This window comes from Singulisphaera rosea (assembly GCF_054877945.1).
Genome location: NZ_JBTYIP020000001.1, coordinates 346,030 through 403,700 on the forward strand (window position 1 = coordinate 346,030; position 57,671 = coordinate 403,700).

Genomic DNA, 57,671 nt, shown 5'->3' on the forward strand with positions numbered 1-57,671 from the left:
CAGGGCATCCTTGAGCAGTTGAGTCGTGACGGCGGTGTGCGGAGGGAGGACCTTAACCTTCTGGTAGGCGGCGACGTCGATGAGGACCCCTCGGGCGATGATGGGGGGGATCGTCGTCGCGTCGCACTTGCGCGGGCCCCAGTCCCCGCCCCAATCCGACTCCTTGAAGCCGTTGTACCAGTGGTCGTCGGGCCCCGCGGTGATGTGCGCGAGACCGTCGATCTGCGTGGCGATGTTGTCGCTCACGAAGAGGGCGGCCGAGTGCCAGAAGACCCGGTCGGGGTTCAATTGGGCGGGCGGGGCGTCGGCGTCTTTCATCCGCGCGATCCCGTCGGGGCTGCGGAACGTGATGATCTCCCCCGGGCTGTGGCCAGGCCACTTGAAGCTCCGCCGACTGTAGGTCATGCCGAGGTCGAAGGTCTCCCCGCGCTTCGCCAGGGCGAGGGCCGAGGAGCGGCTCGCGTCGGTCATTGCGTTGAGCGCGCCGACCTCGTCGTCCTTGCCCCAGATCCATCCCCACCCCTTGCCCTTCGTCCACCCTTTGACCATCGGGGGCTCCGGCGTCGACGAAGTCCCCTGGGCAGACGCCTCTGGGGTGTGTCCGGCGAGCCACCAGGAGATTGCCAGCCCCACGATCGCGACCGACTTTCTCGAGTGAACCAGTCGCATGCGATTTCACCCCAAGGTGTTGTCGTCGAAGAAGGGAACGACACGGACCGACCCGACAGGGCAGGCATTCTATGCGTCGACGACACCGCCCGCAACGACCAGGACGCCCCGAGCCGGGACCCGACCAACTCGGGAGGGAACGGATTTCGCAGGCCCTCAACGACCTAAACTTGCCAGCGAACCGGGACCCGACAGAATTCGGTCACCCGCCGCGGCCTCTGCCTCCGTATATAATAGTCAAGGAGAGGGACTCGGGGCCTCCGAGCAGGCCGAGCCCGGCTCGTCGTGGCGACGAGCCCCGGCCTGGGTTGGCGTTCCTCCGAGGACCCGAAACGAAGAGCGATGAGCGATCCTTCCCCCAAGATCCCTCGGCTCCTGGTCATCGAGGACAGCAAGGCCGACCAGTTGGTCTACCGGCGGACGCTCCGCGACTTCGACCTCGAGTTCGCCGACTCGGGGGAGTTGGGCCTCGACCGCCTGGCCCACGAGCGTTTCGACCTCGTGATCCTCGACTTCCAGCTTCCCCAGATGAACGGTGACGAGGTCTTCGAGAGGATCCGCTCGACCCCGGGACTCGACCTTCCCGTCGTCATCGTGACCGGCGGGGGGAGCGAGAGCGTGGCCGTCGACCTGCTGAAGCGCGGGGCGTACGACTACGTCACCAAGGACGACCTGCACACCCCTCGAGTCGCCGCCGCCGTCCGGAGCGCCCTCGATCGCCACTGGCTCAGCCTCGCTCGGATTCGGGCTGAGGAGGAACTTCGTCACCGCAAGGAGGAGCTCGAGACCGCGGTCCGTCGGTTGCAGGAAGCCCAGGCGCACCTCGTCCAGAGTGAGAAGATGTCCAGCCTCGGGCAACTCGTCGCCGGGGTCGCACACGAGATCAACAACCCCCTGGCGTACGTCTCGAACAACATCGCCGTCCTCGACCGCGACGTCCACCACCTCGCCGCGATCATGGGCCACTACCGGGCCTTCGTCGGCGAGGACCGACCCGCCGTGATCCGCGAGGCGGAGGAGAAGCTCGACCTCGCCTATACCCTGGAAAACCTCGACCGGCTCCTTTCGAGTACCCGCAAGGGCCTCCAGCGCGTCCGCGAGATCGTCTCGGGTCTCCGCGACTTCTCGAGGCTCGACGAGGCCGACCGCAAGCTGATCAACCCGAACGACGCGATCCGATCCACGCTCGAGATGGTCCGCTACCAGGTCCGACAGCGGGGCATCGAGCTCGTGACCGACCTCGGAGAGCTCCCCTCCGTCTGGTGCTTCGCGGGCAAGCTCAACCAGGTTCTTTTAAATATCATGATGAATGCGATCCAGGCCCTCGGGACGAGCGGGACGATCGACGTCCGCTCCTGGGCCAACGAGGATCGGACCGAGGTGGCCCTCTCGATCGCCGACGACGGCCCAGGCATCCCCGAGGAGCTCCTCGGGAGGATCTTCGACCCGTTCTTCACGACGAAACCTCAAGGCGTCGGGACGGGCCTCGGCCTCTGGATCAGTTACAACGCCATTCAGGAGCATCAGGGGCGGATCGAGGTCGTGACGTCCGTCGGCGTGGGGACCACCTTCACCATCCGGCTTCCCGTCCGCCTCCCTACCGACCCATATTGAGGGGAGGCGCGAAATTCCACGAGACGCCCCTTTCTTGGCCGGTCGAGAAGCGACGAGTAGAATGGAACCGGCTTCAGGGTCGGGAACAAATTTGCACGCGCGATCCGCTCCCAACTCGCAGGGTGGGCACCGCCCACCGGCATCCCGAAAGGCCCGGTGGGCGGTGCCCACCCTACACGGATCGAGATTCCTGCACGAACGTCCTGACCCTCATTAAGCATCCCTCAGCATCGTCCCCGGGCTTTTGGTCGACTCCGGGTGGCCCCTACCAGCGAGAAGAGAGCGTCCTGACATGTCCCAAGAATCGCCCGCGACGAGCCCTTCCATGCCCCCGAAGGCGCCGACCCACCCGATGCAGCACGGTCATCGTCCGTCATCCTCTCAGGTGCCGGCGACCCTGATTCCGGTCGATGGCTGGCACTTCCTCCACCTCTTCTTCAAGGTGGACCGCGGGGTACTCGCCGGGCTCTCGCCGGAGGCTCGGGCCGAAGGACGCGCGGAGTTGGAGCGAATCCTCACCCCCTCGGGCGCGGGGGGGCCGGACCAGATGCAGTCGTTCGCCGTCATCGGCCATAAGGCCGACTTCGGTGTGATGCTGGCCGGCAAGGACCTGAAGGCGATCCACGGGATCCAGGTGGCGATCCAGGCATCGAAGCTCGGCCCGGCGCTCTCGATCAGCGACTCGTTCTACTCGATCACCGAGGTCTCGGAGTACGTGCCGGACGCCGAGGAATACGCCCGGATCCTCCGCGACCGCGAGGGGGCCGACCCGGAGAGCGCCGTGTACAAGGCGAAGGTCGCCGCCTATGCGGAGCGGCTCGAGCCGATGAACAAGCAGCGGCTCTACCCCGACTTCCCCGACTGGCCGTGTCTCTGCTTCTATCCGATGAGCAAGATGCGTCAGGGCGACCAGAACTGGTATCTGCTCCCCTTCGAGCAACGCTCGGAGCTCATGAGCCAGCACGGCCGGAGCGGCATGAAATTCGCCGGGAAGGTCTCCCAGCTCATCACGGCCTCCACGGGGCTCGACGACTGGGAGTGGGGGGTGACCCTCTGGGCGAAGAACCCGACGTATCTGAAGGACATCGTCTACACGATGAGGTTCGACGAGAGCTCGGCGCGCTACGCCCTCTTCGGCGAATTCTTCTTCGGCTACATCCTCCCGCCGTCCGAGTTGCTCGGAACGATTCGGGTGTAAGACTTCGACGCGTGAAAAGATCCCGGGTACGATCGTCGGCGGGATTGGGATCCTCTCCACGGCCGGGCAACCTGCCGAGACCATCGCGAAGGAAACCAGGTATGTGGACTTGTCGGAAGTGTGGGTCGAAGGTGGATGCAACGTTCGAGGTCTGCTGGTCCTGCGGCACCTCGGTGGACGGGGTCGAGGACCCGAGCTTCGTGCCCGCCGACGCGGAGCCCGCCGAGTCTTCGCCGCTCGACCTCGACATGCCGACGGGTGACGGGCCCCTCCCGCCCGCACTAGGCTTGGACTCGGGCGAGCTCGTCGAGGCCTACTGGGCGCTCGACCTGATGCAGGCGAAGTTCCTGGCCGACCGGCTGACCGAAGCGGGGATCCCCGCCATGTCCGATACGCACGACCTCCACGATGCGCTCGGGAGCATGAGCTCCGGACCTCGCGTCTGGGTCCGCGCCGAGGACCTGGCGCGCGCGAAGGCCTGGCTCGACGACTACGACGTGCAATTCAAGGCGGAGCACGGGGCTCCCGATCGAGACTGACCGCAACGAGCCCCCCGTGTAGCTACGATCGACCGCAGATGGAAGGCGGGACATTTTAGCCACGGATGAAACACGGATCGAACACGGACAAGACAAAAAAAAGAGAAACGATCAACAGATTTCATAGATGAACACAGATAGCTAATTCAAAAGACTAAAAATTTTTCGAATTTCCGATCCGCGTCCATCCGCGTCACCTGCTGATAGACCTCTTGATTTCTAGATCCGTGTTTCTTCCGTTGCCGAGATTCTCTGGAATCTGACAACGACCTTCGAGGGAAGACGCACGTGCCAGGCCTGGTCCTTGCCAGCACCTCTCCGTATCGTCGAACGTTGCTGGACCGGCTCGGGATCCCTTTCCGATGCCGGTCCCCTCAAATCGATGAGGAGGATTGGAAACAGGCCGGCCTCTCCCCGGAAGATCTGGCGGCGACGTTGGCTCGAGCCAAGGCCGAGAGCCTGGCCGCCGAAGAGTTCGGGGCGACCCTGATCGGGAGCGACCAGGTCGTCAGCGTCGGCGGTCTGGTCCTGGGAAAGCCGGGAACCCCCGAGCTTGCCTTCGAGCAGCTCAGGAGGCTGGCCGGGGCGACCCACCGGCTCTTCACCGCGTTCGCCGTGCTCCACGAAGGGACGACGTTCGTCCACACGGACATGACGACGATGCGGATGCGGGAATTGTCGGATCCGGAGATCGAGCGTTACGTCGCCTCCGACCAGCCTCTCGACTGCGCGGGGAGCTACAAGCTGGAAGAGCGGGGGATCGCCTTGTTCGAGCGGATCGACACCGAGGATTACACGGCGATCCTGGGGCTTCCCCTGATCGCCCTGGCGACCCGGCTCCGGCAAATCGGGTATTCCATCCCGTGATTGCAACGGCGGGATCGTCCAACCAACGACATGAGGAGGCCTCCCGTCGAAGGGATCCTCCTCGATTGACTCTAGGCCTGGGGTAGGTTGAGGCGGGGCCCCTAGACTCAGTCGTGGTCGGGCTCGGACGTGCGCCCTTCGAGGATCCGCTCGATGGCCCGGACGAGCTTCTCCATGGCGAAGGGTTTGCGGATATAATCACGGACGCCGAGCATTTCGGCATACGCGCGGTGGCGGCTGCCCTCGTTGCCCGTGATCATGATGGTGGGGATGAGACCGCCCGGCCGCCCTTTGAGCTTCTCGAGGACGAGGAAGCCGCTCTTCTTGGGCATCATCATGTCGAGGACGATGAGGTCGGGATTCTCACGCTCGGCGATCGTCAGACCGGCGTTGCCGTCGCGGGCGACGATGATTCGATAGCCCTTGTTTTCCAGGACCGTACGCATCGACTCGACGATCTCGTTATCGTCATCGACGAGGAGAATCGTCTTCAAGGCTGGGGGCATCGCAATCACTCCGACGTCGGTGTCGCACAGCTTTCGACAATAGGTCGTATCATACAACCCAAATTGCGGCAGGGGCAAGTCCGCCACGAATCTGTGGCCGCTGGCCGCCTCGTGATCGCGCCCCGCGGATGGCAGGCAGATGGATGGTCACGAGCATCCACCCTCTTTCATGAAATCCTGAGATCGGAGATAATGACGGGGAAAGGGTTGGTTCGCATCGGGTACGGCCCGAGGGTACCAGGTCCCTCCCCTCCCTCGCATGCCGACCCGGCCCATTCACCCTCGAAAGGACCGAAGTCCGATGACCGCCAGCAAAGTACGGCTTGTGACATTCGGGCTGGCCGGGTTATGCCTGACCTGGGCCGGCTGTGGCGGCAGCGACGTCCCCGACCCGGAATCAGACGCGAACGCGGCGTCGGGTCCCCCGACCTCCTCGGCCCCGCCGACGCCACCACCGGCCCCCGCCCCCGCGCAGGTGAAGGCCGAAGCCCCCGCCCAGGCGGCCCCCGCGCCGGCCGCCAAGGCCGTCGTCGCCCAAGCGGAAAAACCGGCCGAACCCACGCCTCCGGCTGAGTCCGCCCCCGCAGAGGACAAGCCGGAGCCCGTCGCGGCCAAGACGGCGTCGCCCGCCGCTGAAGAACCGGCCGACGCGAAGCCCGCGAAGGAAGAGGTCGCCGACGCTGGCAAAGCCGCCGGCTCTGAAGGCAAGACGGACACGACCGCCGCAACGGCCGAAATGCTCGCCCTCGGCAACAAGCCCGCGCCCTCGGCGCCGGGGGCCGAAGCCTCGGCCGGCGGCAATGCCCCCGGTCCAGGTGGCGCCTCGATGCCCCCAGGTCCCGGAGGAGCAGGGGGCCCCCCGGGTGCCGGCGTTACCGTGGCCCCCGGCGGCAAGCCGCTCAGGGATCGCACGGCGAATGTCCCCGGCCAGACGCCCCCCCAAAATCCCGGGCCGTTGGCCGCGGCCACTGCCGGCGGGGCAGGGCGACGTGACGCGTTCGAAGGAGCAGGAATGAGACGGCCGGACGCAGGGCCGGGTGGCCCGGCCGCCGGTCGTAACGCCGGCGCGTCGCCGGGGAGCGGCAAACCCGCCTCCTTCCGGTCGCCGACCGATGCCGTCACGTCCTTCCTCGACGCCTTGAAGGCGAAGGACCTCCAGCGCCTGGCCGAGGCCACGGCCCTCCGTGCCCCGACGGAAGCTGCGGTCAAGAACCAGAAGATGTTCGAGCAGATCCGCGAGGAGAGCCTGAGCGAAGACGCCCTGGCGGATTTCGCCTCCAAGTTGGAAGGCTATCAGATCGCGGGCGAAAACCAGGCGAAGAGCTCGGGCAAACTCGGCGTCATCCTCAGCAACAACAAAGACGGTGACACCTATCTCCGGACCGTCACCGTCCGCAAGGAAAAGGCCGGCTGGAAAGTCCTCGACGTCAGCGGGGCGGGCATCATCGACCGCCCCAACATGAAGGGTCGGATCCGGAATCGTTGAAAAACCTCCCTTCTTGTAAGAATGCCAAGCCCTTCGTGTAAGACTTTCCGGCCCTCGGCCAAAAAAAATGGCCGAGGGCCGGATTTTTCCTCAAGTTGTCGACTTGCAATGTCGCTTAACGCCCTCGAAACCGGAATATTCGGCGAACGGCGCGGGACCTGCATTACCCCTCCTCCCGTATCCGTCCCTTCATCTTGCCGCGATGATGATCATCAACGCCCCACACAGTGCCCAAGGAAGGAGCCTGTATGGACCTGCCTCGCCTCAGCTCGTTTCTCGAGTTCTCGGTCATGCTGTTCCAGGTCGTCGGAGTCCTGGCCCTCTACCTGAGCCGCCTCCTCCCGGCGACTTCCAGGCGCTGGACGAATCGGGGCCGCGTGGGGTTCGTCGTCGCCATGGTCGGATTGGGGATCTCCGGGGCGCTCTGCGGACGCCATGACTCCGAGTTCGCCCTCTTCGCCGGCGTGACCATGACAGTCCTTCTGATCGGCATGACGGCGGGAAATGCGGCCGTCGATACAACCCGACCCAAGCTCGGGAGGGTGGTACCGGAGCCGAACCTGGCAGGTTGAAATTCGGGCGAAAGCGTAAGTTCCGCACCGATCACGGATTCGCGCAACGGGGCCCCTCGGCCCCGTTTTTTTTTTGCTCCGCGATTTGACCGCCCCCGGATCGTGAGCCATAGTTGCGGCGAATCTGAGACGTCCGGCCGAACATGCCAACACCTCCTTGAGTTCCACACCTCAACGTCCGGGCCTCTCGGCCCCGTCCCACTCCTTCCCCGGAGCGTCGGCCATTCGCCGTCGCTCGCGAAGGGCTACGAGGGTCGAGCGGCGAAACGAATCATCCCCGAGTCGCGGATCAGACAGACCTAAATGCCGACCGGGAACGGCGTGACCCGCGCGTCGTTCAAGACTTCGATGTGTCGGCCATTGGCGGGAGAAGGATAAGCCCATGTTGGTTGGATTGAAACGGATTTCGATGGCGCTCGGCCTTGTGGCCCTCGCTTCCTCGGCGTCGCTCGCCCAAGGGCCGGTCCCGAGCACCAACCAGGCCACCGCCGACGCCGTCGCCGGTGCCTTGCGGTCGAGCCGGGCTCTGGCCGGGTATCGTATCGAGATCGAGAGCCGCAACGGCATGGTGACCCTCTCGGGCACCGTGAAGACGGCGGCCCAGAAGGCCGAAGCCCTCGGCCGAGCCCAGCAGGTTGCCGGCGTCGCCGGCGTGGCCGACCAGATCAAGCTGGCCGGCGACCGTCGCGTCCAAGCCGCCCAGTACCAGCCGCAGGTCGCCTTCGGCGGCCACGGCCACCACGGTGCGGCCGGTGGCGGCGAGATCATCTATGACGGCGGAGCAGCCCCGACGGCCCCGGCCGGCCCCTCCGGCTTCGACGGCGGCCCGCTCCCCGAAGGCCCCGCCGGCGGACCCGGTGCCGCGCCCATGGGTGCCACCGGCGCCCCGAACTACGCCTGGCCCAGCTACGCCCCGTACCCGAACTTCTCGGCCGTCGGCTACCCGACCGCCTACCCCTGGCAGGCCTGGCCGAACATCAGCGCTCCCTACCCCTATCCTGAAGTTCCCCTCGACTGGCGAGCCGTGACCCTCCGCTGGGACGACGGGATCTGGTGGCTCGACTTCAAGAAGAACTACACCCGCCCGTTCTTCACCCCGTATCCTTTCGGCATCTTCTCTTACTAAGAGATCTCAACGACCCGCACGGGTCCTGCCGAAACATCCCAAGGGCCGACCGGACTCGTTCCGGCCGGCCCTTGGTGCATTTCAGGGACCGACGGACGAGGGCAGGGGAGGGGCGGACGATGGCGTGGTCAAACCCTTCGCGGAACCCGCAAGTCGAATTCGCCGCTATTCGAGGGAAATTCCTCACACCCCGAGTCCCCCTCGTTCGATAACTAAACCACATGAACCGGCCAAGCGGTTCGACCCGAAGTCGGATCGATCGTCTGGTTCGAGCGCCGTGCAAGACGGACCCCGGCGCCGAGGCCGGAGGGGTAGGAGTGCCCCCCGGCGAGTTCGCGCACGTTCCACGGAGGGGATTTCCAATGACCAAATCCGCGCGGCACCGGGGCCCGATCACCCCGCGCTGGGTTCGCGGGCTGCTGATGGGTGCCCTGTTGGTGATGGTCACCACTGGCAACAGCGGTTGCGGCCTAGTCTACGTTGCCCGAAACATCTCGCCCTTGCACATCACCGGCTGGTCGATGGCCTGGCCGATCCTGCCCTCCCAGCAACAGCGCCTCGAGCGCGACATGGAGCGGGAGAAGCGGGACCGAGTGCCGATCCTCGACCCGATCCCCGGCGAATTCGCCCCGGGGACCTGCCTCGATCCGCCGAGCGAACGCGAGGTGTGGGACAAGGTGACCAAGTTCAAGAACGGGTCTCCGCCCTTCTATGAAACCCAGCGCAACAACGCTCGGTTCCTCATCGAGAAGATCGGCGACAAGGTCGACCCCTGCAAGGTCTACCCCCTGGCCGGACCCTGCCAGCTCGTCCACTGCCACTACAAGTGCACCGTGTACTACGACGAGTCCTACTGGTCCGACTACCCGATCCCGTTCAACCACCTCGACCACCGAGTGGAAGTCGTCTACATCGACAAGGACCACCTCCGCCGTTGCGGCGGCCCGGCGGTCGCGACGACCCCTCCCTGATCGAAACGTCGACCAATGAATCCCGGGCCCGCCTTCGTCACCGAAGGCGGGTCTTTTTTTTGGTCGTCATGAATCCGCGCCAACATACCCGCTAACCCGGCACGACCCATCCTCCCTCCGTTCGGTGGGGCACTCTTGCCCGGCTCTTCTTTCACAAGCCGAGGCAAAAACCACTGAACAAAGGCTCCAGCCTCGAAGTGCTCTCGACGATATCGCGTCCGTCCGAGGAACACAGGAACCGGCTCGGCGCCGAGTGAGGCGAAGTCCCTCGCGGTCCGTCATCAAGGCCCGGAGCCAGTCCCGTCTTCGCCTCCGCTCTCAGGTCACGAAGATCTCGAGCCGTGTGCAAGCCACTCGTTGGCCACTCTCACCGTCGAGAGGTCATGCCCCACCTCGATCATTACTTCCCGAAGAACGGGAATAGCCTTCGCAACTCCTCTTTCGATGGCTGTGAGCCGTACTCGCAGACCTCGAACGCCTCCGCCGCCCTGACTCCGTTGCCCCGCTCGTTGTCGAGTTCCTCGATCAGAAGCTTCCGATAGCGGTCGGCGACGGCGCCGTAGCCTTTCTCCGCCCGCTTCCTGGTCCACTCGAGCCGCTCGGCCTTCCCCTTCGGGACCTGGTCGAGCTCGCCGAAGAGCCAGGGGTTCCACTCGTAGAACTGGGACTCGAGGGCGTCGATCGCCGCCACCTTCAGGTCGAAAACGGGGTCGATGGGGACCACCACATCGGCCCGGAAGGGGTTCGGCTTCTTGAACCCGTCCTCGGAGTAGAGGAAGACCGGGTTGTGCCTCAAGGCGGGTACGTCGGGGCAGAAACTCGGGACGATGACCATGAACGCGGCGTCCTGCACGAGGATCCCGGTGTATCGGTGGTCGGGGTGGTAGTCATTCGGCCGGTGGGCGATCACGATGTCGGCCTTCCACTCGCGGATCTTCCGGGTGATCGTGCGACGGTTCTCCAGGGTCGGGAGCAGTTCGCCGTCGTGGATGTCGAGGACCTCGGAGGTGATGCCGAGGATCTTCGCGCAGGCCTGGACCTCGGCCGAACGTCGCCTCGCGAGGATCGCCCCGGCGAGCTCGTGGTGTCCAATATCGCCGTTCGTCACGCTCACGAACTTGACCTGGTGTCCGAGCTTCGCCCAGCGGGCGGCCGTCCCGCCGGCATCGAGCTCGCAATCGTCGGGATGGGCGCCGAAGACCATGATCCGCAACGGCCGCTCGGGTTCGGCGGCGGATCCCGACGGCGCGAACGCCCACCCCGCCAGTGCCCAGACGAATAGACCCACGCGAAGTCGAACCGGCATAACTCGAGGCTCCTAAGTGATAGACGAGTTGAGGAAATCGCGGAGCGAGCCCTGAGGTTTTACCCGCGGCCCCGGCGACGGTCGACAAAAAACGGCGGGAGCCATCGACTTCCTTCGATTGGAGCTCGAGTCACCCGATCGGTACCCGGGACTCCTCCAGGAGTCGCCTTCTCGACCCTCGTCAGGGGAGATGCGGGCCGAATCGGGGTGGAGGCCCCGGGGCGAGCGCTTGCCGAGCGGGTAAAACGGCCCGTAGAATCACGGAAATGAAGGCAAACCCACGTCTCCTCGCGATCATCATCGCTATGACGTCAGCATTCCCGCCTCGATCACAGGCGGTGGACTTTGCCGATCCGCCCCCTCCACCTTCGGAGTCTTTGCATCTCAAGGACGGCCGGAACCTATCCGGACGGCTCGTCGGTGACGTCACGAAACGCTTTCATTTCGCGGCGGCGGGCCAGGACGGGGCGGTCCCCCTCGAGGAAGGGGCAGTCGTCACCTTCTCGGGACAAGGTCCCGCCCCGAACGAAGGACTCCCCCCGTTCCGAGTCGAACTCGGCCTGGGCCGACGAGTCTCGGGACGGCTCGGGCAAACTGACGCCTCCGAGGTCCGGCTCGTCGAGAGCTCGACCGGACGAGCGATCCAGTTCGCGAGATCCGGGGTCCGGTCGATCATCCAGCGCGTCGGCGAGATGCGGGTCTTCGACGATGGCTTGGAGACCCTGAACGGGCCCCGTTGGACCACCATCGGCGATCCCCAAATCGTCGACAATCCTCGACTCGCCGGCTCCCACAGCGCCCAGATCCCGGCAGGAGGCACGTCGCTGACCACCAGGTTGGCCGAACCGGTCGCGGCCGGTCGTCTCGAGACGGCCTTCTTCGACAACCAAGAGGTGGTCTCGGGGCAGCAGTGGTGCGTCGACCTCGCCTTCCGAGGCCCTTCCGGACCCGAAACCGTCCGGGTGATCCTCGGCTGGGCCGAGGAGAGCCTGTCCGTCGAGTCACCCGGAGGGCCGGCCCTGGCCGTGCAGCGACTCTTGCGAACGCCCGGTTGGCATCGTCTCAGCGTCCGTTTCGGCCCCGAACAGACCGAGGTCGCCGTCGACGGAAACGACCTGGCCCACGGCCGAGGCCCAGGCGGCCCGCTCACCGAGATCCGTCTCGCGAGTATCGGCTCGAGCAAATCCGCCCCCCCGGCCGGCCTGTCCGGCCACTTCGACGACATGCGCCTCGTCCGATTCGCCGAGGCCGTCTCGGGCCTGGAGATCGACCCGACCCAGGACCAGGTCCAACTGGCCGACGGCGATCAACTGTTCGGCCGCATCAAGGAGCTGGATTCCGACCGCGTCGCGGTGCTCGTCGACAATCACGCCGTGGAACTCCCCTGGAGCGAGGTTGCGGGAGTCGACTTCCGTCGGCTCGCGACCCAGGGGCGTCCCCTCCTGGGGTGGCTCGTTCGGGTCGATTGGCGCTCGGCGCCTGGGAATGACCCGAGGGACTTGGACCAGGCGGAAGGGGCCCTCACCGCGCTCGACGATACAAGCCTCACGCTCGAGACCTCGTATTCTTCCGCCCCGCTGACCATCTCCCGAGATCGGCTGCGGAGCCTCCGCGTCCTCGGCCGAGGCCGGCGGACCGTCATCGATCCCACGGCCCACCACATGGGCAACGAGGTTGTCGGTCGGCCGAACCCCCTCGATCCTCCCCAGCCCGAGGGGAGGACGTTGGAGCGCGAGTTCAACCTCGTCGAAATTCCCTCGGGGCCCGCGTTCCTGACCTTCGACGTGGTCCAGATGGTTGGCGAAGTCGTCGGATTACCCTATGCCGACCTCGTCAGGAAGGGAGAGGTCAGGACGAACCTCGAGGTCAACGGCAAGGCCGTCGACTACCTCAACCGGTACGTCACGTCCAAGAACGAGTCGCCCGAGCGTATCCGGGTCCCGATCCCCTCGGGCGTACTCCAGCCCGGGGCGAATCGTCTCCGACTCGTCCAGGTGGGGAGGGCCAACGACCCCGAATACCTCGACGACCTCGGAGTCCTGGAAATCGCGGTGGAGTTCGCCCTCGATGGACCCGTCAATCCCCCTCCCGTGAATCCGTGAGCCTTTCCCTTGAAAACGCTGACCCGGAGCCTGGTTCGACACGCCCACGCCATCGCCCGCGAGGTGGGGGCTCGCGTGGTCCTGCTGTACGCGGACGTCGTCGAGGATGATCAGAACCTCTCCGACCTGATTCAGGACGTCGACTTCCGCGTCATCCTCGTCTCGAGGCGCGCGACCTTCCAGGCCCCTCAAGGCTGGGAGGATCTCTGCGCGATCGTCCGCGTCCCCGACATCACGATGACGCGTGCCGGCCAGATCAAGGTCGCCATGCTCGTCGCCGCGGCCGAGAACCTGCTCCGGATGGGGGACCGGATCGTCTGCCTGACGGGCATCGACGGCTCAGGCACGATCGACACGATCATCGTCCTCGACCTCGGGACCGAGCTCGAGATGTTCGCCCACTCGGCCGCCGACCCGCTCCCCCCGGACGTCACCGCCGCCGTCTTCGAGCGGCTCCTCAGCCTGGCGAGCGAGCTCGGCCTCGAAGGCCGAGAGGGAAGGCCGGTCGGCACCCTGTTCGTCGTCGGCGACAGCGACCGCGTTCTCGCCCAGAGCCACCAGCTCGTGATCAACCCGTTCCACGGCTATCCCGAGAACGAGCGGAACGTCCTCGACCCTCGCCTCGAAGAGACGATCAAGGAATTCTCCTCGATCGACGGGGCCTTCATCATCCGTGGCGACGGCGTCATCCTGAGTGCGGGCCGTTACCTCGCCCCCCACGCCAAGCTCGAAGAAGCTCTCCCCCAAGGCCTCGGCACCCGCCACGAAGCCGCCGCAGCCATCACCATGACGACCGACGCCGTGACGCTCTGCGTCTCCCAATCCACCGGAACGATCTCCATCTTCAAGCGCGGCCGCCTCATCACCGACATCGCCAAGCCCCGTGGCGGTCATGCCGCCGACGGGCTCTAGGACGACTCATGCGTGGCGAGCACACAGCACGACGTGTCGATGACCCGAGAACGCAGGCGGAAAATTAGGGAGTGGGTTCGCAGCGAAACGTAAGTACTTGCCTCCTACCCAAACCCCTCGCGTCCGATCCAAATTGGGAGGATCGTTGAGGTCGAAGGAATGCCGTTCTGGCTATCAGATAAGTCACGCTGCAGTCGCTGCGGCCAAGTCCTTCAAAGCGACGACGACGTCCTTGCTTTACCACCGGCCTGGCTGCCGGTTTATGAGCCGATGACCAATTTCCGCGAGGCGTGGTTCGACAGCGAAAGTTGGAACTCATGGCCTCACCGCGAGCGATTCATCGAAGTGTTCAACACGACCGAGCGGGAAGGAAGGGGACGGGCGGAAAGCAAGAGGACGGAACAAAATATTGACGGCGACGCGAACCATCAACACTCGACACCAAGGCCAAGCATCGACCGATAATTTGTTCCGTCCCCTTTGTTGCGTCTGCTTGACCTGAGGATAGGCTGTGGCGTGGATTGCCCCGCAGTCGCAAACGCAGCGGACCATTCGCGTTCCGTCACGCGGCTCGACTTCTTCGATAACGGTGAGACGGTTAAACTTCTGATCGAGTAGAATGGGTTGCTTTACGCCTGGCATTCTTCAGGCATGATTGCATGGATGCCAACAGAGACCAATAGCGATCGCATGCCTGAACCGGGCTGCTATCGAGAAAATTAAAAGAGGCGAATCGAGCCGATGGTTAGGTCGAAACGTCTTGCCGTCATCATTACCGCGCTTCCAGTCGAACGGGACGCTGTGAGGGAACATCTACGTTCGGTGAGCGAAGAACCTCCACTGAACGGGTCAATTTATCGACGCGGGATCTTCGATGATCGGTCAGAACCGTGGGATGTAATCCTTGCCGAAATCGGGGCCGGCAATATCACGGCCGCTGCGGAAGCAATTCGCGTCATTGACCACTATGAACCTGACATCGCACTCTTCGTCGGTGTTGCCGGGGCGATCAAGGATTTGACGCATGGAGACGTGATCGCGTCCACGAAAATTTATGCGTATGAGTCGGGGAAGGATCAGGACAAAGGGTTTAAGCCGCGCGTGAACGTCAACTTGTCCGACTACGAGCTAGAACAACGTGCACGTAATGAGGCGGGCGAGCCACATTGGCGCGAGCGAATCAAGCAACACGATACCGAACAGCGCACACCCACCGCGAAAGTCGGTCCGATCGCCTCGGGTGAGAAGGTCCTGGCCTCGGGTCGATCTGATCTTTATAAATTTATTACCTCTACATACAGCGATGCTTTGGCGGTCGAGATGGAAGGCCATGGCTTCTTGCATGGCGTTCGCATGAATCGTCATGTGATGGGCATCGTTATTCGCGGCATCTCCGATGGCATCAGGGACAAGAGAGCAAATCGCGACGAGGACTGGCAGCCCATCGCCTCGCGGCATGCGGCCGCATTTGCCTTCCAGATCCTCGCCAAGCAAGCGGATGCTGCGGGCGGATCTCCCGCTCATCTCGCTCGGACGATCGAACAAAGCCCGGGCGTACAGAAGCTGGATGCACACTGGAAGGCCCTGAGATCCATCGCCGAACATACGCTCGACGCGACGGTGTTCACGACGTCGCGGGACCGCGAGGCCAACGCTGTCTCCAAATGGCTGACCGATCCCCCCGATTCACTCCAGATGCACTCCGCTGGTTCCGCAGAAGAGCTTGACTTCCTTGCCGCGCTCGGTTCGACCGAACCACTCAAGTCTCTCCAGGATGCGCTGATAGTCAGCGACCTGGCCGCATGGCGAACATTCAGCGCCTGGCAGAGGCCGCTCATCCTGATCGCCGGACCAAACCTTCAGCTCCAGGCAACCGACATTTCCGGGGCGGTTCAAGCTGGCCACCACGTTTTCGTGGTAGGCGGAGGATCGGCTGGTCCGTTGGCCGAGAAACAACAACTCAACCGCCAGGACCATTACGCTCTCGGGAGATCATTGGCATCCTCTGGATACTCCGACGCTCGAGCCCGGAGCCTGGCGCAGGCTTCCTGCGGGAGTTCGGCGATCCTGAAACGATTGATCACTCGACACCCAAATTCGCAATTCCCGAGGTGGGCTCGCGAGGAGTTTCGCTCATCATTAGCCCCGTTCGCGCTCATCGGTGGTTGGGGCATCGCGAGCGACACCTGGTTGGTCACCGACTTTTCCAAGTTCACGTCGGACGAACTAGACGTGGAGATTAGTCGCTGGAGCCGGGGCAGTGAGCCGCTCTTACTGCGGTTCGGGGAAAGTATACTCGTGACCTCACGCGAAGACACATGGTATCTGCTCGGAGGATCGATTTCGCCGGATCTACTCAAGCGATTTTGCGATCTAGCGCTTTTTGTTTTGGAAGAGGACAATCCGGCGTTCCAGCTGGAAGCCGACCAGAGATGGCTGGCGCAAGTGGTTGGCAAGGTGCGCGAGCTATCCGAGGAACTCCGCCGGTCGATCGTCGAAACTCTCGCGCTGATGACGACTTATAAAACGGCGGAAGACCCGAACCTGGATTTCAAGCGAGTCGCAAACGATGTACTGAAAAAGGCATTACCGGAACATGCAACTTGGGAGAGATGGGCATCTTTCGGAAACAATTTGACGGTGGTTTCGGAGGCTGACCCCGAATTCTTCCTCACGCGAGTTGAAGATGACTTGAACTCATCGGAACCGGAGCTGCCCAAACTTTTCCAGGATCAAACTCATAGCATTTTTTCGAGTTCTCAGCATTACGCCCTGCTTTGGTCCCTGGAGGGTCTGGCATGGAACCCGCCCTATCTCAACCGAGTATCGATTATCCTTGCGAAGCTTGCGACTAGCGAGCCGGGAGGAGTTCATGCCAATCGACCGGAGAAGAGCCTGAAGGAGATATTCCTGCCTTGGTTCAGTCGCACCAACGCTTCAATCTCGGAGCGAGTTCAGGCTCTCCGTTGTGTCTTTGAGGTCGAGCCGGACATCGGATGGACATTACTAGCCACCCTTCTTCCGGACGGCACTCCTTCCTGCGTCAGCCCAACGCATACACCACGATGGCGACCGTGGGCCGACGGCTGGTCGAGGGAGAGGTGCAACGAGGAACGACTCAATTACCAGATCGAGATAGCCAATGTCGTAGCAGAAATCGCGGGCTTGGAGCCACGAAAATGGGCGGACGTGCTCGAAGGAATGCTACGGGCAGACCCAAAAAATTCGGAACGCGTGTTCAGGTCGTTAGATCAAATTGCGGATCTTTCTGCGAATGATAATGAATCGGTCCATACGCTGTGGCGAAAACTGAGAGATCTCGTAGCGAGGCATGAGGAGTTCGCTTCCGAACCCTGGGCCTTCCCTCCAAGCATTCGGAACAGGCTTTCCACGATTCGAGACAATCTAGCCCCAACCGATCCGGTACTCCTCCATCGCCATCTCTTCGGCCACAATCACCCGAACCTACCAGGATTGAATTTCGCCGAGGAACTTCGAGAGTATGAGACCAAGTTGCGAAGTGCCAGGCTCGACGCACTTCATCAGGTTATCTCGACAGCCGGTAGTGAAGGCGTGCTTCGCCTCTTCGATTACGCAGATAGTGCGAACGAGGTAGGCAGGCTTGTCGGGGAGGAACGATTGCTCGGCGTAGTGGACATGGGACTTCCGACATCGCTTGACCGGAGCGACGACTATCGCCCCGTATTCATCAGCGCGTATCTAAGGTCTCGCCACCTTCGCGAAGGCCAAGTTTTCGTTAACGAAATCCCGACCGTCGGGTGGTCCCCCACGCAACTCGCTAGCCTGGGCTGCCGCCTCGGATTCAACCGCGAAATCTGGGACTGGATCGAACAGCATGGACCTGAGGTGGTGAAGCAATACTGGTCGCGAGTGAGGGGGTATCTTCAGCCAACGGACTTCGAGGAGGTTCGCATCGCTTGCGAGGCATTGGTCGGGGCCGGCCGTCCACTATCCGCCGTGGGAAACGCTCACTCGGCAACTCATCACGGAATCTCATTGCCAAGCGATTTCGTCGCCGTACTCCTCGAAGCGACCCTAGAGGCCAAAGGTATTGAAGAGGGGACATCTGTCAATTCGTGCCAGTATGCCCTTCAGGAATTTGTGAAAGCCTTACAGGAGGACGGTTCGTTTGATCGAGGCCGCTTAGTTCGCATAGAGTGGGGGTTACTGCCCGTCTTGGACAAACGGCTCAGTAAGGTTCGGGCTACCACCCTCATCGGCGATGTATTGTCGCACCCGAACGCCTTCATTTCGCTCGTATCAACGGCATTTCACAAGGAGGGCGACGCTTCGTCTAACAACCCCATATCGGAACAAGACTTAGCTCTGGCTAAGAACGCCAAAGATCTTCTTGATGAACTGTCTCAACTACCGGGCGCCAATGATAGCAGCGATCCCGACTACGACTCCTTCCGCTCCTGGACCGAATCCGTGCGTTCGATGGCAGCCAGTGAGAAGAGACTGAGAGCATGCGATAACGCCCTGGGCCGACTGATTGCGAGAGCAACCTTTTCTCCGTCAGGTAATTGGCCACCACCGGCCGTATCAAAGTTCATGGAACAGTTGGGCTCTAATGAGGTTTTCGGCGGTTTCTTTGCCGTGGCTTTGACGGGGCAGGAGCAAGTTCAAGCTTCCTGGGGATCGGAAGTTCAAGAGAGGGCCGCCTCTAACAGTTTCAGAAAACTTGCCGAATTCAATCGCCCCTACAGTCCTAAACTTGCAAAAGTGTTTGTAAATATCGCCGAATATCATGAATCGCATGCTCGGCAGGCTGCTGAGGATGAAGCACGTGAGAAGATCGGTAGATAGATTCATGACCTTTTTGGAAGTTCGTTGCAGGCCAATCAGAACTCCGCTCAATGCTCACGCTGCCCGATTGTCCTCTCCGGAGTCTCCGCCTCTGATGGAAGAAAATCCCTCACGAGCACGACCTGCACCGAGGCCGCATCAGGGCTCTGCGTCCCGGTATCCGCCAGCCACTTGGCGCGGCGGATCTCGTCGTCGTAGATCTCGGGGAAGCGCGACTTGAGGAACAGGGACGCAAACAAAGGGGACGGAACAAACTATTGACGGCGACGCGAGCTATCAACTCTCGACTCCAATGCCGAGCATCGACCGATAATATGTTCCGTCCCCTTTGCTGCGTCCCGATCATGGTGGGCGTCGTGCCCTGAACGAGAGCGAGTATCGCCTTGCATCGACACCGCAGACCCGCGTCCTTCGCTCGCATGGCGAGCCGCCGAAGTTCCTTCCTTTGAGACAGCGACGACTTCTGCCACGCGTGGATGACTTTCGCTTGAATCAAGGGGAGGCTCCTTCCATCGGTGTGCTGGCCGACACGACCGAAGTGCTTGGAACCTCCCCTTTTAACCGATCAATCCGACTTCGCGAGAGGATTTGGCCAGGATCGCCTTCGCCCGAGGTCGACTTGGGATCGCAGTCCATCCAACCATCGGCGCGTCCCAGGATCGGGCAAGGCTATTTAGGACTTGCCGAGAAGCTCCGGGATCGCTTGGCCGTTGGATACGATCGGGATCGGTCGGCCGAGACGATCCGGGATTGTGATTCGTTCGTAGTCGATCCCAAGGTGGCGGTAGATGGTCGCCAGGAAGTCGTGAGGGCCGACACGGCGATCGACGACGTCCTCGCCCCGGGCGTCCGTCGCGCCGATGACTTGACCGCCTTCGATCCCGCCACCCGACCAGATCATCGAGTTCGCTCGGTTCCAGTGATCTCGGCCTGGTTGGGTCGTCCCCGCCGGTGCGCTTGCCACGCCTCCTCCGCTGCTTGGCACGTAGGAGATGCGGGGAGTGCGGCCGAATTCGCCCGTGACGATGACCAGGACACGCTCCTGGAGCCCCCGGTCATGAATGTCCTGGATCAGGGCGGAGACCGCCTGGTCGAAATACGGGGCGCGAAACTTGAGGGCGTCGAAGACGTGGTGGTTGACGGCGTGGTCGTCCCAGTTCGCGACCCGGCCGCAGAGCGGGCCGTCGAAGGTCGTGGTGACGAGGTCGACCCCCGCCTCGACGAGCCGACGAGCCATGAGACACTGTTGCCCCCAGGCATGGCGGCCGTAACGGTCGCGGAGCTTCGGGTCTTCGCGAGAGATGTCGAATGCGCGGGCGGCCTGAGGGCTGGTCATGAGCTCGAGCGCGCGGGCCTGGAAATCGTCCATGGTCCGCTCGATCTCGGAGCGATCAAGCTCACGCCGGAGATCGTCGAAAGTCTGGCGGAGGCGATCTCGAACCCGAAGGCGTTCGTCCGCCCCGACGTCGCCGAAGTTGACGCGGAAGTCCGGGGCCGACGGGTCGCCCGTCACGGCGAACGGCTCGTAGGTCGAGCCGAGGAATGCCGGGCCCGCGATGCGAAACCCATCATAACCGTGAATCGGGTTAACCCCGACGTAGTTCGGCAAGGCCCGGTCTTTCCTCTTCACGAGATAGTTGGCGACCGCGAGCACATCGGGGAAGACCGGACCGGGCTTGTCCTGAGGGTCGGGATCGCCGGAGAGCAGTTGGAGTGAACCGGCCGGGTGACCTCCGCCCGTGTGCGACATCGAGCGTAAGACGCTGAACTTGTCCGAGATCGCCGCCTGCAGCGGAAGCAATTCGGTCAACCGCAGCCCGCTGGTTTTGGTGTCCAACGGCGCGAATGGCCCCCGGAAATCCGACGGCGCTTCCGGCTTCGGGTCGTAAGTATCCAGATGGCTGCACCCGCCCCGGAGCCAGACGAGGATCACCGCCTTCCGTTCCTGCGTCGGGGCGGCCTCCGCCCGCAGTTGGAGCAAGCCCGGCAGCGACAACGACCCCATCCCAACCAGGCCCGCCCTCAGGAATTCTCGGCGAGACCCCACCCCGACTGCGTGCGTCATGAGTTTCCCTGAAAGGAAGAGACGGAAGGCCCACTCGTCTCAATCTTATCACAATCGCATTGAAGCTTCTATGTGGGGAGGTCGACCGCGGCGGTTGGCCTGGCAAAAATTAATTCTTGTTTATAGTTATAAATGCAACAGCTTCACAGAATTTATGGCATGATGATGAATGCGGCGAGGCGACCCATGACTGATCCGGGGAGGATCGGAGTTAGGCCTTCGAGCTCTCCTCTCGCAGGATAAGGAATTTTGCCGATCTGGCGAGTGCAATCCACGCCTATGAATAGAGACGGCATACGATGACAACGGAAGCATCTTTTGGTGATTCGCGGACTTCTCCCGTCCGCCTCGCATGCCTTTTTGGCGATAATCATACGAGGGATAGCGAAAGCGCTGAGGCGACGGCTGGGATCTGCGGCCGCGCAGGGTTAGGCTTCATCCTCTGCGATAACCGATGACTTTGAACCATGGTGCCCGCACGCCCGACAGGCTGCCACTCGCTTGTTCTCCCAAATGTTACCGGACTTTCCGCATCGGGTACAACGCTTCGAGGTGGAGGGGCAAGCGTTGCAGGCGGAGCAGGATCGCATCAACCGGGTGCGTACGGCGATTTTGATGAGCAGCGAAAGGCAGACCGGGCAATGTCGTTTGCCTCGCCGCAACTTAGTTGGGGACGTTGAGCGATTCTGGCGACTATGGGGTGCGATATCGTCTTGTTGCCAGCCCGACATGGCCTCTCCCGAGATTTTCGCCGAATAGCGAATGATTTTTTGGAGACTCTTTCACTCCTGCATGCCGAGCAAGGGATTGAGAAATCTGCGGCTCGGGGAAGTTTGGAAAGCAGCATGCAGTTAACCCAGCAAAGGGCCGTAACCTCGAACACGTGACGAGAATTACGAATTATCCCCTTTGCGACCCAACGGCACTTCATGGCGAGACGGGAGTTTGATTTGCCCGGGAGGCTTCTCTTTGCATCTCGGTCGAGTGCTTCCTCCTCTCAATCCACCGGTCATTGTTGGTGCTTATTATTGTTGGCTTGCCTTGCGCATTCTTCCTGGCTGCATATATCGCACTCTCGTATCCCCACCAAATCAATGGGGCATTGAGCGTGAAAAGAATAACCAGAGCTAATATAACACCGATGGCTTCTTTGGCAGCAGTGCGGATGCCATCCAGGGGTTGGAAAAGGGAGGGCTGTGGGCTGTCATAGCTCCGTCCTCGATGCCAAGTCACTAACGCCAAGTTCACCAGCCACGTCAGAATACTCATGATGACTGATGGAAACCGCCAAGGATCACGGTCGGCCGCATGAGAAGCGGAGAACATTAGGACGACCAATGATGCGGCAAGGCCGGTCAATGCTGCGCCTCTCGCAACCTTGATTGCGAACACCACCGCGATCTCCAAACTCATAGATCGGTGAATCGGCCTGCCGATCGATATTGAGTATTCTCCGGCAGGCATCCCGTTTTATCCAGAACAAGCCGATCGCGAAGCATCGATGTCAAGGCTCCACTGGGCCGGGTAGGCCTGGGTAGTCGCGATTGACGATCCTCCCTCCCTGAGCTTCTTGGCGCGACTTGTCTTCTTTTCTGATCTCCAATCTGGGACGCGAACCCTCAACGCTTCGGAGCGATGATCAATACGCGTCTCCCCGGCTCATCGGGCCTGGTCGGTAATACCGGGTGACCCATCCCCCTAAGACTGCGAACAGCAGAGGCAGGCCGCAGAAAAGCACAATCGGAGCGAGGACCGCAAAGATGATCGCGTAGGTCCATTCCAGAGTGGCGACCCCAAAAGTCCACTTGGACGGAGCGCGAGAGAGCAACTCGCCGTGACCGGACAGTTGTGCCAATCCCTGGAAGCTCGCGAGGGCGACCTTTCGGCTGATCTTCATACTCGACTCGAGCATTCTCCCGGGCGACATCAGGCAGCATGCGATGACGGCGAGGGTCGCCGGGGTACCAGCGAAGACGAATCCGACGGTCCTAGCGGAGTGTAAGTGACGCTTATGCAAAAGGTAGACGCCGATGAGGAGGGCATCGAGCATCGGGAGCAAGTAAAAGGAAAAGACCGCCCAGTAATCAGGGGTCGGAGAAATGATCGGATCAACCAAGATATGTGGCAGAACATGTAAGTCTGCCGCCTTCACGGCACCGAGGAATGTCGCCCGGATGACAGCGAAATTAATCGCAACGACAAGGATTGCGAATCCGATCGCCCCGACAGAGAGCCTGGAAACCTTCATCTCTATCCTCCATGACGCCGCATCCATTGACAACGAACCGACAACGAGACGTTGATCAAGTGCATTCGGTGAGCGAGCGTCGAAGTCAAGGACGTGACTGGATCGAGAGACTACGGCGAATCGAGCTGGCACCCGGCCTTGTGGTCGATCCGTGAAGGTCCGATTCAGGCCGAGTGTCAGTCCGCGTTCTCCACCGGACGTGCGTAACGGGAACGACGACCGCTTGGCAAAAGACCGATGGGCGATGCCCACCCTACGATGGGAGATCGTCCCATAGGGTGGACATCGCCCACCAAAAGCGCTCGACATTTTCAAGCGACAGATCAACGCCCCTTGTTGATCTGATCGAAGTATCCTTTGATGTGCTTCTCGACGTTCTTGGGGACCTTCTGGTTCGTCAGGGCTTCGGCGGAGAGGCCGACGGAGGTTTCCATCTCGCCTTGGATGTCGATGACGCTCTGCCCCTTCAGGGGGTTGTCGGAGCGGCTGAAGCCTTCCATGACGGCTTTGCCCTTGCCGAGCTGCATCTTTTGCTTGGCGGTGTAGAGGGCCGTGGAATCGGCGGCCTCGGGGCGATCGCCCTGGCCCCGACCGCGGCCGAGGCCGCTGCCTTTGCCCTGGCCGTCACCGCGGCCCATCCCGGCCATGTCGCCGAAGCTCTCGCCGATCTGGTTCATGCCGTCGTTGGCCATGCCGCTCTTGGCGTCCTGGAGGTCGGCGAGGGCGCCGTCGAGTGACTCCATCTCTTGGAGTTGCTTGGCCATCTCGCTGAGCTGCTGCTGGGACATCCCCAGGGCGGAGGCGGCCTTCTTCATGTCACCCTTTTGAAGCTGCTCTTGCGCCTGTTCGAGCTTGGACGCAAGCTGCTGGAGTTGCTTGAGGCTCTTGGCCTGGTCCGCGAGCTTGGCCATCTCCTTCTCGAACTGCTCTTGAGACAGCCCGCCGTTCTTCTTGGCCTCCTCGAGCTGCTTCTTGCGCTGGTCGAGGTTGGCGAGCTTTTCGAGCTGCTTGGCCATGTCGCCGAGCTGCTCCTTCAAGGCTTTCTTTTCCGCCTCGTCCATCTTGCCGGACTGGAGCTTCTCCTGAAGCTTCTTCAGCTCGTTGGCGGCCTTCTGAAAGTCGCCCTTGGCGAGGTCCTTGTTAAAACTCTCGGCGGGGCCGTTGCTGGCCATGTCCTTGAGCTGTTGGAGCTGTCGGGTGACCTGGTCGGGCGAGCCGAGCTTCTTCTGGCGGTCCTTCACGGCGTCGGTCAGCTTGTTGAGCTCGACCAGTGCCTTGTCCTTCTGGGACGGCGGGGCTTTCGCGAGGTCTTCGGCGGCCTTCTGGATGTCGGCGAGGAGTTTGTCGGCCTCGGCGAACTTCGCCTTGTCCATCTCCTTGCGTTGGCTGGCGATCTTCTTGCCGAGCGACTTCGTCTGGTCGATCACGACCTTGCGGTCGATCAGCTCGGAGGGCTTGGCGAGAGCCTTCGATTGGGTCAGGCTGGGCAGCGAGAGCAGCACGCCCGCGACGAAGGCGGGAACCAGGGGGACCCAGGCCCGCCTGGGGAGCCTCGGGCCGAACTGCATGCCGATTTCGAGCGAGCCGACGTGTCGGATCGCGTCGGCCATCAACGCGCGGCCGGCGGAGCTGTCGCGGAGATCCTCGGGGAGCGTGAGCGCCGTGCTGAGCCGTTCGTTGAGGTGGAAGGCCCGGTCGATGGCAACCGCGGCGTCGATCCGGCTGGGGCCGGTCAGAAGGGCGACCAAAGCCGCGATCAGGACCCCAACCCCCGCGGCGATCGCGAATGGCAACCAATCGGCGCCGGGCAGGGGACGGTTCGCGTACTTCTCGAACGCGATGACCCCCGCGACGACGAGGAGCGTTCCCCCCCACGACCAGACGAGTGCGGTGAGGAAGCGCTGGAACCGCAACCGACGCCAGACCCGACCGATCGGCTTCTGCAGCTCACGCACGGCACGGCCCTCCCTCGAAGGATCGCCTCTCCGACGAACGTCATTGACTGGAAGTGTACCAGACCCCTCGCCGAGTGACAAGGCTCTGATCCGAACCCGTTCGGATGTGAAGATGAGGGACCAGAGTCCTCCGACCCCTCATCTTGTTGATCAACGCGAAACCAGGTCCGCTTCCTGGGCGTAGGCGTCGGACGCGGCGGCCAAGGCGGCTCCCGCTTCGAGGGGATGACCAAGGTCGCGAAGGCAAGTCTCGAGGGCCGCCAGGACCTGAGTCACGTTCGCGCGTCGTGAGCCGTGTCCCATCAACCCGATCCGCCAGGCCTGGCCCTTGAGGGAGCCGAGGCCACCCCCCACCTCGATCCCCCACTCCTGCAGGAGTCGTCGGCGCACGGTCATGTCGTCGATCCCGTCCGGGATCCGGGCGCAGGTGAGTTGCGGGAGTTGGTGGCCTTCGACCGTGTGGACGCCGACGCCCATCGCGGCCAGGCCCGCCTTGAGGGCACGGGCGTTCAGGGCATGCCGGGCATGCCTCGCCTCGAGGCCTTCCTCGACGACCAGCGCGAGGGCTTCGCGGAGCGCGTAGTTCATGCTGATCGGCGCGGTGTGGTGGTAGACGCGGTCGCTACCCCAATAGCGCTGGATCAGGGACATGTCGAGATACCAGCTCTGGACCTTCGTCTTCCTCGAGCTGATCACGTCCGCGGCGCGCGGGCTGAACGAGACCGGGGCGAGGCCAGGCGGGCAACTCAGGCACTTCTGGGTACCCGAGTAGACTGCGTCGATCTCCCAGGCATCGATCTCGACGGGGACGCCCGCGAGCGAGGTCACCGTGTCGATGGCGATCAACGCGCCGCCTTCGTGGGCGATCTTGGCGATCTCGTCGACCGGCTGCCAGGCACCCGTCGAGGTCTCGGCGTGGACGATGCCGACCACCTTGGGTCCGACCTTCTTGACTGCGGCACGGACTTCCTCGGGGTCGAAGACTTCGCCGTACGGCCGCTCGATCGCCGTCACAACCGCCCCGGCACGTTGGGCCACGTCGACCATCCGGCTGCCGAAAACGCCGTTGACGCAGACGAGCATCTTGTCGCCCGGCTCGATCAGGTTGACGACGACCGCTTCCATGCCCGCCGAGCCCGTCCCCGAGACCGCCATCGTCAGGCGATTCTCGGTCTGGAAGACGTAGCGGAGGAGATTCTGCATCTCGTCCATGAGCCCGACGAATTCGGGGTCGAGGTGGCCGAGCAGGGGCATCCCGAGCGCGGAGAGGACTCGGGGGTGGACCTCGCTCGGGCCGGGGCCCAGCAAAAGCCTCGGCGACGGACTCAAGGGCGCGGGGGTTGCGGGGCGTTGGGGTGCGGGCACGGCAGGGTCCTTCGTGATCGTTAACGGTCGGCGTCGGATTTGGCGGGGGGAACGAACGACTTGATCAACTCGCTGATCGCCTTGAATTGCGGCCGGTCGGCCGTCTCGGTCCACTCGAAGAGAACGGCCTCGGTCGTCGAGACGACCACCCCGGCCCGCTCGAGCCGGCGCAAGGCGAATTCCCAATCCATCTTGGAACGAGACGCGACCGCGTCCGCGGGGACCTGGACCCGGAACCCGAGCGTCAAGAGCTCGAGTGCGGTCTGGGCTACGCAGACGTGCGCCTCGACGCCCGCCAGGGTGACGTGGCGGATCCGCTGTCCGTACAATTGTTCGAGTAATTGCGGGACCGCGCAACAATGGAACGTCGTCTTCGAAGGGCGTTGGGGGATCAGAGCCGAAAGTTCCGGCACGGTCGGCCCGAGCCCCTGCGGGTATTGCTCGGTCGCCCAGGCGGGGAGCCCGAGGATCCCGGCGCCTTTGACCAGTCGGACCGCGTTCGCGACCATGAGGTCGCGGAATTTCATCCGCCCGATCAGTTTTTCCTGGACGTCGATGACGAGCAACGCGCCCCGTTCCGCCGTCAGGCGTTCGGTGATCCCCATGGTATCAGGTGGCTCCTGGATGTCCCCGCGTCGGGGGGTCGAGAGTCAGCGATGCTAGTGGCCCCGTCGCGTCATTGTCAAGCCGCGCGAGGCGTGCCCGGGCGCGTCCCTGGGCGATCCGATCTGAGGGCGTCCGCCCGGGCTCGAACGGACACTCATGAGACGAGTGACGGCCGCACGATAAATAGGGAATCAGCCGGCTGGTCGGGTCACGCTTGACTTGCCGGAAATGGGTGACCACCGGTACCATGGGACTCTCGAAAGCATCGGCCCGGAGCTGCCTCCCGGGGCGGTTTCGAGCCGACCGCGAACTTGCAAGGGCAACACGTGTGACGGAGAAGCCTCGACTCCTTGTCATCGAACGTGACGGCCATTCGGGGATCTCGCCGCGCGCCTTGCTGGGCGATCATTATGAGATCGTGACCACCCGGTCCACGGCCCGTGCTCTCATCCTGCTCCGCGAGCAGGAATTCTCGGGGGTCTACGCCGACACGGCCCAGCTCTCCGCGATCCGCTGGGCCGGGGTCATGATGCAGGCCGATGAGATCCTCGACGCCATCTCCGACGGAGTGTCGGTCGTCGACCCCGACCTCCGAGTCCTCTGGGCGAACCCCGAGTTCCAGTCCCTCTCCGACCCGGCCGTCGAGGCCATCGGGAGCAAGTTCTACCGGGCGCTGGGGAACCCCGAGGTGATCGGCAGCGAGCCGTGCCCGTTCACCTCGGCCGTCGCGTCCCGGGTCCCTTCGAGCACCGTACTGAGGATCGGCGCGAACCGCTATTTGCGGGTGACCGTCACGCCGGTGTTCGACGCCGGTAACAACTTGACCCAGCTCATCGCGTTGACGCGCGACATCACCGACGAGACGCAGCAACAGCTCAAGATCAACGCCATCCACAAGGCGGGGGACGAGCTGGCCGACCTGACCCCCGAGGAGCTTTCCGAGCTCGGCGTCGAGGAGCGGACCGACCTGTTGAAATACAACATCGTCCGCCACATGAAAGACCTTCTCGGCTTGGACTTCATCGAAATCCGTGTCCTCGACACCACCACGGCGAGGTTGGTCCCGCTCCTGACGGAGGGGATGACCCCGGTCGCCGCGAACCGCGAACTATACGCTCGCAAGGAAGGCAATGGAGTGACCGGATTCGTGGCGGCGACCGGCCAGAGCTACCTCTGTCCCGACGCGACTCACGACCCGCTCTACCTCGAAGGGGCGGCGGGGGCGAGGAGCTCGCTGACCGTCCCCTTGATCTACCACGGCACGGTCATCGGGACGCTCAACGTCGAAAACGCCCGCCCCGATGCCTTCGACGATCGCGACCGGCAATTCCTCGAGATTTACGCCCGAAACGTCGCCTCGGCGCTGAACACCCTGGAGTTGCTCCAGGCCGAGAAATTCAGCACCGCGACCGCGTCGGTCGATGCGATCAGCCGGGAGTTGGCGCTGCCGCTCGACGACATCCTCAGCGACGCCACGACGGTGCTCGACCGATACGCCGGGCACGACGACGACATCATCGCCCGGCTCCGCCACCTGCTCATCCGGGCCCGCGAGATCCGCAGCCTGATCCAGAAGGTCGGCTCGTCGATCGTCCCCGAGCCGAAACGCAACGGGCCACGCCCCACCCTACGCCTGGCCGACAAGCGGATCCTGGTGGTGGACGCCGACGAGACGATCAGGCGCTCCGCCCACCACCTCCTCGGCAGCCAGGGGGCGATCGTGGAAACCGCCCGCGACGCCCACGAGGCGATCGCCCTGGCCCGACAAACCCCGTATTCCGCCGCCCTCGCCGACATCCGGCTCCCGGACCTCGACGGGTACGAGACCTTCCGCAGGCTCCGCGAGGTCCAGCCGGGCGTACCGATCATCCTGATGACGGGCTTCGGGTGGGATCCCGCCCACTCGATCGTCAAGGCCCGCCAGGAAGGGCTCCAGACCGTCCTCTACAAACCCTTCCGTGCCGATCGCCTGATGGAGGCCGTCGAACAGGCCCTTCTCCCGGCGTCCAGCCCCCCACCTCCCACTCCCCAGGGCTCACCCCGTCCCGAGTCCCCCGTCCTCCCTGAGGCCAAGGCCCATGAGTCTTGATTGGTTCCTGTTGCTCTGCCTGATGGTCGGCCACGTCAGTCTGTTCGTCGTCGTCGTCAATGTCGTCCACGCGCTTGGGATGACCGACGAGCGTATGCACAAAATTAAAATTTTACTGCTGGTTGCCCTCTTCAGCGGCATGGTCGGGATCCTCTACGAGTTCTCCCAGGGGGCGTGGGACGTCTGGTCGTTCCCGCTCCGCGTGTATACCGCGGTATGCCTCGCGATCAGCCTGATCGGGATCCCCACCACCACGATCCTCCGCCATCGACGGAGCCACCCGGTCCCGATCTCCGAGCGGTCGAACGAGATCGACTTCGCCGCGATCCACGGGGCCGACGCCCTGATCGGCGAGGGGCGTTACGCATCCTTGCTCCGGATCAAGGCGAACGAATCGCTCCGGCTCTGCAAGCGCGAGTGGGAAGTGACCGTGCCCTCCCTGCCGGCGGCCCTGGACGGCCTGAGCCTGCTCCAGATCACCGACCTGCACTTCGCCCCCTGCTTTCAACGCAAGTACTTCGAGCTGGTCGCGGCGGAGGCCAAGGCCTGGGAGGCCGACCTCGTCCTGTTCACGGGCGACCTGATCGATCACCACGAGTCGCTCGATTGGATCGTCCCGGTCCTCTCGGGGCTGAAGGGCCGCCTGGGCACCTACGCGATCCTCGGCAACCACGATTACGACCAGGATCATCAGCATATCGGCAAACAACTCGAGGTTGCCGGCTTCACGAACCTCGAAGGGGCCTGGGCTCGTCTCGAGGTCGATGGGAAGACGCTCGCGCTGGGCGGGACGTCTTATCCCTGGGGTCCGATGCTCGACCTCCGCTACCACAGCGACGCCGACTTCCGGATCCTCCTGAGCCACTCGCCCGACCTCTTCTACCGCGCGGCGTCGGCGGGGATCGACCTGATGCTCTCGGGCCACAACCACGGCGGCCAGATCCGACTCCCCATCATCGGCCCGGTTTTCATGCCGAGCGTGTTCTCCCGACACTTCGACCGGGGCTTCTTCCAGTCCCAGCGGACTCTCCTGCACGTGAGCCAGGGGATCGCCGGCAAGCACCCGATCCGGATCGGGTGCGTCCCCGAGATCGGCCGGTTCATCCTCCGAGCCCCTCGCGAAACCACCGCCCAGGCCGCGGCTCGCGGTGCCGGCCGGCGCCAGGAAAGTCCGGATTCGCTAATCCGGCCCTGAAACCCCGCAGGATTTCGTATAAGCCCGAAGCGTCCGCGAGTAAATCTCCCCCGAATACTCGGGAGGATTCACTCGCGGACGCTTCGGGCTTGTACTGGGAAAAGGCAAACCGATGGTCAACGGCTGGACTGCGGGAGAACGGATCCGCGGTAGGCTTGCCCAGCCAGGATGAGAGCTCCTTTGACGGGCTCAGGGACCGGAGAGGGCAGGGGGGAGTAGCCCCGACACTCGAGGGCGTCAAGAAGGCCTCGCCTCACGGCTTCGGTCGCCAGGAGGAATCCGCCGGCCAGCGCCAGAGGCAAGGGGCCGGTATCCCAACCGAGCGAGGCCGCGACCGCCGCTGCGGCCGCCCCCAGATCGTGCCCGGCCGGCTCGAGGAGTTCGGTGACGATCGTGGGATCATCCTCCGCCGCCCGAGAGACGACGGGTGCCAGTCCCGCGATTTGGGTCCGATCGAGTGGGGGACCGTGGATGGCCGAAATCAGGCCGGACGAATCGGCGACGCCGAGGGCGTCGCAAAGCCGTATTGTGAGGGGATCGACTGAAGCGGGCTTCGCCTCGCGACCGTCGGAACGCCGAGCCACCCGTCGGAGCGCATCGACGACCACGGAGTACGCGCTCCCTTCGTCGCCGAAGAGGTGGCCCCATCCGCCCGCTCGGGCCAAGTTCCCTTGGGGATCGCGACCCACCGCGATCGATCCCGTCCCTGCGATGACACCGACCCCCCAGCCTTCCGGGGTGCCGGCGGCAAGGACGAGCGCCCCGTCGGTGACCGGGAGGAGCGCCCTGGCCAGTGAGACGCGCCCGGCCCATTCCTGGAGCAAGACCTGGTCGTCCGGCCGCGCGAAGCCCGCGAGCCCGAGGCAGGCGACCTCGACCGTCGATGGAGTGCGTCCGGCCTCCTGAAAAGCCCGTCCGATCGCGGCCTCAAGCGATTCGAAGGCCGACGGCATGCCGACAGCCTTGGGATTGGAAGGGCCAGCCGTCCCCTTGCCGAGGACGTGCCCTTCGGCATCGGCAAGCCAAGCGACGGTGGTGGTCCCTCCGCCGTCGATCCCGAGCAAGAGGGGCTGGCTCATGACGACTCCGAAGTCGAAGCGGACCGGACGGCCGCCCGGACCTGGCCGCCGTTCTCCTCGAGGAGACGGAGGGCCACCTCAGGTTCGACATCCGCCAGGGCCGCCACCAGGGCCCGCTTGAGCTGGCCTTCCGATCGTTCGAGCAACGCGGCGGCGCGGGCGTCGTCGAGGTCCGCCAATTCGCGGAGGATTCGACGGGAACGGATCCGCAACTTCTCGTTCGTCGGCCGAAGGTCGATCATCCGGTTTCCCAGGGTCTTCCCGACCCGGACCATGGCCCCTGTGGTGATCATATTCAGGATCATCTTGGTCGCGGTCCCCGCTTTCAGGCGAGTCGACCCCGAAAGGACTTCGGGCCCGACGAGCGGCGCGATCTCGAGGTCGACCTCATCGCCGAGGGCGCTCGGGCGGTTGCAAGCGATCCCGACCGTCGCGATCCCGAGCTCTCTGGCCGATCGCACCGCGCCGAGGACGTAGGGCGTGCGGCCCGATGTCGCGATCCCGACGAGCAAATCCCGGGGCGTGGGCGAAAGGGCCCCGAAGTCGGCCGCGCCTCGGACGGGGTCGTCTTCGGCCCCCTCAATCGCACGTGTCAGGGCCGAATGGCCGCCGGCGATGAGGCCGACGACCATCTCGGGTGGAGTTCCGAACGTCGGCGGGCACTCCGAAGCGTCGAGCACTCCGAGCCTCCCCGACGTCCCCGCGCCGATGTAGATGAGTCGGCCTCCGGCACGGAACCGCTCGGCCGTCCACTCGATGGCCGTCGCAATCGCCGCCGACTCGGCTTTGACCGCCTCCACGACCCCGGCATCCTCCACGTTCATCAGCGTGACGATTTCGAGGGCGCTCAGGCGGTCGAGGTCCTCGGACTTCGGATTTCTCGCCTCGGTGAGTAAGTGGTCTTCCTTCGCCATGACTCGATCGATCGCTCCTAAACGATTCCTAAATGACGTCCCCCGCTGCACCTGAGATGACGGATCCCGTCGCCGATCAATCTTTGTACAACAGATAGCGGGAGCGGACCGCCCGGAACGCATCCAGCTCCGGCTTCCACTGGGCTTCGATCTCGTCGAGCGACTTGCCGTCGAGGATCGCCTGGTACGCGGCCTGGTCACACATCAATTTCATCAGGCCCTTAGGCTCCCAGGTCTCTCGGTACGTCTTCCGGAGGGCCAGGGCCATCCCGATCCCGAGTCGAAGCGGGTCGAACCGGGACCGGTCGGTGATGGTGATCTGCACGCCACCACAATCCTTGCCCGAGAACTGCCGCTCCTTCGGCGTGAAGCGAATCGGGACGAATCGGACGCCGTCGAGGTTGAGGCCGTTTAGCGCCTGCGCGAACGTCCGAGGGTCGATCCAGGGGGCGCCCACCCGCTCGAACGGTGTATCGGTCCCGCGGCCGGTCGCCAGTGTCGTGGCCTCCAGAAGGCCGACCCCGGGGTAGAGCAACGCCTCGGTGAGGCTCCGCATGTTGGGCGACGGGTTGACCCAGAGCAGGCCCGTCCGGTCATAGAAGTCGGCGCGATGCCAGCCCTCGCAGCGGATCACGGTCAGGTCGGCCCCGACCTTGCGCTCGGCGTTGAAGAGCGTCGCGAGCTCGCCGACGGTCATCCCATGTCGGACGGGCAGTTCGTGGAACGCGATGAACGAACCGAGCTCCGAGTCGCGCACGGGCCCCGAGACCTCGACACCGCCGATCGGATTCGGCCGGTCGAGGACCACCACGGGGATCCCCTTCTCCTTGGCCGCCTCGAGAACAAGGCCAAGGGTGCTGATGTACGTATAAAACCGGGCGCCGATGTCCTGGATGTCATAGACGAGAACGTCGACCCCTTGGAGGGTCTCGGGGGAGGGCTTGCGGGTCTTGCCGTACAGACTGAAGACGGGCAGGCCGGTCGCCTCGTCGCGGCTATCCCCCACCTCGGCGTCGACGAGCCCTCGGATTCCGTGCTCGGGGCTGAAGAGGGCCACGAGGCGGACCTCCGGGGCCTTGAATAGGACGTCGATGGTGGTCTCGCCGTGCTTGGTCTTCCCCGTGTGGTTGGTCACCAGCCCGACCCGCTTCCCCTTCAGCGGGGCGAATCCCCTTTTGACGAGCACATCGATCCCGCAATCGACCGATCCGGCGGTCGAGGTTGATGCCTGGGGGACCGCTTCGACCGCACTCGCGGCAATCGTCGCGACCTCGCGACGGAGGACCGTCGGCGAGGCGGCCTTGCCGTCCGGGTGGAGGCGGCTGGACAGGAGGATAACAAACATCTCCGAGTCTTTGTCGACCCAGAGGCTCGTGCCGGTGAAACCGGTGTGCCCGAATCCATGAGGCCCGAAGCGTCGACCCTTGGGGGAGCTGAACGACGTCTCAATGTCCCATCCGAGGCCGCGTCGCTGACCTTGCGGGGTATCGCCGGGATCGGTGATCGCCTCGACGCTCGATTCCGAGAGGACGCGACGCCCCTTCGGCCCCTTCCCCTTGTCGAGCATCATCTGGGCGAAGACGGCGAGGTCGTCGGCCGTCCCGAACAGCCCGGCGTGTCCCGCCACACCCCCGAGGGCCCTCGCGCGAGGGTCGTGGACGACCCCGCGGAGCATCGTCTCCCCTTCGGGCTCCGTGGGCGCGATCCGGTCGGACGGGGCCGGCCGATAAGTGGTGGACGTGAGGCCGAGCGGTTCGAAGATCGACTCCCTCGCGAAGACGTCGAGCGACCTCCCGGACAGCTTTTCCACGAGCTTCCCGAGGATCAGGAAGTTGACGTCGCTGTAGAGGAATTTCTCCCCGGGCTTGCTCGTGGGTTCCAGGGTGGAGAGTCGCTCCCAGGCCTTCTCGGGCCCGTCCGCGTAGTCGGCGATCGGGTTGTCGGCGATCAGGCCCGAGCGATGCCGGAGCAGTTGCTCGACGGTGATCGCCCCCTTGCCGTGGTTGTCGAACTCGGGCAGATACTGGACGAACGGAGCCTGGGCGTCGATCTTGCCTCGCTCCCTCAGGATCGCGACCGACGTCGCCGTCGCCACGGGCTTCGTCAACGACGCGAGGTCGAAGATCGTGTCGCGCGTCATCAGCTCGGCCACCGGGACGACCGCGCGATGGCCGTAAGCCTTCGCGAACGCGATCCGCCCCTTCCGCCCGACAACCACAACCGCTCCGGGGATCTCCTTCGACGCGATGGCCCGTTCCACAACCCGGTCAATCTCGGTCAGTCGAGACCCGTCGAGCTGGACTTCTGCCGGCTTGGCCTCCGGCAGCGCGGCGGAGGACCGGGAGGTGAAGGAGACCAGGATTGCAAGGACGTAAATCAGCCTCATGCGAGTTCCCCAGGGCGAGCGACCTTTTCTACTGAAGCCGAGTCCTCGCCCGGCAGAAACTGTCCGACGAGCCACCCGACCGTGAAGACCGTGGACGATCCCACGAGGGCAAACCATGGCCACGCGAGAGGCGTCCCGAACTTCGCGAACGACACCGCGGCCAGGCCCACAAGCAACCCGGTCAGGGCAGCGGGTTGGCCGACTTTGGTGAAGATCCCGAGCAAGAACAGTCCGAGCACGATCCCGGTTGTGAACGAGGCAATCGCCAGGGCGTTGGTAACGACGTTCTGCTCGAGTTGCGTCGCAGCGAAGGCCATGCCCATCTGGGCCGCTCCCCAGACCGCCGTCAGCACCTTCGAGACGCGAAGCAGGTGACGGTCGTCCGCCTTCGGGACGAACGGGCGATACAGGTCATTGACCGTCGTCGATGCCGAGGCGTTGAGCGAGCCGGAGAGCGTCCCCATCGCCGCCGAGAAGACCGCCGCGACCACGACGCCGAGAATTCCCGTCGGCAGGTAATGGACGATGAAGTACGCAAACTCGCCGTCCCGCCCGATCGTAGTCTCGGGATTCGGCGGGGGAAACTGTTGATAGAAGACGAATAGCGAGGCCCCGATGAACAAGAACAGGGCGAACTGTGCCAGCACGACGAAGCCGCTGGCGATCAAGGCCCCGGCCGCCTGACGCTGCGACCGCGCCGCGAGGTACCTCTGAACCATGATCTGGTCGGCCCCGTGCGTCGCCGTGTTCAGCACCATCCCGCCGATCAGCCCCGCCCAGAACGTATAAGGTTTCGTGAAGTCGAAGCGGAAGTCGAAGACCCGGAACTTGTGGGCGGCCTCGGCCTGCCGCCAGAGCTCGCCCCACCCCCCGGGCAGCTTCCCCACGAGGATCATCAAGGCGATGATCGCCCCGATGATGTAGATATGAAACTGGATGACGTCGATCCAGATGACGGCCTTCATCCCGCCGAGGTAGGTGTAGACGATCGTGGTCAGTCCAACGGCGAGGATTGCCCAGCCGATCGGCCACTCCGTGATGACCTGGAGCACCTTCGCGGCGAGGAAGAGCCTCAGCCCATCGGCGAGCACGCGCGTCACGAGGAACAGGATCGACGCCGTCGTCCGCGTTGCCCCCCCGAATCGCCTCTGGAGGACCTGGTACGCCGTATAAATCTCGCGTCGAAAGTACGCCGGGAGGAGCACCTGGGCCACGATCACGCGCCCGAGCAAGTACCCGAGCGGCAGTTGCAGGAAGGTAAAATCCCCCGCATACGCCACACCCGGGACGCTGAGGAACGTCGCCGTGCTCGTCTCCGTCGCCACGATCGAGATCATGACCGCCCAGGCGGGGATGTCGCTCTCCCCGAGGAAATACCCCTTCAACTCCCTGGCCGACGACCCGAGCCAGGCGCCGATCGCCGTACATCCGACGACATAAACAATCACCACGATGAGATCGATCGTATGCATGGATGACCCGGGCCAGGACAGCGCAGAGGTCGGCTTGAACAGTTTCAGCGGTGATAGATTGTAACGAGCCCGTCGAGGAGATGACACCCCGCCAAGGCGGTTCGTACCCACAGCTCTCGAGTCAGGGCGAATGCTGATCGTCACCGTCGAAAGTGCCCGCGAAGTTTCTCCAGTCGGCTCGAAGATGTCCGAAAACCTGAGACTGCATGACACGCGACGATATTCCAAATTACATACAATCAATCCCATGAAATCATATTATCTCGCATGGCAAGAAATCAGACGTCGTGAGGAGACCCCAACCGCCCGAACAGCGGATCTCGGTAGGCCCGGAAGCTTTGCTCGCCCTCCTCCGGCTCAGGACCGTGACGAAACCGCTCAGCTTGCGAGGTGTGGAATGGAAACCACCCCCACCGCTCAGCGATTCCCAACGGGGGCCGATGTGTCCCTGTCGCCGCAAACATGGACGATCAGGGCGTCGCGGGGCTCATCGCGTCCGATATTGAACCCATGGGAAGAGCCATCCACCTTGAAAATGCCCCAAGCCGGACAGCACCAATCGACGCAGGGTAGGCACTCCGTGATCACTTTACGGACCTCCGCGCATGAGCCGAGGATACTCGCGCACCAGTCGCTCGGCATCTCAGCGACCTTGGGCGGGACTTGGTCCGAGACGAAGATGCTGACATCCCAACTCGTTCGAAATCGCCCTCCAAGCTAACTCCGCAGTACGCCCGTGAATACTTGGCTACCTTCACTTTCCGGCAGTTTGTCACCGCTTTCGAGGCTTTCCTGTTCAACTTTCGGTATCGTCTCCTGGTGCATAATCCCCGGCAATTCTCGGAGAAGCCGCTCGATTTCGGAACCGTCCTCAAGGCCGCCGATCACGACGAGGTCGTCTCCGGAGTGATCTTGAAGCAACTAAATGAATTGAAGTATGAGCACATGCGCGAGTGGTTCGCGGCGGTTCACAAGGCCGTCAGGTTGGACTGCCCCGCCGAGGATGAAATTGAGGCCCTGGCGGAGATCAAGGCGACCAGAGACATCCTCGAACACAACGCCGGGCCGTGAACGAGACGTATCGCCGTAAGGCCGGAAAAAAGGCACGATACGAGGTCGGCGATCTCGTCGAGATCGAAGACACTTACCACCTGGAGAGATGGATGCTCATGAAAAAGGTGGTAAGCGACCTCACCTTCGCCGCGAACGGCCGTTTGTCGAAGTAAGCGGAATTGCGTACGACCTTGCAAGGGCAGGTACATACCGGATGTGGCACCGGTTGCCCATCCGGTCGAAGTACCACGCCTGGCGCGCAAATCCAGCGAGCCCGATCAGATGCCCAGCCATACACAACAATTGAAGTTCGTTTGGCTGAGTGCTTCCTCCTCATCTCGAGGTTAGTCGGCCGGTTCCCCCTCGACGCAAGCACCTGTGAGAAGGCTACGACTCGACGGTGATTTCCGTCGGAAGCCGAGGCAGTAACCGGCATACGATCAGCTCAAAATCCCCTGGATCGGCCCCTTCGCGTCCTCGAGCTCGACCAGGCGCATGGTCCGGCCGAGGACGGGGAGCTCCATCTTGGAGTAGTCGAGGCCGAGTTGATGAAGGATCGTGGCATGGAGGTCACTGTAGTAGTGGGGGGACTCGACGGCTTTGTAGCCGACGTCGTCGGTGGCACCGTGGATGACGCCGCCTTTAACTCCGCCGCCGGCGAGCCAAGCGGAGTAGCCCCTGGGGTTGTGGTCGCGGCCGGTGGTGTTCTGGGACCAAGGGGATCGGCCGAACTCGCTGGTCCAGACGACGAGGGTCTCGTCGAGCATCCCGCGCAGCTTGAGATCGCGGAGCAGGCCGGCGATCGGCTTATCCGTGGCCCGGCAGAGGGGGCCGTGTGTCTCGATGTCGCCGTGGGCGTCCCAGCCGCCGTTGCCGCCACCGGCGTGGCAGACTTGGATGAACCGGACGCCTTGTTCGGAGAGTCGACGCGCCAGGAGGAGTTGTCGGCCGAAGTCGTCGGTCTCGGACTGGCCGATGCCATAGAGGTCACGGATGTGCTGGGGCTCGCCCGAGAGGCTGACGACCTCGGGCGCGGCGAGCTGCATCCGGGCGGCGAGCTCGTAGGCCCCGGCACGGGCGGCGATGTCGGACTCGATGGCATGGTGCTCGCGGAATTCGCGATTCAGCTCGTGGAGGGCCTGCCTCTGGCGGTCGCGTTCGACTGGAGACCCGCCACGCGGAGGTTTGAGGTTCGGGATCGGGGTTTCACCGGCCTGGAATGGTGTCGCCGCCACACTTGCGCCGAGGTAGCCGCCGGTCAACTGGACGGGCGATGAGGCCCGGCCCAGGTTCACAAAGCTCGGCAGGTTCTTGTTGGCCGTGCCGAGGGCGTAGGTGATCCAGCTACCGAAGGTCGGATGATCGAAGGCGCGGCCACGGTGACCGGTGCAGGTCTCGATCACGGCGGGGAAGTGGTTCCCCTCGTGGCACCAGAGTGAACGAACCACCGCGAGCTCGTCCGCCATCTCCCCCACGTAAGGGAACCAGTCCGAGACAGGGATGCCGGACTGCCCGTATCGTGTGAACTTCCGGCGGCAGGCGATGACCGGCCGGCGCATCTCGGCATTGTTGTCGCCAAAGCCGACCGCGTCGATCAGCTTGCCGGCCCACTTGTTGTCCTTCGGGTCGAAGGTGTCGATGTGGCTGACGCCGCCGCACATGAACAGAAAAATGACCGACTTCGCCCGCGGTGTGAAATGGGGACCGAGAAGCGAATCTTCGATCTCGCCCGATTCCGCCAGGAGGGCACCCAGGGCGACCCCGAGGAAGCCGCCGCCGGCTCGCTGAAGAAACCCGCGCCGGGAGACCCGTCCGCGGGGGAAGAGAGGCGGACCGCCCATCGGGGATTACCTCACGTAAAGGAATTCGTCCAGGTTGAAGAGTAGCCAGGCAAAACCCTTCAGTCGGCCCGAGTCTCCTTGCAAGTAGCTCCGAGCGACGCGACGCTCCGAATCCGAAGGAGGTCGTGCGACAGCGACTCGATACCCGAGATCGATCGCCGCACCGAGGTCACCGCCCGACTCCTGTTTCAGCCGTTCGGCGAACTTCTCGGCCGCGCCGTCCACCACCTCGCTGTTCATCAAGAAAAGGGCCTGGGGGGCGGTCACGGTCCGGGTCCGGACGGGGCAGGGGGCACGGCCGTCGTCGACGTCGAAGGCCTGGAGGAAGGTGGGGACGACATCGCGGTTGGTGGAATACCCTCGAATCATGAAGGCGCCGCGGCGATTGGGACCTTTGCCCCCTCTCTGCGCTCCAAACTCGAAGGACGGGCCGCCGACGGTCAGGTCGAGATCCTTGGCCGCCGAGAAGACCGAGTCCCAGATCGGCTCGGCCTCGAGTCGTCGTAGTCGGAAGTGCCAGAGGCGAGTGTTCTCGGGGTCGGCCCCCCTCTCGGACGTCGACCGGCTCGGGTCGACTTCCGAGGCCAGTTTATAGACGGCCGAAGTGACGATCAGCCGGTGCATCTCTTTCATCCGGAAGCCTCGGGCGACGAACTCGGCGGCCAGCCAATCGAGGAGCTTCGGGTTAATGGGCGGCTCGGCCAGGGTTCCGAAATCGCTCGGGGACTTGTGCAGGCCCTCGCCGAAGTGCCATTGCCAGAGCCGATTCACGGCGACGCGGGCGAACATGGGATTGTCGGGCGCGGTGAGCCAGTCGGAGAAGGCCTCGACACGCCCTTCGCGGAAGTCCGGGCGATCCGGCGAGAACGGCCAGCCGGGGGAGACTTCGTGCTTGAGTTCGGGCCGGTCGGGATCGCCGCTGGTCAGGACGTAGGTCTTCTCCTGCGCCTTGATCGGATCCACCTCCACCGTCCAGAATGCCGGGAGCGCCGAGCCTCGCCTTCCTCCTCCTCCTCCTAGCTGCGAGAGCTTGCCCTGAAGGTCTCGGTATCGTCGGCGATCGGCGTCGGGCATGGCCGCCTGGAGCTTGTCGCCGTCGATGCGGAGCACCGGGTAATAGTCGTCGGCGACCTTCTGCTCGGCGTCCGAGCGGTCCGGCTCGGGCTTTCGGATGATGGCCTGGACGTCAGGCGGAAGCAGGGCGATTCGGTCGTCGCGGAGTTGATTTCGGTAGGGGGCGACGAGGGATTCGAGGGGTCCCTCGATCGCGGCTCTTTTCCTCTCGAGCTCGTCGGCCGCCCTGCCGGCGGCGATGATCTCGGCGGCGGTGGCCAGCGTCACTTTTCTCAGGACGAGCGGGTCGAAGAGCGCCTTCATCGCATAGAAGTCGCGCTGCTTGATCGGGTCGTACATGTGGTCGTGACACTTGGCGCAACCGACCGTTAGCCCCATGAAGGCGGTGGAGACCGTCTCGACGGCGACGATCGGGAATTCCTTCGCATCCTTGCCGTCGCGCACGACCGCCCCTCGGGCCAGGAAGCCGAGCGCGAACTGGTCGTCGGGACGTGGCTCGATGCGCGAACGATTCCCGCCCGAAGAGGTCTGGATGCGATTCGAGGATCGATAGCCGGTCAACTGGGCTCGGACGAACTGGTCGTATGGGACGTCGTCGTTGAGAGTGCGGATCACCCAGTCCCTCCAGAGGTAGAGCCCGGGCGCGGCGGTCATCCGCTCGTCGACGTCGGCATACCGGAGGACATCGAGCCAATGGCGTCCGTAGCGAACCCCATGCTGCTCCGACTCGAGCAGACGGTCGACGACTTTCTCATAGGCATCCGGCGAGTCGTCGCGGAGGAACGCATCTTGCTCTTCCGGGGTGGGCGGGAGACCGACGAGGTCGAGCGACACGCGACGTAGGAGGGTCCGCTTGTCGGCCGGGCCGACCGGCTTGAGACTGCCGGTTTCATATCCTTGATTGATGAACGCGTCGATCGGGTTCTTCGGAGGGAACTCATTCGCGGGGACGTCCGGTCGCACCACCGGCTTCAAGACCCAGAGGTCCTCGGCACCCTGGTCGGCCGCCCGGGCGAGGAGAGGCATGAAGGCCAAGAGGACGGCGATCCGTCGAATTATCAGTCCCACGTGAGACTCCCGATTCCGGAACGTCAAACGGTCTGACTCATCATCATAACCGTCCGTCTCACCGCGTCATAGCCGGTCCGGACGCCGCGAGGGACGGGGCGGTCCCGCACCTTGATTTCGAGGGTGATAAATTCTAGCTCCGCCCAGGTTGAGGGGGGGATGAGAGGAGGAGCGATCCGGACTTGTTGATTGACAGGAGGGGAACGACCGCGTAAATTGCGGTGGCGTCTCCCGATTCACCGTGAGGACCATGGGATTCGGGAGCGTCGACTCGATCGTCCGGACCTGACTGGCCGGACCTAGCCGTCGCCAAATGGAGTTGGATTCCTCAACGGAAGGAGACCGAACGGCTCGATCACCCCTCGACGTGGCCAATTCCTTTCGAACTGCCACAAAAGCAAGCGCAAGGCCGCTTTGAGGACATCGACTCGAGCCTTTCCGCGATCCCGCGTCCGATCGATAGCCCCGGCATGGCCGCAGCGAATCACGAACGGCCAAGGCCAGCATGGATGCGGGGACTGATTAGGATGATCCCATGCACCGGATGCGCAGCCTCGTCGCCAAGGTTGGACTCTCTCTGCTGCTCGCCTCAATCCTCGGCGAAACCACATTCGCCGAGCTCATCAAGGCGCCTGGCGGCCAGATGTACCCCGACATCGCAGCCTCGATCAGCGGATCGCAGCAATTCACCTACGACCCCAGCACCCGCACGGGCGTCTTCCAGGCCACGACGACGCCGTACCTGTTGAGCACGGGCCCGTCGGTCGAGAAGGAGTCGATCGTCCAGCCCAACGACGACGGAGTCCGTACCCAGTCGCTGAACCTGACGCTCGATAATTCCGGGCGTTTGATCAACGACCCGAATAATTCTTACGCGCTTTATGGGACGGTGAACGTCGGCGGGCAGACCTTCCAGGGTTTGCTACTGCAAGGCAAGCCGACGGCTTTCGGTTCGCAGGGGGGAGGGTCGTCGGCCTTCAACCTGGATCTAAAGGTCACGGGGGGAGCACTCGCGAACACGTTCGGCCCTGACCTCTACCTCGAGCTACACCCGGCGCTCGACAGCAGCTTCGATGGAAGCTTCGGCAAGAGCTTCTCGACCACGATTCGGTCGAGCAACACCCTCGGCTACCGCGCCCCCCCGTCGATCCCGGAGCCAACGACTCTCGTCGTCCTGCTGGCCTGCGGGGCGGGCGCATTCCTCCGCCGCCATCGTGCTCGGATCGTCGGCTTCGGGCGCCGGCAGTCGTAATCGCGGGCGACGGCGGCTCGACCCGTCGTGGGGGCGACTCTTCGCGAACAGCAGGGCTCGAGCGGTCCGAGGTCGTGGGGTCAGTCCGCCTGGAACGTGGCCGAGAGCTTGCCGAGGGCCTCGTTCTCGATCTGTCGGACACGCTCGCGAGTCAAGCCGAGCGACTCACCGATCTCCTTGAGGGTCTTCGGCGGTGCGTCGTTCAGCCCGAACCGCATCCTCAAGACGGTGGCCTCGCGCTTGTCCATCTCCTCGAGACGGTGCATCACGAGCCTCAAGTTGTCGGCCTCGACCATCTCGACATCCGGGGCGCGGGTCCGCTCGTCCATCAGCATTTCGCCGAGGCTCCAGCCGTTCTCGGGCTGGTCGGTCTGCGGGACGAGGTTATAGACCTTGATCGCCTTCTTCACGATCGCGAGCTTCTTCTTGGGAAGCTCGAGAGCCCGGGCGATCTCGTCGACCGTTGGAGCCCGGCCAAGCTTGTCCTGGAGCTCGGCAGACATCCGCCGCCATTTGAAAAGCAACTCGACCATGTAGGCCGGGATCCGGATCGGCTTCGCCGTGTTGACGAGCGCCCGCTTGATCGACTGCTTGATCCAGTAGCTCGCGTAGGTGCTGAACCGCGTGCCAACGGCCGGGTCGAAGCCCTCGACCGCGCGGAGTAATCCAAGATTGCCTTCTTCGATCAGGTCTTGAAGCGCGAGACCTTTGCCGACGTAACCTCGGGCGATATTCACCACGAGGCGGAGGTTCGCCCGGACCATCCGATCGCGGGCGCTCTTGTCGCCGTCGGCGATCCGGTGGGCCAACATCTTCTCTTCGTCGGCGGTCAGCAGCGCCATTTCGTTGATTTCCCGGAGATACGTCTCCAGGGGACTTTGTACCGTGTCGCGGCGGTGTCGACGAATACGGGCCATGAAGATCCTCGTTGGGTCGGTCGTAACTGGGTCCGCACTGGTTGGGAAATCCGACCCGATCCCGTGAGGACATCACGCAAGCACGGCCGCGACTCGCGGCAGGCATGACAGCCAACAGGCTGGGACGGAGCTTTCGTTCCACAGACCGCGTATCAATGGAACTGGGGCAACTCTGCCGACCTCAGCCTTCGCCGAAGCCCTCGTAGTCGCCTCCCTTTCGCCTTCGCGTCTTTCCTAAGTGCTGGCAAGAATTAAGAGACCGAGGTTTCATGACGGGGAGGGCAGCCTACTTTCCCCAACCCTCCCTACCCCTGTCTTCATTCTGGCCTCACTCCCTGGTTGTTAGGTATCGGACCCTCAGCTTGACAACTTAAAAGGTTTTGGGAGTTTGGGATGTTTTGGGGTGATAAAGAAAATAAGGATTTTGTAGATTGTAGCGAAAATGGCAAATACAGAATCTGCGATTGTCGAATAGATTTTTCGTTTTGCGTAAATCAGGCAGGATGAGGGTTCGATCGGAATGGCCGTCGACTTCTCTGGGATCGGGGCGCGACGTTCCAAGCCTGTCCGTCGACGCTTAGCCTTCACCGCGTTTTGGAGGAAAGGGCAGGGGATGACCGGGAAATCGGGAAAAGATTTAGGGAGGTGATTGAAGAGGAGACGGCCTACCCATTCAAGGCAGGACCTCCTGGAGGGCGCACCGCAGCGCCAGGTTCGTTCGAAATGCGAAACCGCCCCCATCGAGCGGTCTCGAAGGGAGCGGTTTATTAGGAAGCGGAGCGTGATTCCGTTCGCACGTTTCGGAATGGGGCGACGTCACAGGGACGCCGCAACACGTCCGATTCGCGGGAGTACGGCGTCTTAGCCTTCGTCGGAGGTGGGTTCGTCGGAGGTGGGTTCGTCAGAGGTGGAAGTCCCACCAATGCTGAAGAGGAGGCCGCCGCCGCCAAGACCACCCTTGAGCTCCTTGGACTCCTTCGATTCGGGCTTGGGAGGCGCGGGAGCGGCCGCGATGGCGGTCGTCGACTCGGCCTCGGCGCCTTCCTCGTCGGACTTGCTCCAGTGGGCCTTCTTGCGCGAAAGGCCGATCTTCCGTTCGCCGCGATCGACGCGGAGGACCTTGACCTCGATGTCGTCGCCGACCTTGACCACTTCCTCGGGGCTGTCGACCTTATGGTCGGCCAGTTCGGAGATGTGGAGCAGGCCTTCGAGTCCCGGCTCGAGCTCGACGAAAACGCCGAAGTTGGTCAGCTTGGTGACCTTGCCCTTCACGACGTCGCCCGGCTCGTATCGGTTCGGGATGTCGGTCTCCCACGGGTCTTCGCGGAGCTGCTTGAGACCAAGTGCGATCCGCTTGCGATCCTGGTCGACGTTGAGCACCTGGCAGGAGATCCGCTGACCCTTCTCGAGGAGCTCGTTGGGGTGGCCGATCTTCCGGGTCCAGCTCATGTCGGAGATGTGGAGGAGGCCGTCGATGCCTTCCTCGATCTCGATGAACGCCCCGTAGTTGGTCAGGTTGCGGACCGTCCCTTCGATCATGGTGCCGGGCGGGTACTTGCCGGCGACCTGATCCCAGGGGTTGGTCTGAGTCTGCTTCATGCCCAAGGAGATCTCTTGCTTCTCCTTGTTGATCCCGAGGACGACGACTTCGATCTTGTCGCCGATGTTGACCAGCTCACTCGGGTGGTTGATGCGCTTGGTCCAGCTCATCTCGGAGATGTGCACGAGTCCTTCGATGCCCTCTTCGAGCTTCACGAAGGCGCCGTAGCTCATCACGTTGACGACCTCGCCCATGACCCGGGTGCCGACCGGATACTTCTCGGCGACGTTTTCCCAGGGGCTGGCGGACTTCTGCTTCAGGCCGAGCGCGATCTTCTCGCGGTCCTTGTCGACGTGGAGGACCATGACCTCGATCTGGTCGTCGATCTTGACCATGTCGCTCGGGTGGTTGATCCGGCCCCAGCTCATATCGGTGATATGGAGCAGGCCGTCGATGCCACCGAGGTCGACGAACGCGCCGAAGTCGGCGATGTTCTTGACCGTACCGACGCGGATCTGGTCCTTCTCGATCTCCGCGAGGAGTTGCTTCTTCTGTTGCTCGCGAGTGATCTCGATGAGCTTGCGGCGGCTGACGACGATATTCCGCCGACCCTCATCGATCTTGAGGATCATGCACTCGATGTCTTGGTCGATGTAGTCGGCGATGTCGGACGGACGGCGGATATCGACCTGGCTGGCGGGCAGGAAGACGTTCACCCCGATGTCGACGAGCAGACCGCCCTTGATCTTTCGAGTGACCCTGCCTTTGACCACGTCACCTTCGTGGTACTTGGAGATCACCATCTCCCAGGCACGCATCCTGTGCGCCTTCTTGCGCGACAGGACGATCTCGCCGGTCTCGTCTTCCATCCCTTCGAGGAGGACTTCGACGCTTTCGCCCGGCTGGGGCGGGGGCTCATCTTCCCACTCGTTCAGGGGGACGAGGCCTTCGGACTTATAGCCGACGTCGACGACAACCTGGTCGCCGACGATCTCGATGACCTTACCAGAGACGATCCCGCCGACCTCGAAATTCTGGCCGTCGCTCAGATACTGGTCGAGGTCGCCGGCCCCGTCATCGCCGGCCACGACGGCGATGAGTTCATCGTCACTGACGTCGAATTCGCGGAGAAGGTTACGATCTACCATGTTTGTCCGTTTCGATCCGATTCCTCGCGACCCGCGAGGAGGGGGCTTGCAATCATCTCCGAAGGAAGTGGGCCGTCCGGGCCACAAGCCTTCGAGCAGGGTCCGCGATGCGGACGATCCGCCGATTGCCCAAGCGCAGAAGGAATGGGTGAAGGAAAAGACCCACCCTTTCACACAAAAGGTGGGCCGACGCAATTAGTCATTATAGAACCTGCAACGGGGATGACAACGCCGAACCCCCGGATAGCCGGCGCAGGCGAATACCCTGCACTCAGCCTCCGGGGGCGTTCTTTGCGTCGCTTCGCCGAACAGCCTCAGGTCCGGATCGAGTTCCAACGCGCCGTGGCGATCGTGCCGAAGATAATCAGGGGAGCCCACGCCGATTGCTCGGGCGAGATCAGGTCGTGCGACCCGAGGTACTGCGACAGGAAACCGGCGCCGTAGAAGAGGGCCGACGTGCCCAGGGAGAAACCCAGGTTAATGAACATATTCCGACCATAACCGCCGAGGACCAGGGGCAGGCTCAACATCATCAGGTTGAGGCTCAGGAGCGGACGGAGGAGGCGGTTGTGGAGGAAGACGGAGATATCCATCTTCTCGGTCGTCGAATTCGAACGGTCGGAGAGGGCGCCGATGAGATCTCGGGTCGTGGCGAATTGGTACCAATCCCGGCTCCTCGCCACGGACTCGAACGTCAAGGCGCTGTGGAGGAAGTAAGTTTCCTGGCCCCGGCTAATCGCGTCGACGACGGGGAGCGGCGGGGGAAACCCCTTGGAATCCTTGAGACGAACCAGCGTGTCTCTCCGCTCGAGGATGCTCGACTCGATCGGAGTCAGGAGCTGAGATCCTCGGAGCAACCAGCCCCCCGACATCGGCAAGCGACGAGCATCCGGGGGGATGTATCGCGCCTCGCGAGCCTGCACCTCGATCATCGTCCCGTAAACATGGCTCGGGATCGTGATGTTGCAGGGATAGAGGGTCTTATTCGCGCGGTCGGCCTTGATGCCATGGATCGTAATTAGGTCGTCGTCATAGCGGCTCGAGACCGAGATCTGCTGGGTGCCGTCGTCGTCGTGCGACTTGCGGAGTTCCTCGGCAAGGGGAGGCATGACGAGCTCCTGGTTGAGCACCGCGAGCCCGCTCACAAGGAACGTGGAGATCCAGACGGGACGGATCACGCGTTGGGTACTGATGCCGGCGGCCAGCATCGCCAGCAGCTCGTTGTTGCGCTGCATCCAGGTGACGGTAAAGATTGCCGCCATCATCCCGATCACGCCACAAAGGCGGTCGTAGAACAGAGCCATCTTGACGAGGTAGAACTGCCCCATGACCTTGAAGAGCTCGAGGCCTTCGGCCCGCTTGGAGAACTCATCGAGGTTCGAAAAGGCGTCGATGACCACATACAGCCCGACCAGCGCAATGAAGCAGATGACGTAGGCCTTGAAGAAGGCCCAGTAGCGCTGGCGATCGAGGATTCCCATTCCCGGCTCCCTCCACGAGGCGTCTGGCCCCGCTCCCTTTCGCCGACGATCAGTGCTTCATAACCGAGGGCCAAACGAATCCGGACAGCACGGCCAGGACCATGTTCCCGAGCCAGAGTGCGATCGTCGGATCGAGGATGTCGTCCTTCCCCATGTTGGTCCCGAGGAGAATCAACGGGTAGTACAGCAAGATGATCGGCAAGAAGCAGGAGATGAACGCACTCAAGAAGTCTCGACGAGCGAAGAGGATCCCGACCGGCGCCCCGAGCAGCACGAAGAAGAGGCTACCGCACGCCATCGCCACCCTCTGGTGCTTCTCCGTCTCGTACTGCCTCCAGTTCAGTTCCCAGGTCCCGTAGTCGACGAACGAGCGATGGACGAAATTCCAGGCGATCCGGCTGAACCGGCCCGTGCCGACGAAGAGGCCAGCCGCCATGGCCTGGCGCTTCCGCTCCTCGGCCATCTTCTGGCGACACTTCGCCTGCTCCTCGACGAGATCCGGGGTCGTCATCTCCTGGATCCGCTTCTCCTTGAGGATCTGCCGATCCGGGGGGATCTCCATGTCGAACGACGAATTGTTGATCAGCGAGACGTCGTTCTTCGCCTCGAGGACCTCGGCTCCGTCGAGATAGATCTTGGCGATGCTCTTGTCTGTGTCGAAGTGGAGGACGGCTTCGTCGGCACGAATGACTACATCATATTCATTAGGATCCTTCGATCCAGACTTGCGACGCTTGAACGTCGCGTCGAGCATCCGCTTCCCCTCGAGCTCTCGGATCTGGATCAGGAACGGCCACTTCGCATTGTTGAATTCATGCTTTTGCTTGAGCTGCTTGTAAAACATCTCTTCCATGTTCTGGAAGAGGATGAGCTTGGCGTAATTGTTGGCCTTGGGGATCGGGACGTAAGTCAAGAAGAGCATCAGGATGCTCAGGATGATCCCCAGCATGATCGCGGGCCGGAGCACCATCAGGGCGCTACAGCCGGCGGTCTTGACCGCGACGATCTCGTTGTCGGCGGCGAGTCGTCCGTAGACGACGGTCACGCTGAAGAGCAGCGAGACCGGGATCGTGTAGGGGAGACTCCCCGGGACGACGTACGGGACGAGATTGAAGATCTCGGCCGGGGTGAGGCCCATCTTGGTGGCCTCGATCATGACCATGAACAGCACGATCACGGTCGTGAGCGTGAGCAGGGCGAGGGAGAAGGCGCGGAGCACCTCGCCCATTACATAGCGCTGTAGGATCCCCAGCACGGCGTCCTCCTCAGCATCCTTGCCAAAGCCGGACCGAACAATTTGCCTTCGTCACGGCCGCTCGCCCGGTCACGCGACCGGGTTGAGACATCCTGCAACCGCCATCGAGAGTCGCCTGACCCCTTCCTCGAGGTCGGCCTCCGAGGGCACACCGTAGCAGATCCTGGCCTGATTCGTCGGGACCGGCCCAGGCTCCGGCGCGAATGCGAACGCGCCGGGGACGTAGACCACCCCTTCCGCCAGGCATCGGGGGAACAAGGGTCCGTCAGGGCCGGTGTCCAGCCCTTCCGGGACGGTCAGCCAGACGTAGAGGCCCCCGAGCGGCTTAGTCCAATGGACGGCCCCGTCGAACGCGGCGAAATGTTCGTCGAAGGCGGCGAGGATCACGTCCCGCTTCCGGCGATAGATCTCCACCAGACGGGCGACCTGGGCGTCGTAGAGACCCTCGGTCATCACATGATCCAACAGTTCCTGGGCCAGGTTGCCCGAGCCGAAGTCGTGGTTCCCCTTGAGGCAGAGGACCGGCCCGACGAGCGACTCGGGCAGGATCCCATAGCCGGTTTTCAGACCGGGACTGTATGTCTTGCTGAACGTCCTGGCGAGGATGACGGTATCGCCATCGGTATCGTGACTCCAAACGCTCGGCGGTTCGTCGCCCTCGAACGTCAGGCCACGATACGCGGCGTCCTCGAGGACATAGATCCGTTGATGCTTCGACCAGCGCCTGGCGATCTCGACCAGGCCCGGACGCCTCGACTCGGCCAGGCTGATGCCCGATGGGTTCGAGTGTTCCGAGATCGTATAAATCAGCTTCACCCGGTCGAGCTCACCTCGCGCCTCGAGGTCGGCGAGCGTCTCCTCGAGCTTGTCGAGGCGAAGGCCGTCCGAGTCGATTTCGACCCCGATCACCCGGGCCCCTCGCGTCTCGAGGACTCCGAGGAAGACGAAGTACGTGGGAGACTCCACGAGGACGATATCGCCGGGGTTGAGCAGGGCCTCCGCCAGCAGGTAGAGCAGCTGCTGGGAGCCGGTCGTGACGACCGTCCGAGGGATCATCTTTTCAAACGTCCCGCTCGGCACTCGTTCGTCCCGCTCCAACTGGCCGACCAGCCTCGCGCGGAGGCCGGGGTCGCCGATGGTCGTCCCGTACTGAAGCGCCCGGCGCCCTTCCTGAGCGTCCCGGAAAAGCCCCTCGACCCCTCGCGCCGTCGCCTCGACCGGAAGACTCGCCTGGTCCACGAACCCCGCGGCCAAGGAGATGAGCCTCGGATTGCCCAGGGCCAGTTGCATCAAAGTACTGATCGCCGGGACTGAGGTCCTCTCGGCGATACGGCTGAGCTTGGTCGGGGGAGTCATGATCGATTGGTCAATTCGAGAGAAGTCCGATCGCGGAGGGTCCGGAGGTACTCTAGCGATCGGCCGGGACGTGTCAAGTTCGGTCGTTGGGCCCGAGGGCCCCCCCCTCGAGAGACACGAGGTACCGGTTCTCGGTTCGGATGCGCCTTCCCGACGGCGGGAGGTTGGGCGGAGGGCTGCGACGAAGCCGGCGCGACACGCAATAGCTTGGCCGCGGTCGGGTCGTTCGCGTAGCGTACGGGGTCGCGTGGGTAAAGGACTCGGTTGTAAAGCAGGATCACCGAGGCCTTAGGCCGATATCCCCGATGCCGCTCGATCTCGGTGAGGATCTCATCCAGCGGACGCTTCTGGACCAGGAAGCGATAAATTCCCACCCAGGCCGGGGTGCGGTCCATGCAGCCGTGGCAGTGCACCAGGATCGGCCACGCGTCCGGGTCCTGCGCGAGTGCCAGGGTCTTGTCAAGGAAGCCGTTCGAGGCCGTCTCGGTGTTCTCGGAAGGACTTCCCACGTAGCGGATCCCGTGCTCTTTGACGAACCGGAGCTCGTCGGGCAGTTTCGGGCTCCGCAAGGGCGTGTCCTCGGGGAACAGATTGATGATCGTCTTGAAGTGGTGTCGAGACTGGGCAACCTCGAGTCCTCGAGCCGTCGGCATGGCACTCATGTAGATCCGCCCGGGCACGACCGCCTTGAGCCGCTCCAGGGGACGGTGATACCAGGTCACGTCGATCCCGAGGATGACGAGCCCGTACCAGGCGAGGGCACACCCCAGGCACAACCCGACCCGTCGGGCCCGAGAATCGATGACCGGGATGCACCTCACGAGGAGGAAAGCGAATGCCATGAGCCCTGACACAAACGCCCAACGCGGCCAGTAGCCGACGGGCTCGACCCCCGGGATCTCGAACTGCCTTAAGGCGACCGAGACGACGGCGAAGATCAAGAGTCCCGCCACGCCCCGGCGTCGCGCCTCGCGCCAGGACTCTCCCCAACGGGCTCGGACCGCGATGAGCGGGACGACGACTAGGAGGGTGAGGGCGATCGCGGCAGCGAGCAGCTCAATCCTAAGCGAGGCCGGGGTGCCGGGGTCGAGGAGGGCTCGCCACCCGAGGCCGTGCCAGCCGTCGAATGTCGGGCCGGGCGTCGACGCATGCCAGAAGCCGGCCATCGACAGGCCCACGGCCGCAACCCAGAGGGCCCGATTCCTGCGATCGAGGCAGGTCCCGCTCAGGGCGAGGAGGAACGCCCATGCCGAGACATAAATCGCGACACGGTCGATCGTGTCGCCCGGCTCGGCCAGGCGATATGCCGGCGGAGGACGTCGACTCATCGTCGGCCGCTCGACCTGGGGATACTCGGGGTCGATGTCATCGGGGAAATCGACGACATGCCAGAACGCGGGGATCGTCGCCAGGGCGAGAACAGCCCAGGGCCAGGCACGTCGCCAGCGCTTCGGTTGGGGAGCCGGAGTTGTCGCTTCCATCACGCATTCTCTCCCGGCTCGACCGAAAGCGAACGGATATCCACCGCCCGCGACGGCCCGGAGCCGAACGCCTGAACCCCGCACGAATCCCCAGCATGCCGGTTGACCCGGCGGGCGAAGTAGAGACGGGCTTAGACGGCCTGGGCCTCGGATGTCGGCCAGAAGAAGTATTCATTACTATTCGACGGGTGCAAACGGACCTGGTCCTCGAGCAGGCACAGGAAGTTCTGCACCCAGTGTCGCGCCCGTTCCCCATCCCCGGAGTCTGAGGGGACTTCCAACGGGGCGAGGAACTCGATGTGGTAGGTCCCCTCGGGGCGCATGTGGCAGAAGACGGGCACGACCGGCGACGAAGTCATGGCCGCGAGCCGGACCCAGGTCGCCGAGAAGTGATGCCGGACACCCAGGAAGCGAACGGGCTGGGTGTGCGCCCCCGACCAGCGGACATCCCCCGCAAGATAGAGGATCATCCCCGCCTTCAAGGCCCGGGCCGCCCGGAGAATCGTCCCGGCCGAGCCGTTCGGGTCTCCCTTCCTGGAGATGAAGAGCTTGTCCTGCGAGACCGGGCCGTCGACCCGAAACTGGCTCTCGAGAAATTTCGAGATATGCCGAGGCCGCTCCATGTAGAAGCGAAGCGGGTAGGCGTGTCGCGCGAGCCAGTGGGTGGGGAGGAGATGCCCCCCATAGTGGCTCGTCAGCAGGATCACGCCCCGACCCTGCGCCAGGGCCGAGTCGAGGTGATTTCGACCGGAGACGAGGAACATCGGCTCGGCCCGACGGTCGGGGACGCCATCGAGAAGCAGGTCTCGCGTCCGCCACCAGACCTGATTCCCCGCCAGGTCGAGGCTGACCTTCGAGACATCCCAGTGGCAACCCATCCGCTCACGGGCCCGCTCGACGGCGGAGCGATACTCACGGCGGAGCTCCGAGTGCATCCGGTATTCGGTACGTCCAATCCCGGCGACCATCCGGGAGGCGAGCGGCAGGGGGAAGTGTCGCAGCACCGGCAAGATCGTGCGGAGCAAGAACTTCCGGATGTTCAGCATGCGCCGGACCATGGAGGGACTCCCTTCCCCGAACGTGCCCCGACGACGACAATCCCTGTCGTCAAGCGGCCGTGGACTGGCGTTGTGCGGAAACGTACGACACCAGGTCGGTCACGGTGCGCAAGTTTGGCACATCGTCATCCTCGATGGCAATGTCAAACTTGTCCTGAATCTTGAGCACGACGTCGACGAGGTCGAGCGAGTCGATGGCCAGGTCCTCGACGAGTCGCGACTCCGGGAGAATCGTGACTTCGGGCTGGACTTTGCCCGCGCGTCGCACGATCTCGGTGATTTCGGCCAGCAAGGTCGAATGGGTCATCCCTTCCATCTCCGAAAAATCAGGGCATTGTTCGTACCGCCGAATCCGAACGAGGCGCTCATGACGGTGTCGAGCTTCGCCTCTCTCGCCGAGTCGGGGACGTAGTCGAGGTCGAGTTCGGGGTCGCGAAGGTGATTGATCGTGGGGGGGACGATTTGATCGAGGAGGGCCTGCACGCAGACGGCCGCCTCGATGGCCGAGGCCGCGCCGAGGGTGTGGCCGATCGCCCCCTTGATCGAGCTGACCGGCATGGCGGAGGCGTGGTCCCCGAAGACCTCCTTGAGGACCTCGGTCTCCACCCGATCGTTCACGACCGTGCTTGTCCCGTGCGCGTTGTAGTAGTCGATCTCGTCGGGCCGGATCCCCGTGCGTTCGAGGGCCGTCGTGAGGCAACGCGCCACTCGGCCTTTGTGCGGCATCGAGATGTGATAACCATCCGTATTGATCGCGTGGCCTAGGTATTCCGCCAGGATCTCGAGCCCGTACTTCCGCGCCGCCGACTCGGTGGCCAGTGCGACCATGCCGGCCCCTTCGGAGAGGACGAAGCCCGCCCGATCTCCGCTGAACGGCCGGCTCGCCTGGGAAGGGTGCTCGGCCGACCGGTCGTCCTTGCGCTTGGCGATCAGGGCTTTCATCGTGGCGAAGCCGTTGACGACCGGCGGCGTGAAGGCGCTCTCGCCGGCACCGCAGATCGCGAGGTCGGCCTCGCCGGCCTTGAGGAACATCGCCCCCAACGCGATCGCATGGCCGCCGGACGCGCAAGCGTTCGCCGGGGCGACGCTCGGCCCGTAGAGGCCGAGATTCTGAGCAACCTGGCCCGCGATCTGGTTGATGATCAGGCCGGGGACCACGTACGGGCTGATCGCCAGGTTCCGGCGCTTAGCCATCTTCGCCTGCTCGACGTCGAGCAGGTCGACACCGCCCAGCGCGGAACCGACCACGACCGCGACGCGATCCGGGTCGTACCCAGCCCCGCCGAGGCCCGCTCCCGTCCAGGCGGCCTTGGCGGCGGCCAGCGCGAGGTGGATCGATCGGACCTCGAGCTTTGCGATCGCGGGGTCTTCCCGGCTCGATCCTGGCCCGAAATCCTCGACCATCCCGGCGACGTCCTGGAGGAACGCGTCGGCCGAAAGGCGTTCATGGCGACGGATCCCCGAAAGACCGGAGATCAGCCCACGCCAGGTAGTCTCTAGATCGGGGCCGAGGCAGGTGACTGCCGCATGCCCGACGACGACGATCCGTTCTGGCATCCCTGCCTCCTGCACGCCCGCTCCATCGTGCATCACGACGAAGCCGCGACTCACGACCCCGTATCTACGGGAAATCCGGAATCTCCGCCAGCCCGACCGCCGACCACTTCCCGACACTTTGAGGTGCCGGGGCCGTGAACGGATCGGGGAGGATGCGACGACTCGGCCGTCAATCGAGAAACAATCGTCCACATTTCACGGAGACTTGAGCGACTTTTGAAAGAACGTTGGTTGACCCGAATCGCTCTCTCGTTTATGGAAAGAGCCGTCGAGTTTGCCGATTGTTCGAGACGGCTACGGGAACCTGTTCCGATGCGCATCGCCAAGTATCAGGCCGAAGGGGCTGGGATCCCGCTCGTGGGCGTGGTCGAGGATGACCTGGTCTACCGGATCGGTTCGGGGACCGGTTTCCTCAGCGAGCTCCTCGCCGACGAGGACGTCGAGGGGCGGGTCGCCAAGCTCCGCGCAGAAGCCACCCAATCCGAGCCGCTCAGCTCCGTGCAGCTCCTGGCGCCGCTCGATGCGCAGGAAGTCTGGGGCGCGGGGGTCACGTACGAACGGAGCAAGGTCGCGCGACAGGAGGAGTCGGAGCAGGGGGGCTCGTTCTACGACCTCGTGTACCGTGCGCCTCGACCGGAGCTCTTCTTCAAGGCGACCCCCAGCCGGGTCGTCGGCCCGGGGAAGGCGGTGCGGGTCCGTCGTGATACGCGTTGGTGCGTCCCCGAGCCCGAGCTGGCGCTGGTACTCTCGCCCACGCTGCGGCTCGTCGGATTCACGATCGGCAATGATATGAGCGCCCGAGACATCGAAGGGGAGAACCCGCTCTACCTGCCCCAGGCCAAGCAATACGACGCCTGCTGTTCGCTCGGCCCGGTCATCACCCTGGCTTCGGCCTTCCCCCCGCACGCCGAGGTTGAGATCCGGATCGAGATCGAGCGCGACGGCAAGACCGAGTTCCAGGGCAGGACGCCGCTCGGCCGGATGGCGAGGACGTTCGAGGAACTGATCGGCTGGCTCGGCCGGGACAACATCTTCCCGGACGGGGTCATCCTGCTGACGGGGACAGGTATCGTCCCACCGGACGAGTTCACGCTCCACCCTGGCGACGTCGTCCGGATGGAGATCGATGGGATTGGCCGTTTGACGAACTTGGTGATCCAGGGAGAGCCCTTGGCTTGAACCATCGGTCCATCAACGACGAAAGGCCGCATCCCACTGTCGCGGGAGCGGCCTCTTCGATCCCTGCACCCGGTAGGAACCGGTAGGGCAAATTACTTCGGGGCGTCCTTCGGGGCTTCGGCCGGCGGGGTGGCCGGGGTTTCAGCAGCCTTCGGAGCTTCGGCCGGCGGGGTGGCCGGGGTTTCAGCAGCCTTCGGGGCTTCGGCCGGCGGAGTGGCCGGCGGGGTGGCCGGGGCGTCAGCAGCCTTCGGAGCTTCGGCCGGCGGGGTCGTCGGCGGAGCGGGGGTCTCAGTGGGAGGGGTGGTAACAGGAGGGGTTTCCGGAGGAGCCGCCTCTTCCGAGTTGCAGCCGGCGAACAGAGCGAGCGAGAGGGACAGTCCCGAGAACGCGACCAACATCTTATGAGGAAGCTTCACCGAATCACTCCTTGAGTTGCGCCTCGGCGAACGGTTGTCATCCGACGGTCAGCAGTCTCCGCATTCGCCACGACGAGACTGTGCGTGTCATTGACGACGACGCAGATGACAAATCCGTCCACCATCAGTCACGGTGGGCGATTATATCCAGGCGATTTTGGGGTCGCAATCAAAAACCCCGCGAAGTCGTACCCGCATTAAAGATCCGTCGACGAATCGCCGGTGCCCACGCTTCCCCAACGAATGCGGATCGGATTGTCGGAAACGTCCCGAATCTCGAGGTAGTCCCGATTGCAAAAGCAATGTCGACTGTGTCGGTTTTACCGAAACTTTTGTAACTGTTACCCGGATTGTAGCGATTGCGCAGACGAGTGTTTCGATGTTGCGGGATCCGGCGAATGAGCACTTGACGAGCTCTATCTTCTGTACTACGCTTGGGTTCCGCAGCAAAATCACCTATCGAATCCGCGACACACCCCTCGATTTTCCCAGCCTTTCATTTCGTTGGCATATTCTTTGCTCAGTTGCTCGCCTATCGCTCCAGGTCTAAACCGAGTCTCTATGGTCAGCGACCGGTTTCGGTCTCGAGCGGGACTGTGCCAGGATGGCGCGTCCAAAGCCGTCGAACAGGAGGTTCGCGATGTCCGCCGTCAAGACGTTGGCATGGAGCGTCGTGGTCTGGGGATTTCTCGGGACCTTAGCCCATGCCGACCCCCTCTTATCGAGCGGCGGTCCATCGAGTTGGTCGGGAACCTTCTGGCTGCCCGGTCCCAACGCGAATGGGCCGGGTAACTCCTCGACGGCGCTGACCTACACGACAAGCAACTACTCGCCACCTCCTCCCCCTCCCGAGTTCAAGGCCGCCGCCCCGGTCTCCCCCCCGGCTTCGGATTCACCCGCTTCGACGACCGTGACCGCATCCGCAGTCCCGACGACCGCAGCCTATTCCCTCCCCATAACCGCACCAGCTCCCGCTCCACCGGCCCCGACGCCCGCCCCGGTCCCGGCTCCGCTCCCCGCGGGGACCACGGCCGACGCATTCCTCAACTTCGGCACCAGCTCATTCCCCGAGGCGAGCATCCTCCTGACGGGAAACCCTCAGCCCTGGTACACCAGCCCGACGGTCGAGAAGTACTTCGGGGGCCAGCAGCCGAACGCCCAGCAGCAGCTCGACTTCAAGGATGCTGTCCTTCAAGACGTGAAGTCGACCTTTCAGCTTAGCGGCGGCCTGGCTCCGGTCCTGACGATCGACCCGAACGACAAGGCCAACCACACCTTGAGCGTCGTCTCCGGCGCTTCGTATGGCCCGAACCAAAACGCGATCGGGATCACCGACGTCGGAAACAACGGCTTCGGTTTCATCGACAAACTCGGCCAAGCCCAATCCTTGACCGACCTCCAATGGGCCGTGGCGCATAACGTTTCCCACGAGTTGATGCACGCCTTCGGCGTGTCGGTCCACCACGACCAAACCGGGCAATACCTCGACGCGGCCACGGCGTCCTGGTCGATGCTCACCGACCCGAACACAACCTTCAGCCAGGCGACGATCGACGACCTCCGTTCCCGAAGGTTCACACCAGTCCCGACGGGGTACCTTGGCCCGCAGATGATCGATGGGGACCTGGAAATCCTGAACCCCGTCCCCGAGCCGACCACCGTAGCCATGTGGGGCGTCGCCGCGACGATTGCCCTCATGGGACGCCGCAGGAAGCTCCGACTCGACGCCGCGAAGTCCCTCGGCCGAAGCCTCGGCGCGGCCTGATCCCGTTGCCGACGATCGCCAACGACCCGCCCTTGCCATTGCCGCGGATTCCTTGCGTCCTTACGACCAATGCGTCACAGTGAGTCGGGTCTCAAAGGTCGCGAACGGAAAGGAGGAGGGCTGTCCAGCTTCCTTTCTGAAAACCGTGACGAACGCCC

42 protein-coding genes (1 of these 42 running past the window's edge) are annotated in these 57,671 nt (G+C 63.5%); 17 read left to right on the plus strand and 25 right to left on the minus strand.

Going from position 1 to position 57,671, the window contains the following annotated elements; translation table 11 throughout:
• Positions 1-669: the 5' portion of a cyclase family protein gene (locus ACYOEI_RS01385; RefSeq protein ID WP_462847461.1), read on the minus strand. It extends 402 nt beyond the left edge of the window; the window shows 669 of its 1,071 coding nt (coding positions 1-669); the start codon lies at positions 667-669; its stop codon lies beyond the left edge, outside the window.
• A gap of 342 nt (positions 670-1,011) precedes the next feature.
• Between ACYOEI_RS01385 and ACYOEI_RS01390 the strand changes: the two genes are divergently transcribed.
• From ACYOEI_RS01390 to ACYOEI_RS01405, 4 genes are all read left to right on the plus strand, one after another.
• Entirely contained in the window at positions 1,012-2,283 is a 1,272-nt protein-coding gene (locus tag ACYOEI_RS01390) for a sensor histidine kinase (protein ID WP_462847462.1), read from the plus strand.
• A gap of 292 nt (positions 2,284-2,575) precedes the next feature.
• The gene (hemQ, locus tag ACYOEI_RS01395) at positions 2,576-3,481 is read left to right on the plus strand and encodes a hydrogen peroxide-dependent heme synthase (protein WP_462847463.1); all 906 of its coding nucleotides are present in this window, start codon (positions 2,576-2,578) and stop codon (positions 3,479-3,481) included.
• A 101-nt stretch (positions 3,482-3,582) separates the two neighbouring features.
• On the plus strand, positions 3,583-4,020 hold the full coding sequence (locus ACYOEI_RS01400; protein WP_462847464.1) for a putative signal transducing protein: 438 nt from the start codon (positions 3,583-3,585) through the stop codon (positions 4,018-4,020).
• 288 nt (positions 4,021-4,308) lie between these two features.
• Positions 4,309-4,887 carry a Maf family protein gene (locus ACYOEI_RS01405; RefSeq protein WP_462847465.1) on the plus strand — a complete coding sequence of 193 codons (579 nt, stop codon included), beginning with the start codon at positions 4,309-4,311 and terminating at the stop codon, positions 4,885-4,887.
• A 107-nt stretch (positions 4,888-4,994) separates the two neighbouring features.
• Here the strand turns inward: ACYOEI_RS01405 and ACYOEI_RS01410 are convergent, their stop codons facing one another.
• Complete coding sequence (locus tag ACYOEI_RS01410; RefSeq protein ID WP_462847467.1) at positions 4,995-5,393, minus strand: response regulator transcription factor; 399 nt, start codon at positions 5,391-5,393, stop codon at positions 4,995-4,997.
• Between the two features lie 301 nt (positions 5,394-5,694).
• Between ACYOEI_RS01410 and ACYOEI_RS01415 the strand changes: the two genes are divergently transcribed.
• The 4 genes from ACYOEI_RS01415 to ACYOEI_RS01430 all read left to right on the plus strand — a co-directional run bounded on the left by ACYOEI_RS01415 (position 5,695) and on the right by ACYOEI_RS01430 (position 9,548).
• Positions 5,695-6,879 (plus strand): hypothetical protein, encoded by a 1,185-nt coding sequence (locus tag ACYOEI_RS01415; RefSeq protein WP_462847468.1) that lies wholly within the window; start codon positions 5,695-5,697, stop codon positions 6,877-6,879.
• A 248-nt stretch (positions 6,880-7,127) separates the two neighbouring features.
• The gene (locus ACYOEI_RS01420; protein ID WP_462847469.1) at positions 7,128-7,451 is read left to right on the plus strand and encodes a hypothetical protein; all 324 of its coding nucleotides are present in this window, start codon (positions 7,128-7,130) and stop codon (positions 7,449-7,451) included.
• Positions 7,452-7,833: 382 nt separating this feature from the next.
• Entirely contained in the window at positions 7,834-8,577 is a 744-nt protein-coding gene (locus tag ACYOEI_RS01425; protein ID WP_462847470.1) for a BON domain-containing protein, read from the plus strand.
• A 362-nt stretch (positions 8,578-8,939) separates the two neighbouring features.
• Positions 8,940-9,548: a hypothetical protein gene (locus ACYOEI_RS01430; protein ID WP_462847471.1), complete on the plus strand. Its 609-nt coding sequence runs from the start codon at positions 8,940-8,942 to the stop codon at positions 9,546-9,548.
• Between the two features lie 400 nt (positions 9,549-9,948).
• On the opposite strand, the gene ACYOEI_RS01435 is transcribed toward ACYOEI_RS01430, so the two are convergent.
• A complete protein-coding gene (locus tag ACYOEI_RS01435) occupies positions 9,949-10,854 on the minus strand; it encodes a PIG-L deacetylase family protein (protein WP_462847472.1) in 906 nt (301 codons plus the stop codon).
• A gap of 338 nt (positions 10,855-11,192) precedes the next feature.
• On the opposite strand from ACYOEI_RS01435, the gene ACYOEI_RS01440 reads away from it, so the two are divergent.
• The 3 genes from ACYOEI_RS01440 to ACYOEI_RS01450 all read left to right on the plus strand — a co-directional run bounded on the left by ACYOEI_RS01440 (position 11,193) and on the right by ACYOEI_RS01450 (position 18,698).
• On the plus strand, positions 11,193-12,956 hold the full coding sequence (locus ACYOEI_RS01440) for a hypothetical protein (RefSeq protein ID WP_462847473.1): 1,764 nt from the start codon (positions 11,193-11,195) through the stop codon (positions 12,954-12,956).
• 9 nt (positions 12,957-12,965) lie between these two features.
• Positions 12,966-13,868 (plus strand): DNA integrity scanning protein DisA nucleotide-binding domain protein, encoded by a 903-nt coding sequence (locus tag ACYOEI_RS01445; protein ID WP_462847474.1) that lies wholly within the window; start codon positions 12,966-12,968, stop codon positions 13,866-13,868.
• Between the two features lie 741 nt (positions 13,869-14,609).
• Positions 14,610-18,698, plus strand: a complete 4,089-nt coding sequence (locus tag ACYOEI_RS01450; RefSeq protein WP_462847475.1) for a 5'-methylthioadenosine/S-adenosylhomocysteine nucleosidase family protein — start codon at positions 14,610-14,612, stop codon at positions 18,696-18,698.
• Between the two features lie 673 nt (positions 18,699-19,371).
• Here ACYOEI_RS01450 and ACYOEI_RS01455 read toward each other — a convergent pair.
• From ACYOEI_RS01455 to ACYOEI_RS01480, 6 genes are all read right to left on the minus strand, one after another.
• The gene (locus ACYOEI_RS01455) at positions 19,372-20,763 is read right to left on the minus strand and encodes a DUF1501 domain-containing protein (protein ID WP_462847476.1); all 1,392 of its coding nucleotides are present in this window, start codon (positions 20,761-20,763) and stop codon (positions 19,372-19,374) included.
• Positions 20,764-21,690: 927 nt separating this feature from the next.
• Positions 21,691-22,176 (minus strand): hypothetical protein, encoded by a 486-nt coding sequence (locus tag ACYOEI_RS01460; RefSeq protein ID WP_462847477.1) that lies wholly within the window; start codon positions 22,174-22,176, stop codon positions 21,691-21,693.
• Between the two features lie 226 nt (positions 22,177-22,402).
• A complete protein-coding gene (locus ACYOEI_RS01465; protein ID WP_462847478.1) occupies positions 22,403-23,011 on the minus strand; it encodes a hypothetical protein in 609 nt (202 codons plus the stop codon).
• 323 nt (positions 23,012-23,334) lie between these two features.
• Positions 23,335-24,966, minus strand: a complete 1,632-nt coding sequence (locus ACYOEI_RS01470; protein WP_462847479.1) for a hypothetical protein — start codon at positions 24,964-24,966, stop codon at positions 23,335-23,337.
• A gap of 150 nt (positions 24,967-25,116) precedes the next feature.
• Positions 25,117-26,331, minus strand: a complete 1,215-nt coding sequence (locus tag ACYOEI_RS01475; RefSeq protein WP_462847480.1) for a pyridoxal-phosphate-dependent aminotransferase family protein — start codon at positions 26,329-26,331, stop codon at positions 25,117-25,119.
• A 20-nt stretch (positions 26,332-26,351) separates the two neighbouring features.
• On the minus strand, positions 26,352-26,936 hold the full coding sequence (locus ACYOEI_RS01480) for a hydrolase (protein ID WP_462847481.1): 585 nt from the start codon (positions 26,934-26,936) through the stop codon (positions 26,352-26,354).
• Between the two features lie 329 nt (positions 26,937-27,265).
• Between ACYOEI_RS01480 and ACYOEI_RS01485 the strand changes: the two genes are divergently transcribed.
• Entirely contained in the window at positions 27,266-29,026 is a 1,761-nt protein-coding gene (locus ACYOEI_RS01485) for a response regulator (RefSeq protein WP_462847482.1), read from the plus strand.
• Positions 29,016-30,221 (plus strand): metallophosphoesterase, encoded by a 1,206-nt coding sequence (locus tag ACYOEI_RS01490; RefSeq protein WP_462847483.1) that lies wholly within the window; start codon positions 29,016-29,018, stop codon positions 30,219-30,221. Before ACYOEI_RS01485 ends, ACYOEI_RS01490 begins: the two co-directional genes overlap by 11 nt.
• 116 nt (positions 30,222-30,337) lie before the next feature.
• On the opposite strand, the gene ACYOEI_RS01495 is transcribed toward ACYOEI_RS01490, so the two are convergent.
• From ACYOEI_RS01495 to ACYOEI_RS01510, 4 genes are all read right to left on the minus strand, one after another.
• Positions 30,338-31,300 (minus strand): N-acetylglucosamine kinase, encoded by a 963-nt coding sequence (locus ACYOEI_RS01495; RefSeq protein ID WP_462847484.1) that lies wholly within the window; start codon positions 31,298-31,300, stop codon positions 30,338-30,340.
• A complete protein-coding gene (gene murQ, locus ACYOEI_RS01500; RefSeq protein WP_462847485.1) occupies positions 31,297-32,214 on the minus strand; it encodes an N-acetylmuramic acid 6-phosphate etherase in 918 nt (305 codons plus the stop codon). Before murQ ends, ACYOEI_RS01495 begins: the two co-directional genes overlap by 4 nt.
• A 76-nt stretch (positions 32,215-32,290) precedes the next feature.
• A complete protein-coding gene (locus ACYOEI_RS01505; protein ID WP_462847486.1) occupies positions 32,291-34,600 on the minus strand; it encodes an exo-beta-N-acetylmuramidase NamZ domain-containing protein in 2,310 nt (769 codons plus the stop codon).
• Positions 34,597-36,072 carry a sodium:solute symporter gene (locus tag ACYOEI_RS01510; RefSeq protein ID WP_462847487.1) on the minus strand — a complete coding sequence of 492 codons (1,476 nt, stop codon included), beginning with the start codon at positions 36,070-36,072 and terminating at the stop codon, positions 34,597-34,599. Before ACYOEI_RS01510 ends, ACYOEI_RS01505 begins: the two co-directional genes overlap by 4 nt.
• Positions 36,073-36,816: 744 nt before the next feature.
• Here ACYOEI_RS01510 and ACYOEI_RS01515 point away from each other — a divergent pair.
• A complete protein-coding gene (locus tag ACYOEI_RS01515; protein ID WP_462847488.1) occupies positions 36,817-37,143 on the plus strand; it encodes a hypothetical protein in 327 nt (108 codons plus the stop codon).
• Between the two features lie 422 nt (positions 37,144-37,565).
• Here ACYOEI_RS01515 and ACYOEI_RS01520 read toward each other — a convergent pair whose 3' ends face one another.
• Positions 37,566-38,966 carry a DUF1501 domain-containing protein gene (locus tag ACYOEI_RS01520; protein ID WP_462847489.1) on the minus strand — a complete coding sequence of 467 codons (1,401 nt, stop codon included), beginning with the start codon at positions 38,964-38,966 and terminating at the stop codon, positions 37,566-37,568.
• Between the two features lie 6 nt (positions 38,967-38,972).
• Positions 38,973-41,108 carry a DUF1549 and DUF1553 domain-containing protein gene (locus ACYOEI_RS01525; protein WP_462847490.1) on the minus strand — a complete coding sequence of 712 codons (2,136 nt, stop codon included), beginning with the start codon at positions 41,106-41,108 and terminating at the stop codon, positions 38,973-38,975.
• 535 nt (positions 41,109-41,643) lie between these two features.
• Here ACYOEI_RS01525 and ACYOEI_RS01530 point away from each other — a divergent pair.
• Positions 41,644-42,360 carry a PEP-CTERM sorting domain-containing protein gene (locus tag ACYOEI_RS01530; RefSeq protein ID WP_462847491.1) on the plus strand — a complete coding sequence of 239 codons (717 nt, stop codon included), beginning with the start codon at positions 41,644-41,646 and terminating at the stop codon, positions 42,358-42,360.
• Between the two features lie 80 nt (positions 42,361-42,440).
• On the opposite strand, the gene ACYOEI_RS01535 is transcribed toward ACYOEI_RS01530, so the two are convergent.
• The 9 genes from ACYOEI_RS01535 to ACYOEI_RS01575 all read right to left on the minus strand — a co-directional run bounded on the left by ACYOEI_RS01535 (position 42,441) and on the right by ACYOEI_RS01575 (position 54,153).
• Positions 42,441-43,277: a sigma-70 family RNA polymerase sigma factor gene (locus ACYOEI_RS01535; protein WP_462847492.1), complete on the minus strand. Its 837-nt coding sequence runs from the start codon at positions 43,275-43,277 to the stop codon at positions 42,441-42,443.
• 861 nt (positions 43,278-44,138) lie between these two features.
• Entirely contained in the window at positions 44,139-45,965 is a 1,827-nt protein-coding gene (locus ACYOEI_RS01540) for a 30S ribosomal protein S1 (RefSeq protein WP_462847493.1), read from the minus strand.
• Positions 45,966-46,279: 314 nt separating this feature from the next.
• Positions 46,280-47,446 carry an LptF/LptG family permease gene (locus tag ACYOEI_RS01545; RefSeq protein ID WP_462847494.1) on the minus strand — a complete coding sequence of 389 codons (1,167 nt, stop codon included), beginning with the start codon at positions 47,444-47,446 and terminating at the stop codon, positions 46,280-46,282.
• A 49-nt stretch (positions 47,447-47,495) separates the two neighbouring features.
• Positions 47,496-48,701: an LptF/LptG family permease gene (locus ACYOEI_RS01550; RefSeq protein ID WP_462847495.1), complete on the minus strand. Its 1,206-nt coding sequence runs from the start codon at positions 48,699-48,701 to the stop codon at positions 47,496-47,498.
• A gap of 69 nt (positions 48,702-48,770) precedes the next feature.
• A complete protein-coding gene (locus ACYOEI_RS01555) occupies positions 48,771-49,991 on the minus strand; it encodes an aminotransferase-like domain-containing protein (RefSeq protein ID WP_462847496.1) in 1,221 nt (406 codons plus the stop codon).
• A 62-nt stretch (positions 49,992-50,053) separates the two neighbouring features.
• Complete coding sequence (locus tag ACYOEI_RS01560; RefSeq protein WP_462847497.1) at positions 50,054-51,538, minus strand: protein-tyrosine phosphatase family protein; 1,485 nt, start codon at positions 51,536-51,538, stop codon at positions 50,054-50,056.
• A 131-nt stretch (positions 51,539-51,669) separates the two neighbouring features.
• On the minus strand, positions 51,670-52,596 hold the full coding sequence (locus ACYOEI_RS01565) for a lysophospholipid acyltransferase family protein (protein WP_462847498.1): 927 nt from the start codon (positions 52,594-52,596) through the stop codon (positions 51,670-51,672).
• 49 nt (positions 52,597-52,645) lie between these two features.
• Complete coding sequence (locus tag ACYOEI_RS01570) at positions 52,646-52,903, minus strand: acyl carrier protein (RefSeq protein WP_462847499.1); 258 nt, start codon at positions 52,901-52,903, stop codon at positions 52,646-52,648.
• Positions 52,900-54,153, minus strand: a complete 1,254-nt coding sequence (locus ACYOEI_RS01575) for a beta-ketoacyl-[acyl-carrier-protein] synthase family protein (protein ID WP_462847500.1) — start codon at positions 54,151-54,153, stop codon at positions 52,900-52,902. Before ACYOEI_RS01575 ends, ACYOEI_RS01570 begins: the two co-directional genes overlap by 4 nt.
• Positions 54,154-54,465: 312 nt before the next feature.
• On the opposite strand from ACYOEI_RS01575, the gene ACYOEI_RS01580 reads away from it, so the two are divergent.
• Positions 54,466-55,332, plus strand: a complete 867-nt coding sequence (locus ACYOEI_RS01580; protein ID WP_462847501.1) for a fumarylacetoacetate hydrolase family protein — start codon at positions 54,466-54,468, stop codon at positions 55,330-55,332.
• 92 nt (positions 55,333-55,424) lie between these two features.
• Here ACYOEI_RS01580 and ACYOEI_RS01585 read toward each other — a convergent pair whose 3' ends face one another.
• Positions 55,425-55,748: a hypothetical protein gene (locus ACYOEI_RS01585; protein WP_462847502.1), complete on the minus strand. Its 324-nt coding sequence runs from the start codon at positions 55,746-55,748 to the stop codon at positions 55,425-55,427.
• Between the two features lie 640 nt (positions 55,749-56,388).
• On the opposite strand from ACYOEI_RS01585, the gene ACYOEI_RS01590 reads away from it, so the two are divergent.
• Positions 56,389-57,513, plus strand: a complete 1,125-nt coding sequence (locus tag ACYOEI_RS01590) for a hypothetical protein (RefSeq protein ID WP_462847503.1) — start codon at positions 56,389-56,391, stop codon at positions 57,511-57,513.
• Positions 57,514-57,671: the final 158 nt, after the last annotated feature.

Bases quoted from the DNA above. Each gene is read 5' to 3' on its own strand.
- ACYOEI_RS01410 (WP_462847467.1), bottom strand. From the start codon at position 5,393: ATGCCCCCAGCCTTGAAGACGATTCTCCTCGTCGATGACGATAACGAG.
- ACYOEI_RS01450 (WP_462847475.1), top strand. From the start codon at position 14,610: ATGGTTAGGTCGAAACGTCTTGCCGTCATCATTACCGCGCTTCCAGTC.
- ACYOEI_RS01465 (WP_462847478.1), bottom strand. From the start codon at position 23,011: ATGAAGGTTTCCAGGCTCTCTGTCGGGGCGATCGGATTCGCAATCCTT.
- ACYOEI_RS01580 (WP_462847501.1), top strand. From the start codon at position 54,466: ATGCGCATCGCCAAGTATCAGGCCGAAGGGGCTGGGATCCCGCTCGTG.
- ACYOEI_RS01460 (WP_462847477.1), bottom strand. From the start codon at position 22,176: ATGAGTTTGGAGATCGCGGTGGTGTTCGCAATCAAGGTTGCGAGAGGC.
- ACYOEI_RS01400 (WP_462847464.1), top strand. From the start codon at position 3,583: ATGTGGACTTGTCGGAAGTGTGGGTCGAAGGTGGATGCAACGTTCGAG.
- ACYOEI_RS01390 (WP_462847462.1), top strand. From the start codon at position 1,012: ATGAGCGATCCTTCCCCCAAGATCCCTCGGCTCCTGGTCATCGAGGAC.
- ACYOEI_RS01540 (WP_462847493.1), bottom strand. From the start codon at position 45,965: ATGGTAGATCGTAACCTTCTCCGCGAATTCGACGTCAGTGACGATGAA.
- ACYOEI_RS01565 (WP_462847498.1), bottom strand. From the start codon at position 52,596: ATGGTCCGGCGCATGCTGAACATCCGGAAGTTCTTGCTCCGCACGATC.
- hemQ (WP_462847463.1), top strand. From the start codon at position 2,576: ATGTCCCAAGAATCGCCCGCGACGAGCCCTTCCATGCCCCCGAAGGCG.
- ACYOEI_RS01505 (WP_462847486.1), bottom strand. From the start codon at position 34,600: ATGAGGCTGATTTACGTCCTTGCAATCCTGGTCTCCTTCACCTCCCGG.
- ACYOEI_RS01530 (WP_462847491.1), top strand. From the start codon at position 41,644: ATGCACCGGATGCGCAGCCTCGTCGCCAAGGTTGGACTCTCTCTGCTG.
- ACYOEI_RS01430 (WP_462847471.1), top strand. From the start codon at position 8,940: ATGACCAAATCCGCGCGGCACCGGGGCCCGATCACCCCGCGCTGGGTT.
- ACYOEI_RS01420 (WP_462847469.1), top strand. From the start codon at position 7,128: ATGGACCTGCCTCGCCTCAGCTCGTTTCTCGAGTTCTCGGTCATGCTG.
- ACYOEI_RS01555 (WP_462847496.1), bottom strand. From the start codon at position 49,991: ATGCAACTGGCCCTGGGCAATCCGAGGCTCATCTCCTTGGCCGCGGGG.
- ACYOEI_RS01490 (WP_462847483.1), top strand. From the start codon at position 29,016: ATGAGTCTTGATTGGTTCCTGTTGCTCTGCCTGATGGTCGGCCACGTC.
- ACYOEI_RS01560 (WP_462847497.1), bottom strand. From the start codon at position 51,538: ATGGAAGCGACAACTCCGGCTCCCCAACCGAAGCGCTGGCGACGTGCC.
- ACYOEI_RS01545 (WP_462847494.1), bottom strand. From the start codon at position 47,446: ATGGGAATCCTCGATCGCCAGCGCTACTGGGCCTTCTTCAAGGCCTAC.
- ACYOEI_RS01535 (WP_462847492.1), bottom strand. From the start codon at position 43,277: ATGGCCCGTATTCGTCGACACCGCCGCGACACGGTACAAAGTCCCCTG.
- ACYOEI_RS01575 (WP_462847500.1), bottom strand. From the start codon at position 54,153: ATGCCAGAACGGATCGTCGTCGTCGGGCATGCGGCAGTCACCTGCCTC.
- ACYOEI_RS01435 (WP_462847472.1), bottom strand. From the start codon at position 10,854: ATGCCGGTTCGACTTCGCGTGGGTCTATTCGTCTGGGCACTGGCGGGG.
- ACYOEI_RS01480 (WP_462847481.1), bottom strand. From the start codon at position 26,936: ATGGGGATCACCGAACGCCTGACGGCGGAACGGGGCGCGTTGCTCGTC.
- ACYOEI_RS01425 (WP_462847470.1), top strand. From the start codon at position 7,834: ATGTTGGTTGGATTGAAACGGATTTCGATGGCGCTCGGCCTTGTGGCC.
- ACYOEI_RS01455 (WP_462847476.1), bottom strand. From the start codon at position 20,763: ATGACGCACGCAGTCGGGGTGGGGTCTCGCCGAGAATTCCTGAGGGCG.
- murQ (WP_462847485.1), bottom strand. From the start codon at position 32,214: ATGGCGAAGGAAGACCACTTACTCACCGAGGCGAGAAATCCGAAGTCC.
- ACYOEI_RS01495 (WP_462847484.1), bottom strand. From the start codon at position 31,300: ATGAGCCAGCCCCTCTTGCTCGGGATCGACGGCGGAGGGACCACCACC.
- ACYOEI_RS01590 (WP_462847503.1), top strand. From the start codon at position 56,389: ATGTCCGCCGTCAAGACGTTGGCATGGAGCGTCGTGGTCTGGGGATTT.
- ACYOEI_RS01520 (WP_462847489.1), bottom strand. From the start codon at position 38,966: ATGGGCGGTCCGCCTCTCTTCCCCCGCGGACGGGTCTCCCGGCGCGGG.
- ACYOEI_RS01415 (WP_462847468.1), top strand. From the start codon at position 5,695: ATGACCGCCAGCAAAGTACGGCTTGTGACATTCGGGCTGGCCGGGTTA.
- ACYOEI_RS01570 (WP_462847499.1), bottom strand. From the start codon at position 52,903: ATGACCCATTCGACCTTGCTGGCCGAAATCACCGAGATCGTGCGACGC.
- ACYOEI_RS01510 (WP_462847487.1), bottom strand. From the start codon at position 36,072: ATGCATACGATCGATCTCATCGTGGTGATTGTTTATGTCGTCGGATGT.